Raw genomic sequence first — 52,922 nt, 5'->3', positions numbered from 1 at the left:
GTCAGCGCCGCGATCGCGGCGAAAGCGGCGAGCGGCGTTGCACAGGCAAAGCCGAGGGTGAAGGCCACGCTGGCGGCGGCCAGCAAAGCGATCCAGGCGGGTTTGCGCCAGCCCGCTATTGCGGAAGACGGGGAATTCATTGCGTTTTCCTTTTCAGATTTGAATTTGGATCGGTTTCGCGGCGGGCTTCAGTCATGGCGAAAACCTTTGCCTGATCGGTCGACCGGATCAGGCTCACTTTGCCCGAGCCAGCGCGCACGCAGGCTGTCCCAAAGGGCGAGGCGCTCCCATTCCGGCGCTTTCAGAAGCTTGTCGCTGTCCTGATCCAGAAACGGATTGGGAAGAAGCACCGTGATCTGCTGTTCGCCTTCGCCGTTGAAAAGACGCAGGCCCCAGGAAACCGGCGCGCCGCTTCGATCGAGACGGCGGTAAAGCTCGGCGCGCGAGGTTTTGCGATGGCGCGCCAGTACTGGCGAGGCGGGATTATGGGGACTGCCTTTGTGGACGCCAATGCAGATATGAAAGTGCGGCGCGCCGAAGGCGATCGTCAGATAGCCGTCGAACATCCCGATATGGGTCGGCGGCGAGGACGCCTTGAGCTCGTAGGCTGCGCCCTCGATGATTTGTCCGAAGGTGATTTCGCGCCAGTGGTTTTCGAACAGATCGCGCAACAGGGCCGCGAGCGTCTCTTCATCCGTCGGCAAGGCGAAGATGTCGACAGACGAGCCGTCGACTTCGACCGCTCGGCGCGGTCGATAGTCGGTTTTGAACGTTAGATACTGTTTGGCCATCACAGCAAACCGTCCTGACCTAAAGCGACTTTGACGCCGCCGAAAACGCCAAGCGTCGGCTGGTCGAAGCCCAAGGGGTTTTGGTAATGGTCGTTGAGCGCATTCTGGACCCGCGCGAAGCCGGAAATTCCGTGTCCGAAATCGTAAGTCGCGGCGAGATTAAGCAGCGTGTAGCCCGGCGCAACAAGATTCGTCGCCGTCCCCGCGCGATTGGTGTCGGCCCATGGGCCGGTATATACAAAAATCGCGGATAGAAGCAGCGCGGGCGTCGCCTGGAGCGTTGCGCTGAGGCTCAATTTGTCGCGCGGTCGCCGCAAAAGATCGAGCTGCCTGAGTTCATCCTTGGCGACGGTGTAGGTGTAATCGGCGCGGACGGAAAAGCCGTTCCATGGAGAGAGGCTCAAGAAGCTCTCGAGCCCGAAGGTTCTGGCCTGACCGATATTTACATAGGAGGTCGCGGTGTCGTTGATGTCGATGAGATTTTTGATGTTATTGGCGAAATAGGTGGCGCCGAACGAGATGCGGTCCAGCAGCAGGGTCTGTTCGAAGCCGGCGTCGAAGCCGATGCTGGTTTCGGGTCGCAGGTTCGGATTGGCGAAGAAGCCGTAGGCCGGATAATTGTCGTAGAGTTCGTCGAGGGTCGGCGCCTTGAACCCTGAGCCGACGCTGGCTTTGAGCTTGGTTCCCGTTTCCGGAATGAGAAAGGCTGGCGCGATGCGGAAGGTCGTCGCGCTGCCGAACTGATCGTCGGCGTCGTAGCGTATGCTCGCCGCATTGAAGAGCCGCCCGCCAATGTTGGATTGCAGCTCCGCGAAGCCGGCCGTATCGCCATCCACCGCCCAAACAGGATTGCTGTTGACGAGTCGGTTCACTTCGCGATCGGCGCCAAGGACCAGAGTTTCGCCCTCGATGAGACGGAGATTGCCTTGATAATCGACCTTGATGCGGGATCCCTGATAAAAGCTGGGGACGAAGGGGATCGAATTCGGGTCGGAGTAGCTCCTGTCGTAATTTGTGTAGGCGAGGCCGAGCGTCTGATCGAAACGCCCGTCGAAGAGCGTATTATGGACGAAGGCCCGGCTGAAGGACTGATCGCTGCCGGTGTTGCTCCGCAGGTTTTCCGGCCCGAGGAAATCATCGCTCGTCGAAAGGAGGGTGGTTTCGATATAGCGGCTTGTTAGCCCGACATCGAGCTGATCTGCGAGCTGCGCATCAAGCCGCATCGAGAAGGTGCGGTTGTCATAGGCGTTTGGATTGATAACGCGACCTATCGGAACGAGGGACGGCGGCGTAACCGGCGTATCGATCGTCGAGAAATGACCGAATCCCAGGAAATAGCTCAGCCAATCGGCCGAGCCGGAAACCTTGGCGGTCTGGTTGAAGGTCCCGAACGAGCCGCCTTCGACGTTCGCCGTCGCCACCATCGGCCCCTGGCCTTTTTGCGTGGCGATGTTGATGACGCCGCCGATCGCGTCGGAGCCGTAGAGCCCGCTTTGCGGCCCGCGCAGCACTTCGATGCTGCCGAGGTCGAAGTTGAGGATATGGGCGAAATCGAAGGCGCCGTCGGGCGAACTCGGATCGCTGACGTCGATGCCGTCGATGAGAACCTTGGTCTGGTTCGAATTGGCGCCGCGGATGAAGACCGACGTAAGTCCGCCGGGGCCGCCGGTTTGCACGACGTTGAGGCCGGGGACATCGAGAAGCGCATCGGGCAGCAGGCGTTCCTGTTTGGCGGCGATTTCGTCCGCCGAGATGACGGTGACGCTGGTGCCAAGTTCGGACTCAGGCGTCGGAATGAGCGTCGCGCCGACCACGACCGGGGGAAGCTGGACCGGCGGGGACGACGCATCCTGGGCATAGGCCCGGGAGGCGTCGATGGAGAAAGAGATGAGGGAAAAGCACGAAGTTATGGCGCCTAGGCGCAAAGCTGATGGAAAAGAGGAAAACATGGCGGTCTCGCAGCAACGTGACACGTCACTGCGAACCAAAGTCCAGGTACGCCGCCCACAAGATCAGGCGAGAATCCTAGTCCCCACTGAGACACCCCGCCCAATGTGTTCGCGCGTGACCACGGCTGATGGCAGGTCTCCTGGCTCGCGGGTCCTTGCCTTGCGCCGCCTTCCCGGTTGCCCAGTGGCGTGATTGGCGCGCGGCTCGCCGCTTACAGTTGCGGGGACAGCCACGGTATTGGCCGCATGGCCGCACCGTGTTCCCTTTTGATCCCCGAAGGGAACCATCGCAGGCAGTATGCCGTCGTCGATGTCGCGACGTCAAGGCACAGGTCGACAAATCTTTCCGTTCGAAAAGCCGCCGGAACCTGTTTCGTCGATATAACTGAGTTCGTCCATCCTTTGACGCGTGTTCAAAGGATCAAATGCGTTTGGCTGCTTTTGGCGCAAACCTGCCCATTGAAATCAGTCGATAGAGGCAGCCCATCAATGACTGCTCTTGTAGTTTCGCTTATGTAGACCTCAAAAAAGCGCCCGTAGCTTATTGCGTTGCCTCGGGTGCTGCTGATCGACTTTAGGTTCGGATCTGGGCCAAGACGGTCGGGCGGTGGACAGCTTCTAGCTCGCGGATGAATTTGGCATTCTGCTTCTGCAGCCTATCGACCACCTTTTCGGCATCGACCGCGCGCTTGAGAAGCGCGGCATTCTCGGTTGCCAGTTGCCACTTCTGCTGCCGCAATTCCTCGATCAACGCATTAACTTCGGCTATCTTTTCCATCGGACGGGGCCGCTTTGGCGTGTGGGTCTGCAGATCGACGAGGTTCATCTCGTCGAGGATCGAGCGATGGTTGGCGTAGATCGTGTTGCGGCTGACCCTGGCCTCGCGCGCCAACGCAGAAACGGTCAGCCGATAGGTGCGGCCGCGCAAGGAGGGATGGCTGGGTACACCACCGATGAGCCGCCCCAAAGCCGCCCGCAGAGACTGTTCGGTGCCCAAACGACGCTTCTCGTGCGGTGCCGTCGGTTCACTGCTGCCCGCTTTACTCATAACCGTCGCCTCTGACCTGGTCGAGCACAATGAGGATGCGGTCACATTCCTCGACGCGTGCCGCAGCAAGGGCGCGGCTCTCCATATCGAGCGCCGGCTGGGTGAGCAGATCGACGTTGCGCTGACGCCGCGCTGCCCATATTGGACGGTGCTTTTCACTCACGACGAAGTTGGCGCAGTCCGCGCAAATACTCTGCGTACGCAGCACAGGATTCGGGCCGCGTTCGCCGCCGAGGCAGGCCGAACTCTCGCGGCGATAAACGCAATAACCCCAATCGCATGTCCCGAGCCGCATATCAGTCTCGCGCAAAATGAACTCGACATATTCTCGTACGTCTCCCTGGCGCGTACGGCCTCGGAAGCGACTGCGTTCAGCGATGGTGCGGCCTGCCTTGCCGGCGAGTCGCGGGGCGGTCAGAAGTTCTTCGAGCGCGTCACGCATTTCCTCGAGCGCCTCGGCTTCGATCAGATCACTCAGCTCGAAGTCGGTGCCGACGTAGCTGGCGTCGGTCATGGTACGGGTGACATGTCCGAAGTGGGCGGCGAGGGCGTGCAGGCCGGTCCGATCGCGCCGACCGACAAAGCGCGCGAAGGTCTTCCGACCCTGGTGTGGGGTCAGATGCCATACCTGGCCGTTATGGGTCGGCAACTCGATAAAGACAGCGAATGAGCCGTTGAGGCGATCGATGAGATTGGAGGACCGGGGGACATGGAACCCGCCGTCTTGGCTCGGAAGCAGCCACAGATCGGCCCGCCCCGAGCTTCGACGCACGGGCTCCGATAACCCCTCCAGAACCGCGATAGCGCGCACGACGGGTGCCGGCGCGACCCAGCGATGCGGTTGCCCGCCAGGGCAGTCGGCGGTCTTGTAGACCCTGCCGCTGAGATATGCGAACGCCTCCGCCCCATCGGCCGACGGATGGTCCACGATGCAGCCGACCTTGAGCCCGAGGATCTCCGATACGCGCGCGCCAATGAGATAGGCGATGACGACGAAGCAGGCGTCGTAAAGGCGACTCACCAGGAATTGCGCCGCCGCTAGATCAGCAACGCGTTCCGTCCGCCAAGGCCTCTCTTCACCCACCGGAGTCGAGAAGATGAAGTCGGCTAGGTCGGCGCCGACGAACGCATCTGCCCCTCGCCGATCAAGCCGCTGCGCCGTCGCAGCGACGACGGCAGCCTGTGCCCGATCACGCAACGTGATGATATCGTCAGCGGGGCTGCCGATAAGTCGAATAGCGGCACATACTAGAGGTATCGCGACGGCGTCCGGTGTGCAAGGCAGCGAGCCCCCGCGATGCCCCCATCGGCCCGCCAGAAGGCCGAGGCGATCTTTTGCCAGAAGATCTTCTTTCGGCGCATCCGGCAGACGATCGCGTTGCAAATAGAGGCTGTTCAGGAGCCTCGCGTAGCCGACAAATGTTGACGCGGAAAGAGTCTGTCGTTTGCGCCCCGGCCTCGCCTTGACCGTCGCCAGAAAGGATTCGGCGGCGTCATGATCGAGGTCGGCGAAGCAGCGATAGCCCTCGCCGGTCATCCAGAAGATCAATATACGCAAATGCTTGAAGGAGCGCACAAGCGAGCTGTCCCGAGCGCGCCGATGGCCGGATGGTGGATCGACGCGCAACGACCAAAGGAACCGTTTCGCCGCGTCGCGCCACGGTGTCCATTGGTCTTCGGTAAAGTGGCTGCCATCCGGCAGCACGAAGCCCCAGTCCACCAAGACATCGCTCGGCGCGGTGCCGGGAATAGTGACGTCGAGCTGCCAGACATGATCCAACCAGACCGAAGCCGCCGAGATTCGAACCTCTGGGATGGCCTCTGCGAGCGGGAATGGTGCTCGAACGATCGCGGTCATCTCTATCACTCCAAATCGGGGAGCGACGGCAGCGAAGGAATGATACGCTCCGCTGCCGGATGCAGTTCCTCGGGGAAGTCAGGGAGGATACTCTCTGTTAGAATTTGGTGGCTCGGCGCGTACACGAGTTGCCAGCGGTGCGGATCTATCCGGTCGCGCGCTGACTCAAGTTTGCGCTTCGCCTGCAAGGCACGCGCGAGATGCTCGGCATCGATCGGAATCACGAGCCCAGGACAGGAGAGACAGGCGCCGAACCATGGACACAAGCGGCCGGGACTCGAACCGGGAGCAACGCCAACCAGCGGATTGCCACAAATGTGGCCGAAGGCGGTTGCATTTTTTCCAAGAACGTTCACCGCCATGGTTGCTTCCATACCAACAGGATCGTGCGCCGATTGTCCACCGGTAAACCATGCGACCATCAATTGTTGGAGGCGCGCCACTGTGGCTTCCTGAAAACGTTCCGTCTCCGGCCCTCGTACATAGAGATCCGTCGTGTCAGCCCGAGCGTGATTCAGCACCGCCTGCGCGGCACGGCTATCCCCGCCAGTCGCGTGGTAGTGCTCGGTTGCAACGCTGCCGCGGAAGAGGACAGGGACGAATTTCGGTAGCGGCGCGCGCAGACCATCTGGATGAGCGTCGTTCCACGCCTCGATGCGTCGGTTCGCGCGAGCGATGAAGCGGCGGATACCCGTGCTCAGCGTCTGGCTCCCGATCGCCTTGATGCCACTCGGGCGGTTGCCCCGGATCAGGAACAGCCGATCGCGTTCGCTCGGCGGCGCGTGCGCGGCAAGCGGTGCGGTCATCGCCAGTACGCTGTCGATTAGGTTCGGTGCAGCGCGGTGGCGGCGTCGATCGAACGACCTCCGCTGCGCACGCCGAATCATAGCGCCGGCCCGCGGCTTTGCCCAGTCAATTACGACCCGATGCCCGTCCAAAGGATGCGCCGCCATGCAATCACGCCTGATGAGGCGCAACGAATCAGGATTGGCTGCGGTCTGGATGGCAATGGCCAGGAAGAACGGCACCAACGTGTCGACGGTAAGATGAAGGTATTGCGCCAATATCCGTGTGCCGCCAAGCCGATTGGAGGAACCGCGGGTTTCACCAAGCTTCGCAGCCGCTTGCTGTAGCGGCATTATGCCCTCACCCTGACGAAGGAGATACTGGACCAACGCTTCAAGCTCCGCTCCCCGCCCGGATGCAGATGCATCGGGCATCCCCGCAAGGACCGCCTGACCCTCAGTAAAGCGAGCCCAGGCCGCATCGATCTCCTCGTAGCAGGCGCGGAGAATCGTTTTGAGATGTGGCGCGGATAGGCGCCGGGGCACGGGTGTTTTATGGCGCCCGGAGAACGGGTTGTCCGGGAAGTCCATCTGCGCAGGCAGACGGTCGGCACGGTTCCGCATCGCCCAGGCGAGCATCATCTTTATATGCACAAACCGCGAGTTTCGAGTCGACGTAGACCACGGCTCGCCGTTGGGCGAGCGTTGTCGATCGAGCCACACGAGGTACCGCCCGATGGCCTCTGTGCCTAGGTCTGCAGGAAAAGCAATCCCGCCATCCTCCGCGACAAAACGTCCGAAGGCGCGGAGCGCCTTCCAACAGCCCTTCCGAGTTTCAACTGCGGAGGCTGCATAATGCATAAAGAAGGCGTCCGCTAGCACAGTGGTAATCTCGGCGGAAAGGCCAAGAGCAGCGAGGTCGAAGACCTGTGCGACATTGCCCCACTCGTCATTGAAACTGACGACCACTGAACTTTCGGCGGGCAGCTCCGCCGACGGCCCTACAGTCAGCCGGCGATCGAGACGAACGCGTTTAGATCTCATCGAGGATCACGCCGCCATAGAGGTAATCAAGGCTCTCCGCAATCTCGCGCTCATGCAATTCCACGCAACGCAGATAGATCGCAGTGGTCTGGATCGAGCTGTGGCCGAGGAGAATCTGCAGCACTTTCAGCGGGTTGATTTCCGGCTTAACCGCTGCGTGTGCCTGCAGCCGCACAAGCATTGTCATGGCAAAGGTGTGGCGCAGCCAATGCAACGAGCCGTCCAGACCGGCGGAGTTGAAGGCCGCGGCGAATACTGCCGTGAGGCGGGCGCGCGTTACGCAGCCGCCATTGCGGTTTAGGAAGAGGGTCACCGGTTCCCGATCGCCAAGCGGATTACGCCGGATGCGACGAAGGAGCGCCGCCCTCTCCTCACCTACATACCAGTGGGTTCGATCGATCAGCCGGATCGGCGAATAAACGGTGCGTGGTCGATCGCCCTTGGTAATCGAGAGCGCCACGCCGATAAGCGGATGGGCTCCCACATCAAATGCGCGCAAAGACGGCACCTGGTCGACGGTCAGAGCGCATAGCTCCATTCGCCGCAGGCCGCAAGCCAGCGCCCATTCGGCCATCAGCCTGTAGGGTGTGGCTAAGTTGACCAACAGCAGTTTGATCTGGTCCACGCGCAGTGACCTGGGCAAGTTCTCATACTCGGCAACCGTCAGGACGTTGGCGGTCGTCACTGTGGACCGCTGATCAACATGAGCTAGAAAGGATTGCTTGCGGCCGGAAGTGATCCTCACATCAATCCGATGGAACGGTAACTGGGAAAGCCAGCCACGGCGATGCGCCCACTCGTAGAACCGGCAGACCGAGCGGACCCGGTCGCTAATCGTCGATCGAGCATAGGGCCTACCGGTGTGTGCGCTAGGCTGGTCCAGCATCCGATTGCGATACGCCGCGATCGTCTCTTCACAGACGTCGCGCCAATTGAGACCAGACTGTTCCAGGCTATCGAACCAATCATGGAGATGCTCAGCGTAAGTCCGTAGCGTCTCGCGGGAATGTGACCGCCCTGGCACCGTCGTGAGTTCGAGCAGGAACACGAAAGCCGCCTCGATGATCTCCATTTTGTCAGTAAGTAAAATTGGGAATCCCCCCGGGATGCCAACGTGTCCGTCGATTGTGCGAATGATCACTGCCACGCCGTCCTCCTCGATCGCATCCCGAGTGGTGGCCATCGGCCTACCACTTTGATTACGGCGAGGCTGTTCCCCTTGCTCGCCACTTGGCAAAGGAGTGCGGACTTAAGTCCGCACTCCTTTGCCAAGCTTCTGAATCCGCCGCGGCGTCAAGCATTGTCCGACGATCTCAATCGGTAGCATTGATGCTGTTGCCGCACTATGCAAGGACAAACAGTACATTCCTAGAGCCCGCAATCTAACCGTTCGTCCTTGAGGCGGACCGATCCGCGCATGGTAGGATTGGACGTCAGAGAGAGTTTGTTTCAGGAAAAGGCGCTCTTCAATATCGCGCGGCAGATCGCTTCCGGCGATGCGATATTTTTTTGGGCGTTCGCGGGGGCAAGGGGGATTGTCGGCGGCGCCATGACTACAGGGGTAGTCGGAGAAAGCGGGGGATGGCGATGAGAGACGGCGGGTCAGAGACGTGGGAAGGATTCGAAGAGGCGGGATGCAATCTTTATACGTTGCCGGAATTTGATCGTCTCGCGGAAGAATTTGTCCGGAGCACGCCTTCCGCGTTGAAGGACTTAACGCTGCTGTTCGAGATGATCGACGGGCAAGGTGGCGCGAGGGTTTCCTCGCCGATGTATGTTTCTGCGCGGCGGGATTTCGAACTGTTGATGGTGGCTCATGGCGCCGAAGAAGGGGCGTTCTCGGCGCCGCGTGTCTGGCAAGATCTGTTGGCGAGGCGCAGGAGTCAGCAAAAGCGGACTAGGTTCGATATGAAATGCAAGAAGGTCGTCCTGGCGGCGATTATGATGGCGACTGGATTAGATGAGTTGAATCTCACCATCGATGAATTGGGCGGATGCCTGATCGAGCAGAGGGACATGGCTTCCGATCCCTGCGCCAAAGGAAGAGCGACGCGCCGGGGTGAAGAATTCTTCGCGAAGGTGAATGAGTTTGTCGCAAGACAAGCGCGGTCCCTCGCTTAAGGGCCGTCGCGGTCCGTGCGCGCGATTGATCCCGGCGGGGCGGAGTTCTTCTCGACAAGGCGGAAAGTGAAAAGAAAAGGCGGAGGGTTTGCCTCCGCCTTCACTGATGTCAATAGTCGGCGTTGAGGGCGTCATCGAGCTGCTGCTCCCATTGGGCGACAATTTCGCAGGCGTTGAAGTAGAGGGTTTCGTTGGAGGCGCGGGCGGAACCTGGAAGCGCAGGTTTCAGGAGTTGGCTGCGGGCGGCGCGCCGCGTTTCGCGTGCGTCCGAGAGGGCTTCTTCGATTCTTGCGATACGCTGCGCCCACGAATTGACTGGATCGAGCTCGTTAGCTAGGGCGGACTGCAAGACAGAGGCGGGCGCCGCGAGGCTTTGCCGAAGCTCGTTGGAAGGTACTGTGATGTGCATTTCGATCTCCTTTGTCTGAATGACAAAGGCCCGCAACAATGCGGGGTCTGCGTGCGTCAGGGATCGCGAAGCGACCGCCGGCGGCGGCGCGTGGTGGTTCCGATTTTGTCGAACGAAAACAACTAAGAAATGTGCGCGCTCTTGCGCGCGCTTTACGTTCGGTAAAATAGGGGGACCGCGCGTCCTTGATGCGGGCTGATCCTCGCATGGTAATCTCGGCAGTCAGAAAGACGGATTTGTTTCAGGAAAGGGAGCCCTTTGACGCGGCGCGGCCGGTCGCATCCGGTCGCGTGGCGTATCGGAGCGCGGAAACCGCCTTTGGGGGAGGGCGTGGGAGGGATCGTCGCCCTGAGGGCGAAGACGACGAAGTGGGCTTCGTGAGAGTAGGAAGGAGCGTCGGGCTCGGGGATAAACCTCTCTTTGAGTCCTGCAGGGCGTAATGGGCGTTTTCGTTCCTTACGAAAAACTTGGGCGCCGCCGTCATGGGCGCGGCGGCTGTCGCGGGGTTAGAAGCGAAAGGCGGATGCGGGAATTGCGGCCGGCCCGAAGGCCGCCCGTAAAGTTTCGGCTCGCGGAGCGACTATGGGTGTCGTCCCTTCCAGCGGGAGCCCGTGATGTTGGTGTCACTCGCATTTGAATGTGAGGAGGCGCTCTATTTGATTGATGATGAGGTCGCCGTGGCACGGTTTGTTGAAAGGCGCTCCCGCGCACCAGCACATCAAGATGAGCTTTTCGCCGTTCTTAACGCGTGCTGCGAGTTGTTCTGTAGCGATAGCCATCGGGCCGCGCGCGGCGAGATCTTGCTGATATTTGAGGTCGTAGAGGCGGATTACCTCGGCTCGCCGAATATCGTCACGATGGTCCTTGAGCACATAGTGATTGCCTAGAACTGGATTTACGCGGTCGATATCGATGACGGTTTCGCCAGGTTGTGGTTTGGCTTTTGCCCCTGCTCTCTTGTTGCCGAGTCGGACGCGGTCTTGGATGGCTGAATCTGCTCGAGCGTTCATGGCGCTTGTTTCTCCTGCTGGTGAACGATGAGGGGAGGCTTTCGCCTCCCCCAGATTTGGTGATCTTCAGAAGGGGACATCATCATCCTGAAGAGCCTTGGCGGCGCGGCGCGGCTCCCGCCCTTCGCTCGCATCCTCCCCGCTGCTTGACTTGGCGAGACGTTCGATCTGCTCGCAGCCCAGCGTCATGCCGTAGACCATCTCTCCGTCCTTCTTGTAGCTGGTCTGGGCGAGCGTGCCGGCGGCGTAGACGAGATCGCCCTTCTCCAGGTTTCTCTGGACGTAGGCCTGAGTGGCCTCGTTGAAGATCGTGATTTCGTTCCATTTCGCCTGTTCGATCCAGTCGCCCTGCCTGTCCTTGTAGGAGTAGCTCGAAGCGATGGTGACGCGAACGGTCGAGCCGACTTCCTTGATGGCTCCAACCCGGCCGATGATTTTGAATTCCGCGATGTGGCTCATGATCTGATTCCCTGTCTCTAAACGCCTTGGGGCTTCCGGCTCATCCGGTGCGTCCCCCTCGGTGCGGCTGAAAGAGCCGGGCGAGAAACCGCGTTCGCACCCTCGACTGCCGCCCTCGGGCGGCAGCGTGGGCCGGAACGAAGTGGAGGGCGGCGCAGGGCGGCGATTTTGCCTCGCGAGGAATTCGGCGAAGCCGAAGGGGAAAATCGCTGGCCGGAGCCGTTGCGGGCGCGGTTTGCCCGGCTAGGTCATCGACTCATTATGGCGCAACCAGATGCGTATTGAGGCGAGCTTGACTCCGGCGAGGAAATTGTCGGCTCGTTTGTCGTAGCGCGTGGCGACGCCGCGGTAGTGCTTGATCTTGTTGAAGAAACGCTCGACGAGGTTCCTGTAGCGATAAAGGTAAGAGCTGAACGCCGGAACGTTCTTGCGGTTTGGCATGGGCTTGATGTTGGCCCATGCGCCACGAGCGCCGAGGCTCTGGCGCAGCGCGTCGCTGTCATAGGCGCGGTCGGCCAGAAGAATTTGCCCGCCGGCCAAAGCCTCCAGCATGTCGGCTGCGCTGCGCCCGTCATGCGCCTGACCTTCGGTCAGCTTCAGGTCGATTGGCAGACCTTCCGCGTCGACAAGCGCGTGAATTTTCGTTGTCAGGCCGCCCCGCGAGCGACCCATGCAATGGGATCCGTCGACTTTTTTTGGGTATTGGCGGCGTGCTGATGGACGCGGATCGAGGATGAGTCGATCATTTGGATGTCGCCGTCATAAGCCTTTGACACGCCTTTGAGAATGCGGTCCCAGACACCAGCCTTGCGCCACCGGTTGAAGCGGTTGACGCAGGTTGTGTGCGGACCGTAGCGCCGCGGAATGTCCGCCCAGGGCGCGCCAGTCCGCAAGCGCCAGAAGATACCGTTCAAGACGCGACGATCATCGACGCGCGGAACACCCCGCGGCTTGTTCAGCAACAACGGCTCAATCACCGACCATTCGAAATCCGTCAAATCAAACCGCGCCATCTCAGCCTCCATGATCCCAAGGTTGAATCACCCACGGCCGATTCGGGAATCCCGATAATGGGTCTATGACCTAGGCCGCACAGAACCGAGGGGATGCGCTGGCATGCGCCGGCGGCTTCTTTGCGTGATCGATAGAGACGGGATCGATCCTGAGTTCAGCCGGTGGATTCTCGCGATCATCGGTTAGGTGCAGCTTCATGGGCGGCTCTTGGCGCGTCTGCCAATCTGAGTGCGGATCCTCGAAAAGGAAGCAGGCTGGAAAGGGCGGGCGCGCCCTGGAACCGCGATCTTGAGAATGGCGCTCAAGAGGCGACCGATATCGGAAACATGCGGGGTGATCCGGGCCGCGCTGCTGGTTTATTCGCTGACCGGCCTGATCAAGGGGCGAGGGGGGATTGGCGGGGACGCCTGCCTCCGCGGGGCTTGTCGGCGCGCAAACGGGCCGCGGGGGTCTGCGACGGGCTGTCGGGAGGCGCGCGGGTGAGCCCGGTGCAACACGAAAGACAGTGGCCCGCGATAATGTGAGGCAGGGAAGGCAAGGCGCTTTCCTCTTTCACAAAAAAACTCACCGAAGCGCGCCCCGGTCGGAAAAACGGCGTTTCCATTCGCTTCGGCGTCGATTGGAATGAACTCCGGCGCCGCCTCTTGGCGCAGCGAACGGGGAGATCGGAAAAAAATGCGTTGGATAGTGATTGGTGCGCTGGCCCTTGAGATGGCCGCGATGACATGGCTCGTGGCGAAGGCGCAGGATCGGGGCTTGCCCGATCCTGCCTTGACGCCGGGCGTCGTGGTCGATGTCGACAAGGCGACGCTGTGTCAGGTGGGCTATGCGGCGAGCGTTCGACACTACGACCGGGAAATACGGAATCAGGTCTTTGCGTCTTACGGGCTGACGGCGGTTGATCGTCGCGATTACGAGTTGGACCACCTCGTACCTTTGTCCCTAGCGGGCGGCGATGAGCCCAGGAACATGTGGCCGCAGAGCCGTCGAAGCGAGCCCTTTAACGCGGAAGTAAAGGACACGCTCGAGGACGTTCTGCATCACGAGGTCTGCGCCGGCCGCATGCCCCTGGCGGAAGCGCAGGAGGCGATCCGGACGGACTGGATTGCGGCTTACGCGAAATATGTCGGCGGCGCGCCACGACGGTTCGTCGCGCGAAGCGCCGAGGAGAGGTAGTCGCGCGGAGGCGCTTCGCGGAAGCGCGCGCGATAGGTTTGGGTCAGGGCCGGACATGCGGCTGTCGCTATGGCCAGCGATTTGATGGAGATTTGGAGTGGAGAGCAGTGCGTTGGTCCGGCATCTCGCGAGGAGAACGACGTCTCACGACAGCGCGGTTGCGAGCGTCGTCTGGAAGGCGGAGAAGCTGGACCGGATCATATTGATTAGGCGAAGCGATGCGTGGATGGCGGTGGTCGATGTTCCGCAGGAGATCCGGGCGGATCTGCGGTCGTTTGATCGCGACGCGGTGGGGAGGAAAGGGATGGCGCTGACGATCGCCGTAATGTGGGCGCTCCCGGACATGGAATTTCTGAGTATGGAGGCGTTTGGCGGGCGCCCGTTGAGGGACGGTGCGTCCCCGGCCGAATTCGGCGCGATCCGGCATTTCGGACCGGGCATGATCGGCGTGGATATCGGCGAGTTTGATCTGGCGAACAGGCGGCGGTTCAACTGAGGCGGCGCGCTTGCGCCGCCGCCGACTCGCCTTAAGGAACACGCGGCGTGTCGCCTATTTGGATGAATTGAGCGACGAAAGTGGTGCGGAGTCTGGCGTCCCGCGCCGACGATCCCCAATATCCCTCGACGGTTGTGCGGCTGCCTTTTGTGAGCTGATTGTATACGGCGTTGATTTGCTCTTGGGTGTAGTGTTCGGGAGCGAACCAGGTGATCGCTATAGGCCTGCCATCATTACGCTCTCCCCGAAGTTGGAGAGTGGAGGTGCCGGCATTGGTGTAGCGCCATTCGGCCTGTCGGACGAGAGTCAGAGCGACGCTTTTGCGGTTCCACTCGCGACGGCGTTTCAGGTCGTCCGCGACCTGGCTGGTCACGCGCTGGTCTTCGTCGCGCTGGCGCTCGGCGGCGCTTTTGGGGCGTGGAAGTGTGCTGAAATCGATCATTGGAAAGATCCTTTGCGGATAGAAGAGGCCGGAGTTTTCGTGCGAGGGAGTGGGCGGGGACCGTATGGTCCCCGCCAGAGCGTCAGGCGGTGAAGGCGTTCACCTCGGCGGCGGCGGAGCGGCGTTCGACAGTCGCAGGGCCCTGAGTCGGAGCCTGGTAGGCTTTCCATTCCTCGCCGGTGATTTCCTGATAGGCGCTGACCGCGCCCTCGGCGGCGGCGAGCAGAGCGTAGGCCTGCATCGCCATGTCGGCGGCGAACTCGCGGGCGCGTTGGGCCTTGCTGTCGAAACCCACGGGGGCGTCGCGATCCTCGTCGCGGTGGTCGTTGGCGAGGCGGGAAGTCAGATCCTTGGCGGCCGAGACTTTCTCGGAATAGAAGCGGCCGGCGCCGACCGCGGATGAGACCAGCGAACCGGCGATGCGCTGGAAGTGCATCATGGTGGCCTTTTCGTTCAGGGCATCGTCGAAAGAGTGCCACATCTTGCGGAAAGCGCTTTCGTGAGACTCGCGGATGCCGTCGAAATCAGGGACCGAGAGGCCGAAGGTGTTTGCGATGTTCTCAACAACGCGCGGGGCGGGGCAAAGGAGGCGGGCAATCTCGATTGTGACGCTGGCCTTGGCGGGCTTTGCGGCTTTGGCGGGAGCAGCGGTTCCAGAGCGTTTGTTAGCCATGATCTCGATCCTTTTTCAGAGCGCCGGGGGCCGCTGGCTCGATGCCAGCGCGTTCCCCTCGGTGCGGCTAAAAAAGCTGGGCCAGAAACCGGGGCTGCACCCTCGACTGCCGCCTTTGGGCGGCAGCGTGGGCCGGAACGGAGTGGAGGACGGCGGAGGACGGCGATTTTGTTTCGCGAGGAATTCGGCGGAGCCGAAGGGGAAAATCGCTGGCTGGAGCCGTTGCTGGCCCGGTTGGCCCGGCTACGCCGCACCAAACCGAGGGGATGCGCTGGCATCGAGCACAACAGGCGGGACCGAGCGATTTTGAAAAAGCCAGATCAACAATGGCTAAGGGAGCGTCTCGAACGCGCTTAGCTGGTGCCGAACCACGCGCGGCAGATTCTGGTCACAGATCGATGTCCGACGTTCGCGCGCTCTGGCGGCTGGTTGAAGACTGTTGCGCGCCCTCGGCTTCGTCCGGCTATTTCGGCGGGCCGCAACTCTTGGAAAGCGCCCGAGACTTGGCCTCCGACGATGCCCTGAACGAAAAGGGCGCCACGCGCCCCGCATGAAGCCGGAGGTCTCTATCGTCGGCGCCGAAACTTCTTTCCCCGAGAGCGAGCGAGGCTTGGCGCGGGGCTGGCCGGATCGCCCCGACCGCCCTGACGGGGGAGAAAGAGCGCGGTTTCGGCGCCCCGGGCAACCTGCGCGGTTCAACCTGGGATGGCGTTGGCGCGAAGGCCTGCCTGTCGTCCGTTCGGGCCGGTTTAGCCGAAAGGAAAAGGGGTGGCGGGATAAGAAAGCAGGATCCGACGTGCTCGGCGGCGATCGAGCGCTTCGGCGGCGCCCGCGATATTGCCGGGCGCTGGCGATCTGCGGCGGTCTTTTCGGGGGAAACACCCCGAGACGGACAGAATGGCCTTTCTTTTCAATAAGTTGCGCTTGCATTTCGAATTTGCGCCTGTTACAGGTTCATCGTTTGTTCGGAGGGACTGATTATGCGGATCGCATTGATGGCTAGCACGACCAACGTGGTGAGATTTCCGGTTGAGCAGCGGGCGAAGCCATCGCTCGATTTGCTCCGCGACATTGCGCCCGATTTGCGGGAAATCAGCCTCGTGGCGGAGGCGTTCGGGCTTGATGAGCCCTCGGGCGGAATTCGAGACGAGGCCGACCGCAGAATGGCTGAGAGGATCGCGTCTGGTGGATGGCCAGCTTCGCGTGAAGAGTGGGCGGTGGCGCTTGACGATCTCCTTAAGCCTCTGGTCGAGCGCGCGGTCGTGGCGTGCCGGGCGGCGCACAAGGCGGCGGCGGCTTCAGACGATGCGGCGGAGGCGTTCGTCAACGCGCAGGGGAGGGGAGGCTATTGGCTTTCGCCGCTTGAGGATGCGTCGAACCGGCGCGCAACCGAGGCGGCGGAGTTTCTGATCGACGCGTATGTCGCGACTCAAGAGGCGTTTGGCGCGGCGCGGGCAATTCGGTTGGCGAAGTGCGGGGAAGAATGGCGTCCGTTCGATGTCGAGGCAGCGGCGACCGAACTGTTCTTTGGGGCGGCGGCTCCGAGCGCCGGTGCCCGCTGACGGCGCGGCAATCAAATACGAGGCGAAGATTTTTCGTTTTTCTTCGAAAAGAGAGTTCGCGTTCGCGTCGGGGTTCGCAAGATTTGAGGCCTTCTTTGAAGGAGGTGACGTTTTGCGAAACATTTTCGGGGCGCGCGCCCGGCAGCGCGAAGGATCTGAGACTGGCGGAAGCGCCGGATCTGCGGAGGTTTTACGAAAAAGGGATCGACGCCGGCGGGTCGCTTGGGCGACGTCGTCCATCGTACTTGGTTTGTCATGGTGGCCGGGGCTGAGCGTCTCCTTTGCCGGCAATCCTCAAGCAGTGATGCCGTCAGGCCTGCCAGTGCAGGTCAAACCGACATTTCAGGAGCCTTACGGCCCGTCGTTTTCTTTTCCGCAAGGAGGGACGACTGATACGGGGGCGGTTACAGGCGCGACGGATACGAGTAGTACGACGGGGGGATATAGCGGGACGGGGAGCGGTGTCGCCGGGGCGACCGTGGCGACGGATTATTCCAGCATGCTTGGGCAAAGTGTTGGCAGTGGACAGTGCGTCGCTCTGGTTCAGGCGACATCCGATGTCGGCCTTACTTCAACTTGGAGCCCCGGCTCCGTGGTGGAGGGAAATTCGAACCTGGCGCCCGGCACGGTGATCGCAACATTCGGCGCTGATGGCACATACACCAATACTGTTGGTCAGTCTCATGCCGCCATTTACCTCGGGCAGGACTCAACAGGTATCTTTGTCGAAGATCAATGGGCAGGATCTCCGGCGGGGACTCGGCACATTAACTGGACAACGTCGAACTCATGTGAGCAGGGGAGTGCATTTTATGTTGTTACGCATGCTTAAATCAGCGGTCGGACTCTTCCTTATCGGAATGTCCGGAACAGCGTTCGCCTTAGAACCCTGCCATAAGGGAGTACCAGGGATTTCTATTATCGGCGGTCCTTATTCAAAACTGCCGGATAATGTCGCGAAGCTTTATGGCGACAAGATCAAAAAGGATCCGCTTGTTGTCATTGAAGGATCGTCTGTGATGGTTCCTCCAACGATCTCTCCAGACAGCGAATCTTCGAACCCAAACGGAACGCTGAAAGAGCAAGGGTGGCACAATCTTAAGAAGGCGCAGCGGCCTCTAAAGATCGTGTGCCGTTACGCCGACAAGGCGGTGACGGTTCCTCTGCCGGATTCGGTCGACAGCTGCGTCTTTTCTCCGGGGCATGTGATCTGCGAGTAGGGAAGTCAATCTGTTCTTCTTATGCGGGGCGCCGGCGCTGATTATCAGCCCGGCGGCCTTCGTCATACGCAAAACAGGCCGCATCGCGGCGGAAGCCCCAATTCTCTTTCATTAGCCTCGGCCGACGGCCCTGTCGAGGCGGAGGGCACCTTCCGAGCGGGCCCGGAGAGGTGCATTGGACCTCCTCTCGGGTTCTTTCTGGCGAGGGAAGTCTTATCTGTCGAATGTCAATGGGGAAGAGCGCGAAGGGCCTTCATCGTGGGCTTGCCGCGGCCGCCTATGGCGCGCCACGCCTCGACAGTTGTCGGCCCATCAGGATTCCATGGGCCGCCGCCCTTGTCGCGATCGAGCGTATCCGTGATTTTCACCATGAAGCCCGCTCGTTTTTCAGGGCTGGCGGCCCAGGGATATTTGCTTTCGAGAAGGGCTTCGTAGTGCTGAAGGAAAGCGGCGCGGGTCATCAGGCGTGTTCCCTAGTTTTCGCTTTCTCGGTATTGATCCGCATGTTGAGAGAGCTGTTGCGCATGTTGGAAAGGCGATTGAAGCCGTTCGGTGCGCGGACGCCGGCGTCCAGGCGGACGCGGAGGCGGTAGCAATGCGGTTCATTCGCGAGATCTCGGGCGAAATCGGCCAGAGCGCGCTCGATGCCGGCGAGATTTTTCTCGTCGAAGCGCCTCTCGGGTGTCTTTTCGAAATCGATTGTGAAGCATTCGGCGATGACGGCGCCGTTAGCGTCGAACTTCAATTCGTCGATTTTGGTGGTCTTGATGGTGCCGGTGGCCATTGGGTTTCTCCATTGTGAAGGTGGGTGGTGGTGCTTCGCGGCGCTCTCGGTATAGAGCGCGGCGAAGCGTCAGATGCAGGGAACGCCGCGCCATTGGCCGGTTTCAGGGTGATAGTCGGGGCTTTCGCCTTTCGCGACGGCGAGCCAGACGACGGCGAACCATGTCGGCGGATAAAAGCTTTCGGCACGGTCGCTTTGCGGCTCGGTGCGATAGTGGAGGCGGCAAGCGTCCACGAAATGCCACCAGGCCAAGCATTCGCGCCCGGACGGCGCGCGGTCGTAGCAGCTCTTCATTTCGGCGGCGATCTGACGGAGGTTCATTGCGGGCATGAGTAGGAATCCTGACCTCGATGGGGAGTGGGAGTTGTTCGGGCAATCGGTGAAAAAGGTGGATGAGAGCCTTCGCGTTCGCTTTTTGCGCGATCAGGCTCGAAGGCCGGTGAGAAGGTTCTTGCCGGCCTGGAGGTTATGATGGTGAAGAAGGGTGCGCGGCGGTGTCTTGCGCGCGGATGCGTGCGGTATGGGCGGATCGCCGCGAGGCTGGCCGGGTCGATCGCGACGATGATTTTAGGCGCGATCGCCTTGGGCGGCGCGATCGCCGGAGTTGGAATAGTGATTTTGGGGGAAGCCGGATCGGGCGGCGCCCAAAGTCGCGTGCTGGCGGGGCTTCAGGCGAGCGTCGCGGCCGCGAAGTCCGATGAGCTTATGGAGGCTCGGTCGGCATGGGTTGGAGGCAAGGTCAGAAGCGTTCAGAGTCGCCATCGGCGCCTTGGGGCGGGCAATGGTTCGTGGGAGCTGGATGCCGAGGAGTGACGGTCAGGCAGCCTCACAGACAGGCGCAGCGGGAGGCGCGGAGGGATGCGGAGCGGCGGATGCCGCTGGCGGGCAGGCGCGGGCGCGGGGCGAAGGCAAGCTGGGGTATGTCGTTGGCTCTGCCCATAGCGCGTTATCGTCATGAAGGATCAGGACGCGGACGGCGACGGTGGCGCGGCGGCCGTCGCGAAGCGAACGAACGATGGCCATGTCGGAACGCCCGCTGATGAAACAGGACTCCCATTTTCCGGAAGTCGGGTTTCGGCGGGAGGCGCCCAGTGTCCCATTGAGGAAGGCTTCGACGATCCAGGGGTTGCGGCAAGTCGGGCTACCTCGGAATCGGTCGCGCCAGTAATAGTCGTCCTGGAGGTAGTAGATCGAGCCGATCGAAATGACGCCGACGCCATAAGGGTTGTGGCCGCCCTGGCGGCGGGTGTGCGCGTGGTATTGGCGGATCATCAATATCTCCTTTGAGGTACCATTTTTATCCGGGTTTCATCCATGACGGCTAGTCGTAGGATGCTGCTACTCATGAACGCTGCGACCCTCTCAGCGCGTCGCGCCGTCAATCCAAGCTTCGTCAACTTCGACGTGATCCATAGAGCGAGGGAAGCTGATTTTCCGGTGCGCGCGGTCGGGGCCACAGCGCGTCCCCATGCCTCAGTCCTCCTCTCGGAAGAAGTCGTACAAGCATTCGCTGGAGTCTTCTGGCCGCACTTCAGCCTTATAAGTGTTGAGGGCGCGATGCGTTGTTGCACAATGCCTGGCGTAAACATCAGAGAGAAGGTATTTAGCGCGTTCCTTAGCGGGGGTGAGGCCTTCAACTAGATCACTGCTGAGATCGTAGCCATTGGCGTCTAAGAGAACTACGTTGAAGTGGCTCATTTTGTCTCTCCGTTACGTCATGATAGGCAGACACGGCGGTCTCTCATAGGTCTGCGAACTTGGCGGTTTCGCCGTTCGACGCGGAACGCAAAGCGCGTTCTTGTGGAGCCGGGTGGGGAGGGATTTGTCTTGTGGCGCAAAAATAAAAAGACGCGGGAGTCAGGCGGGTGTTGATGGCGGATGATCGCAGGGATCTGAGGCGTTGGTCTGTGTCGCGGCATCGTCATTAAGAAAGAGCGCGACGATGTCGGGATACCAATGGTGGGCGCATTCGAGCGCGCATTCATAGGCAGTTTGCAAAGGATGCCGCGGATCGACTCCGGTCTGGGCGCGGAAGGGTGCGGGATATTTCAGCGCGACGAACGACCATTTGCAGTCCTCTTCGTACCAGCCGTTCTCCGAGCGCATGTCGTCCGGCATATCTGCGTTGAGGGTAGGTGAAAGATGGATGCCGCCATGGTTCGGGGTCGAGGCGGCGTAGATGCCCGGTGCGATGAAGCGCACGGTTTCGATCGGTCCCCAGGGCGAGAACGAGGGGATGGCGTATTCGGAATTGGGGGATTTTCCCCATGCGACCGCGAGAGAGGTCTGCGCTTCGCTTCGGGAGCGAAACCACTGGACTTCTGCTTCTTCGGGCAGGCCGTCCTCGTCGAAGGCCGTCGGGATGCGTGCGGCGTGGATGAGCGGACCGTCGATGAGGCTTGCGAATTCGCGGATTTCGCCGAGGGCGAGGTCGGCGGCTTCGGCCAGTTGCCCTCGGTCGCGCCAGGAATAGGTGCAGTCCCAATCTCTCGGGTCGTAGATCCATTGGGCATCGCCGCCATTTTCGTCGGGCGCGCGGGGAGCAACCGGCTGGGGGGCTTTCTTTGCGTGGAGATCGGGGTCGGTTGGAATCTCGACGATCTGATTGCCGGCGTCGTCGAGGAGGACGCAGAAGAGGCGGCTTTCGACGATGTTTTGCGGCGTGATTTGTGCGCGCTGGCCATCGGGGAGATGAACAGTGTCGCTATCTTCGTCGAGACCTGCCTGTCGGGCCTTGATCAGGATGGCGGCGGCGCCGGTGGGCGTGTCGGATTCGACAAGGAATTCGGCGCTGTCGCTGAGGACGAGTTCTTCAACGAGGAGGATGCGATATTTCGTCATGGCCTGGCCTGCGCAATGGAGTGCGACTGGCGAGGGTCCGTTGAGGGATCCTGGGCCAGATGCTCGAGGGCGTTGATCTGGTCGTAGATTTTGCGGAGACTGGCGTGGAAGGGCGGCGGCGTCTGCGCGGCGGCAAGAATGTAGCGGCGCCAGGCGGATTTGTTCCAGTCGCTGGGCTGATTGCGCTTGCGGCGGCTGCGGCACGCCGCGCGCTCGCAGGCGATCACGATTTCAGTGTGGATTCGCCCGGCGTCGGCGCGGCGCGCGGCGATGAGGCGGTTCAGTGCTTCGTTGTCCATGGGTCGAAGTCCTTCGGCTGCTGTGGGGGATTTGAAGTCGGACGGTCAAAGCTGGGCTGTCGGATGGAAAGGCCGAGGTGCAGCCCACGTCGAAAGGCGTCCTGGATGGGGCCTTTGGCCTCGGCAGGGAGGCCAGATGTTTCGAGAAGATTGGTGGCGATTCCAGAAGCCAATTGGTCGATGTCGATCATGCGTGTTTCCTGTTTGCTGGAGAATCGTAGCGCGCCCGAAAGCGAACGGGCGCGCCTTTGTTTTGGAGGAAGATGGGTCAGGCAGGGGAGATTTGATCGCGTGCGGCGCTAGCGGCTTCGGATGGGCATTGGCTTTTGTGGAGGCGTTCGCGCGCGGCATAGAGATGCGCGTTTTCGTTTGGTTCATCTCCATCTTCGGCGAAGGCCTCATGGTCATCGTTCGAAGCGACCAGCGAGGTATCATGGTCATTTCCGCCGCGGCCATGTTCGTTGTCGTTCAGATCGTCCGAAGCGCTATCGTCCGCGATGTGGTCGACGGCGTCGGCATCATCGTCGCCGTCGACGTCGGGTGACCCGCTTTCGTCGTAGTCGTCCTCCGAAACTTGGTTATCGGTCTCTTCGGTGTCACCGTAGTAGTATCGGCAGGTGCGCAGGGAGTTTTCGAATTTTTCGCGTTCGGCCTCGGTAAGTGGGAAGTGAGCAGCGGGATGGATGAAAGCGCTTTCGCCGATCTGAGCGATGAGGGCAGCGCGGGTGTCTTTGGCGCGGGGCTGGGGCAAAACGCTAACGCTGGCGGCGGCGCTTTCGACGGCGGCCTTCGAGAGGCAGCTGAGGAATTCCTCGGTCGCCATATTTGGCAGGTGCTGATCGGCGCCGATCACGTCGCCGGCAAGGCGCGCAACGAGGCCGCTGTCGTTCATCCCTGGGCGTGAGGACAGGAAGCTGGCGAGCATACCGCGCGCGCCGCGTCGAAGAATGTCGAGATCCTGGGTGAGGCGCCCGCCCTCGGTGATGCTCTGTAGGATCTTATTGCGGTCATCGGATGAGTAGTTGCCAGTTCTGATGCTGATATTCGTCGCGCTAAAGGCGAGAACGAGGAGGCCGATGAGAGTAACGTCGTCAAAAGGGTTCTCGAGGAGCGCCTTTTCGAGAGCGGCGGTGCGAAGGTCGCCGATGATTTCGGTGCCTTTTTGGGTAATGTCAGCGCGGGTTTTTTTCGTAACTGGCGAGGACTCTCCGCTTTCTTGGGAGTCGGCGGGGTGTTGGTTTTCGGGCTTCGGAGGAGCAAGGCGAAATGCGGTTTTCTCGACTGTGCCGTCGCGCTGATTGACGCTAAAACCGTACTTTTCGTCCTTTTTTTTCGGTGCGGTGTGGATTACTACTGCCTTGGGCGGAAGTTTGGGATGGCCGAATTCATCGAGTGATAGCAGCACGCCATTCTTCGGAAGGTGGGTTTCGAGCCACGCATGTTGCGCGGCGCAAAAGGCCTCGATCTGGGTGGTATATCGGGGGTCCTGGTCGCCTTGCGTAAACAGGTCTTCTTGCCAGACGATGCCGAAAGCCTCTTCCTCGTCGGGGCCGAATTTTGCAACGCTGGCGAGTATGCGCGTTTTGACCAATTGCTGCGCGATGAGCGCCCAGTTTGCAGAGTGACCCTTATTGGGCTTGAAGCGCTTCCAGACGGATCCCTGTTCATCGGTAGGCGCGGATGCGATTGTGCCCAACAATTCTAGTTTGGGCATATCGCCGGCGGAGAACTGATCAAGAATTGAATGATGGATGCGGGTGAAAAGGCGGAATTGTTTGATGCCGCGAACCGTTAGGCCGAGCGCGGAAGCAATGGCCTCCTGAGTCCAGTGTTGGGAGGTCATTTTCTCGACGTTGCGCCAGAGATCGACAGTGTTCATTGGCGCGCGGACGACATTTTCGGATAAGGCGCGCAGATCATCTCCGGCGCCGACTTCTTTCTCAGTAAATGCGTCAACATTGTCGTTTTTATCGAGGACGATGACGGGGATTTCTTCGAGATTAAGGCGTAGAACAGCACGGACTCTTCGTTCTCCGTACTTGATTTCGAGATCGCCATTCACTTCGCGCACGACGGGAGGCTGAAGGAGTCCCACGGCCTTGATATTTGCCACCAAAGCATCGTCTGCGAGCGCGCCAGGGGCTGTCTTACGAGGATTATTTGGGTCGAACTTAAGCGTGCGGGGATCGACTTTGCGCAATTCCATTTGCTTGCTCCTGGATGTGATTTTCCCGTCTTCTTCCTGAAGACCCCATTCCAGGAGCGCGGGCGGCCGATCGGGGCAAAGGTGGCGCGTTTGCGCCAGGATCCGGCCGGCCCAGCGTAGCGGCCGGAAGGCATCCGACCCTTTGCGGCGGTCGGCTGCTTGTGCTCATCCTTCTCCCTCGCCGGGCCGAATGCCTATGTTGCGGCCGTACTGTTGGGATAGCGTCTCTCCTTGTCGTCCCGGCGGAGCCAGCCAATCGCAGCATCGCCACGATAGTCGGGTTCGAAGATGAACCAGTCGAAGTCCTTTTTTCCTCCCTTGGGCTTATGTCCAGCTTCTATGATATGTCCCGGCGGCATGGAGGGGCGGGGCGTCATCATAAGGACGAGACGGAGGGGTTTCGTCTCCAGCCATCGCGAATGTTTATCGCCGGTCAGCCAAGTGTGGGGCAAAATCATCGCGACCCTCCGCTTACAGCGGTCTAGCGCAAGATCGACGAATGTTTCGGAGATCCTAAACGGCGGGTTGCTCACTATGTTGTCCGGCTTGGGACGTCCTCGGGGCCACGGGTCGCGGAAGTCGTAGATGTCGCGGCAATCGCTGCTTCGCCTTATGATATCCGTGCCATAGGCCTTGTATCCGGCCGCGCGTGCGCTGCGGACGATTCGTCCTGAACCGCATGCGGGGTCATAGATTGAGCCTTCAAAGGTAACTTCGTCAAAGAGGCGCGACGAACACCAGTGTTCTTCGACATAGTATTCGTGTGGATCGCGTTTCCAGATCCTGGCGTTGAGAGATCGCGTTGGGGCGATCGGGGAAGGCGTGCGGACATTTGTGAGCATGGCCGGACCTTTCGGTTGGGGTCGTGGCAGCGGTTCCTGTGAGAATGCGCGGCTCTCGCGCGAACGCGATGTCTTATGTCGGGAGGCGGCGGGGCGAGCCGGATTGTCGGCGCGGCCGTTGCGGGCGCGGATCAAAGAGATCGGCGATGGATTCTTGAATGATCGCCGTTTTATCGCGTGCAGACATCGAATAGATCGGTCTGTCTGAGAAGCTGGGCGGGAGGCATTGGCGGCGCTGGCGGCGCCGGGGAAAGCGCCGTCGTTGGCTCGTATTTGGCCTTTAACCTTTCGAGGGCGGTGAGTTCGTGGCGCCGGGATTCGGCGGCCAGCTCTGCCTGTTTGATCGCGAGAATTCCCGATTTGCGCAGGCGCGCCTGGATCAGGCGCTCGACGTCGCAATAGGTGTAGGCGGGATCGCTCCAGCACGGCCATTGCAAGGTCTGTTGAAGAAATTCTATCTTGCCCGCGGTGTCCTCAAAAACTTCCGCGTAGAAGCCGTTGAGATCATAGTGAGCTATATGTCCGAACGTGTTTGAGAGGCGATTGTATAGCGGCTTTTTGAATGCGATTTTTGGGAAGTCGGCTGCGATAAATTTTAGCAAAGCCGAGCCGAACTTCGCCTTGTCTTCAGCCGAACTCCATTTGGTGGGCGTTAAAGTATCGGCTATGAGCGCCGGATTCGTGAGCGCGCGAACGACAGCGGGAGGAATCATGGCGTGGATCCTTTGGGAAAGAGGGATTAAATTGTGTGGAAGGGTCGCGGAAGGCGGATGTCTCAATCGCGTTTTGAGCGATGAGCCGCGCGTCAGCGGGCGTATAATCCGAGAGCGAGAAGGTCTTCGGTCTCGCCGGAATCCGTCTCGGTCGTTGCAAGAGACGCTTCAAGAGCGTCCATCTCCCCGCGCTTATCGAGAAGCTCGCCTTCGAAAGCGAATTTCTCGCCGAGGCGTTCGCGGAACGAAGCAATCCAGGCGCAATTGTCCGCGACGGTGCGTTTATATTGAGCGAGTTCAACCTCGAAGCGTGTGAGCGTATATTCGAGGCGCGAGATAATGCCGAGGGCAGTCAGTTCATCATCAAATTCGATCTCGGTGGCTTCGCCGTTGCGCAGCATCGTCAGTTCAATGCGCGAGAAAAGAACGCGACGAGGGGAGAGCGAGAGGGCAAGCTCAAAGCCTCCCATAGAACCGAGCGTCCAGTTCCCGGCAAGGCCTTGCATTTCATGATGGCGGATGGCTTTGATGAGAGCAGCCCCGGCTTGTTTGCGTTCAGAAAAGGTCTTTCCTTCGACCTGCATGCTGAAAGCATCGCCGGAAGTTGGTTTGCGCTGGATCAGATCGAGGTCGATTTCCACGATGCGGCGCTTCGCATGGGCGAGAGACGCCTCGGCGGAGCTGAGTTTTCGGCGCAGAAGGTGTTGATCATCGAAATGCGAGGCGCGCAGACGTTCGAGCCGCGCGATCTCAGCTTCGAGCCCGGCCTTTTGCATGAGTCGGGGATCGCCTGATGCGATGGCTTTCGCCAGGGCAAACTGGTTGACTTGATTGCCTGCGTCCTCAATTCTGCGTATGCTGCGGTCGCCGGACATAGCCATGTCGATGAACCGCTGTTTGCGCTCAAGCATTTGCCAACCCGTAGCATCAACACTTCCGCGGGTGGCGTAAGCGTAGATCTCGATCTGATCATTTTCGTTACCCTGGCGTTCGATGCGCCCTTCGCGTTGGGTAATGTGCGAAGGCAGCCAGGGCACGTCGAGGTGGTGAAGGGCGATCAGGCGGCGCTGGGCGTTGACGCCGGTGCCCATGGTTTCAGACGATCCGATGAGGATGCGGATGGCTCCCCCATTGACGTCGTTGAAGAGCCGTTGCTTGGCGCTGGATTTCTTGAAATCCTGCATGAAGGCGATCTGGCTGGCAGGAATGCCGAGCTCCATCAGGCGGGTTTTGATCCAGCGGTAAGCGGAAAATTCGCGCGTCGCTTCGACGCTGAGTGTGCCGAGATCGGAGAAAATCATCTGCGCGGCGCCGGGTAGGGCATAAGGAATGCCGTCGGGTCGCGTGTAACGACGCTGCGATGTATCGCGCCAGATGCGGTGGACGTTGTCAATCAGCGCGTTGAGCTTGTTTTCGGGCTCGTCATCAAATTCAGCGAGAACGAAGCGCAGGTCGATCGCGGCGTGGCGGCCGTCGCCGATGACGCTGAGGAGAATGTCGTCGCCCGGCTTTGGCTTGCCTGTGCGCTGGCGGATCTTTTCGATCCGTTCCGCGAGATGACGCTGATAGGCTTTGAAGGCGCGGCTTGGCGCGGCGGTGATGATCTGGCGCTTGCCGGTTTTGATGGCGGGCAGGCGTAAGAACTGGCGAAGGTCGGATTGCAGGACGACGTCGGCGACCATGCGATAGATCGCCATAAGGTCGGGGACATTGACGAATTCGGAAAACCGCGTGACGGGCTTGTAGAGGCCGGAGGGCTGCAGTTCGAGTTCCGTGCGGGTGTCTCCGAAGGTCGCGGCCCAGGCGTCGAATTCCTGAATGCCGCGTTCCTCAAGGGCGTCGGGCTGCATGAACCTTTGCAGGGTGAAGAGCTCGCCGAGGGTATTGGTGATTGGCGTGCCCGAGGCGGGGATGAGGGCGCGGCCGGGGTTTTTCTCTGCGTCGATGAAGCGGGTTTTGACGAAGAGGTCCCAGGCGCGTTGCGATCCGTCAGGATCGACGCCCTTTAGCGTTGACATGTTTGTCGCGAAGGAAAGTTTGCGAAACTCCTGTACCTCATCGACAATGAGCTGATCGACTCCCATTTCGCTGATCGTCAGAAGATCGTCCTTGCGGCTTTGCAGCGCTTCGAGCGAAGCCTCGAGTCCTTCCTTCATGCGCTCGATGCGCTTTCTGGAAATGCGATCATCGTTATCGATTTTTTCGAGGAGATCGGCGGAGGAATTGATCTGCTTCTTGATGAGCCCTCTTTCGAACCTGGTTGGAGTCGGAATGAATTTGAAGGCGGAATGAGTGACGATAATGCAGTCCCATGTCGCCGTCGCCGCGCGGGCCAGAAAGCGCTGGCGCTTTTCCTTGACGAAATTGGTTTCGTCGGCGACCAGAATGCGGGCGTTCGGATAGAGTTGCAGGAATTCGCGGCTTGCCTGCGCGAGGCAATGTCCGGGCACCACCATCATGGCTTTGGTGACGAGGCCGAGGCGCTTCTGCTCCATGATCGCAGCGGCGATGCTGAACGTCTTTCCGGCTCCGACGGCATGGGCGATATAAGTGGCGCCGGCGCTGACGATGCGCCAGATGACGCGCTTCTGGTGGGCGTAGAGCTTGACGACGCTGCTCGCTCCGGGAAGCTGCAAATGAGAGCCGTCGAAGTGCCGCGGAACGAGATTATTGAAGCGATCATTGTAGACGCGGGCGAGGCGATCGGTGCGATCGGCGTCCGTCCAGATCCATGTCTCGAACGCCGTCTTGATCTTGGCCAGTTTTTCTTTGGCCGCCTCCGTGTCGGCGGCGTTGAGAACTCGCTTTTCGACGCCGTCTTCGATGAAAACATCGTAGATTTGTGGCAGCGTCGCATTCAGAGCGTCGCTGAGTAGAAGTCCGGCGTGGCGCCGTTCCGTGCCCCACGTCGACGTTGACGTCGGCGCGCGAGCGAAGGCGTTGATATCAATCGTCCAGGACGCGATTTCGACCGTGTGATGGACGCGGGTTTCGACGCCGAGGACTTCCGTGCAAAAGGCTGCGATGTCGGGGGCGGGGATCCAGGGGGCGCCGAGCCGGGCGCTGATGTCCGAGGGCTTGAGATCTTCGGGCAAGACCTTTTGCAGCGCCTCGACATTACGGCCATAGCACGGGTCGAGGGTCGCCGCGGCGATGGCGGCTGCGAGCTTGGTGCGGATCGGGCCGGAGAGATAGGCGTCTGCCGTCTGCCAGGTCTCGACGCCTTCAATCGATAGTTGGGGATCGAGAAAGATGCGTTCGCCGAGTTCGGCGATGGTTTCGTCGCGGGATCGACCGAGCAGTTCGGCAATGCGGTCGAGATCGACGAAGCCGACTTCATGCAGGGTCACGGCGAGGGCGTCGGCAGCGCTTTCGATGAGCGGCGTGACGGTGGGATGCAGCACGCGTTCGGTGAAGATCGGACCTTGCTTGGCCTTTCCGCTCTCGATGTCGTAGTTCTCGATCGAGGACACGAGCCATACGTCGGGATCGTCGAAGAATGGTTGCAGGTTGGGCCTGCGCATGGATTCGCGGGTGTCGCCAGTCTCCGCGTTCGTCGTCTCGACGATGGTCGTCAGATTGATCGGCCCGAAATCGCGCACAAACGAGGCATAGGCGACGCGCAGGCGGACCTGGGCTGGTCCCCAGGGCTGATCGGCCTCCTGGGCGCGCAGAATGGCGCGGATCGCGTCACGGACCGTAATAAGCCCGCGAATGAGCCTTGCATGTTTGGCGGGGATTCCCTCGGTTCCCTTGCCGTTGCGGATCGCGACGGGGATCGGCTCGCCATCAAGGATCTGGACGAGCTGATTGTCGATGACGAGATAGCTGCCTTCCTTGACGGTGGCTCCGTCCGCCGCGGCCCCGACGCGGACCTTGGGTCGTTCGGGGGTCAAAGCATCGGTTTTAGAAGGCCGCTTGCAGATGTCGCGCGGCAGGCGATCGACGACGATGCGAAGATCCTCGTTCAAGCTGGCGTCGGGGTTCGGTCGGCAGCTATAGGCGGGACCGAAGGGACTTGAGACGCGCGCGTGGCGGCCGAGAACCATCTCCGGGTGGTCCAGAAAGTATCGGTTGATCGAGAGCGCCTGGTCGCCATCATCAGCAGGGACGGCCTCTGCTAGAGACGTCCAGGCCGGGCCGACGGGAGGCTGGTCGACGTCGCGCTTTAGTAGAAACAGAATATCGACGACGACGTCGGTTCCGGCCGCGTTCATGCTGCCTTGCGGCAGGCGGATAGCGCCGAGAAGGTCAGCCATGGAGGCGATGTGAGCGCGGGCCCTTTCATCGGTTTTGTCCATGGTGTAGCGGCTGGTGACGAAGGCGGCGAGACCGCCCGGCTTTAACCGCTCGACCGAGCGTGCGATGAAATAATCATGCAGGGAGAGGCGCAGCTCGCCGGCGGGATCGTCGGCGCGAACCGTGCGATCGCTGAAAGGAGGATTGCCGAGAACGAGATCGTAAGTGTCGGGCAGTCTGGCTTTGGTGAAATCCTCATGTCGAATGACGGCGTTCGGATAGAGGAGCTTCGCGATCCGCGCCGTGGAGGCGTCCATCTCGATGCCGGTAAGGGTTGTCTTGCCGGCGAGGGATTCGGGCATGAGAGCGAAGAAGAGGCCGGTCCCGCAGCCAGGTTCAAGAATGCGTCCGCCAGCGACGCCCATGCGCAACAGAGCTTTCCAGATAGCGCGAACGACGAATTCCGGCGTGAAATGCGCGTATTGGGTGGCGCGCGAGAGACTGGCGAGCTCTTCGCGCGAAACCAGTTGCTCGAGCTGGTTGCCGAGATCGTCCCAGCCGCCGGCGAAGCTTTCGCCGGCGCGGCGGAAAAGTTTATTGGCGAGATCGCTGGCGCCGAAGGCGGTGAAGCGGGAGAGGATCTCCTGTTCTTCGGCGGTGGCGTGGCGGTCTTCATTTTCAATCGTTTGGGCGAGCCTGATTGCGGCGAGATTGTCGGCCGCGCGCGCCTTCCAGCCCGAAGCGAGCTTGCGATCGCCAGCAAGACGAAAGTCCCGAGCGGGGGTGCGGGTTGGCTCGTCGTTCGCTGCGGAATTCCCGCGATCGACCGTATGCTCGCCCGAATCCGAGGGCGCGAGCGGCGGAGCGCCAAAGCTGGAGTAAAGATCAAATCCACTGGCGCCAAGGCTCGTCGTGTCGAGGAAGGGGAGGGTGTATTGTGCGGGTTTGGATTTCATCTTGGAGCCTTTTGAACAAGCGGAAGCGCTGGCGCGCCAGGGGCGGTCAGGGTTCCTTGCGGGATTGGGACGGGGTGTTTTCTGAGTGGGTGTTTCGCTTGAGCGAGGGCCGGCGCGGCGCGGCTCAGAGCGGCGCGATTAGCTCGATCGCGTTGAAGAAATCAGGGTCTCGTAGAAAGCGCGCAGAATTGCCTGCCGCATCATGGACCAGGTGTCGTCCGAAGTGTCTTTGGCGAGCTGCTGGAGGCAGGCGTTCAGAAGTCGGGATTGATCCTGGTCGAGATATAAGGGTTGGCTTTTTTCTCTATTGGTAGAGCAGCGATAAATGTGCATGAGTTGGTGGTGGCCGTCGTGGGTGATGCCAGTTGTGGCCCAATCGTACTTGTCGTCCATAAGCGTGATCCTGAGTTAGGGTGTTCGCGGGGATAGAGCTGGCGCGGGGATCGAAGTCTTCGGATGCGAAGGAATCCCGCTATTGCGACTCAGTCCTTCACCGCTCCCATCAAGAAAAGCTCCGCTGCGCCGAACACCTGGTTGGACCCGCAGGCCTCGCACTTGTAATTGCGCGCGTCGGGTTCGCAGCATCCCGCCTCTTCTCCGCAAGCGCGGCAGAAGCCCGACATGCTTTCGTCGGCCTGTTGTATTTCGTCGAAAGTAAAGCGCTTCGCGACGATCTTGCCGGATTTGCCATATTCAATCGCCATGGGGCGTTCTCCTCTGCCATTCCCGTGAAGATAATATTTCTTCAATATTCTTTGGCCGGGTCAGCGAGCGGCGCGGCGGGCAAGGGCGCTCTTGCGCCCGGCTCGACCCTTGCGCGCCGCGCCGCCCGCTGGCATTGGCATTTTCTCATTTTTCTTATGGTGGATGAGGCGAAGGGAAGGGGGCGCTCTCCATAGCGAACGGGTCAGGCTATCTCAACGCGATAGCCCTCGTTGCGCCATGCCGCGACCTTGGCGTCGAGCGATTGTTTGTCCCGGGCGTAGAATGTAAACGGCTCGATCCCGTTGCGTCCGGGCAGTCCATAAACGATAGCGCATAAGCCCTTTGCTCGCCTGTCGCGCATCTGAGCGAACGCGAGCGGGTGACAGCCGGAAGGGATTTCCGGAATTCGTAGCAGGAGAATCAAGGGCGCTGCCCCTCCGCCGACCCTGTGTTCGCCCGTTTCGAGAAGATCGCGTTCGGCGGCCTGAAAAAGATCGTCGTGGAACAGTTCATCAAGGGCGGATTGGCTTTGGAGCGTTTCCGCGCCTGTGTTCCGATCGACAACGTAAACTTTTAATTGCATGAAGGGCCTTCAGGAAAAGGAAAGCGGTCGGAACGAACCGATCGCCGTTAGACGACAGAGAGGCCGGACAGCCGCGACAGTTCGTCAGCTACAGCGTCAACCTCGGCGCGGGACGCGCAGTCGGTGATGGCCTCGCAACCGCCCTCACGCAGACGTGCATAGACGGTCCAGAACTGGGCCTCGTCGTCGTCGATGCCGCCATTGGTCCAGCTGTCTCCCGTTGATGGGTCCGTCTCGGTTGTGCAGCCGCCTGTCTCGATAGCATCGAAGAGGGACCAGTCGGGGGCAGCATCGTCGGTGCGGCAATTGAAGAGGCGCGAGTCGCGCATTATCTTTCTCCGTGGATGATGGGTTTGTTCCGATTATTCACGCTGCGCTGAGGGCGCGATGCCTCGAAAGGCGGCGTTCTGGTAGATCGTGGATGGAGTCTGGCGTAGAGGCGAAGTCAGGCGGGACCGCCGACCCCAGAGCCGAAGCGGGTTTTGAGGGGTCTTCAGCAAGGCCCGTGGAGCGCTCCGCGCCTTTCCTGAACTCGCGCGCTTTCGCAGGCGCGTCAGGAATTGATCTTCTCGACATCGTCAACTTCAACGCCTGCGCCCTGGCCGCTGAACTCTTCCGTAGGGTTTTCGGATTCCTCCCATCTCTTGCGGGCGGCGTCCCCGGCAGATGCTTCGTCGTCGGCCTCAACCTCGACCTCGTATGTGACCTCTTCGACAAGTACGACGCGGAATTTCATGAGGATTGCTCGGCAAGTGTTGCATAACCGGCCTGCGTGAGGGAGACGCGCGACCACGGGCCGTCAGATGTATCCTTAATCTCGGCCAATCCGAGATTGATGAGCATGGTAAGAGCCTGGCCTTCACATTCGCCAAGCGCGGACGACTCCTCTTTCTCGAGCCATTTCAGTAGAAAGCTCTGTTCAGATGTGAGGCGGCTCATAGCAGATCAGCCTTTTGTTCCTCGAGGAAATTGCGCTTCGCACTTTCGATCGCATCGTCGAAGTTGACGCCGTGTCCGGCGGCAAGGTGCATCAGATCGGCAAGCAAATCGGGCAGATGTTCTTGCATCAGAAAGTCCGGTTCGCCTTTATGGGCGCTTTCGTCAGGTCTTCGGTTTTCATAGAGCTGCAGCGCGGTCTGAGCATGTTCACGGTGTTGTTCGTTTGTCGGCGACATCAGATGTATCCCTTTTTCCAAAGATAATAGAGCCAAGCCTCGACTGCGGCGGTGGTCTGATTGAGCCAGTAGTCGATCCAGAACATTTTTCGTGTCCTTTCAGAGCAGGATGCTCAGCGGGGGGTCCCGTAGGGAGCCCTTTGAGGATCAGATAAAAGTGAATTTCGCTGCGTCAATATTGCCGTCTTCTTCTGCACACCAAATCATCCATGCGGATAACAACAGTGTCCTTTCATCGCGATTATGGCGGAGTGTGATTTTCATCAGGTCGATTGTTTCTTGCTCGATGAAGCGAAGGCTATTGTTCATGTCCGTGTTCCCTATTTCAGGATTGATGCTAATTGACGCGCCGCTTGGCAGGAGCTCTTTGACGATCCAGCATCAGCACTCCCTTGCGGCGGGTTCAAACTCTTGCGCATAGGCGCCGACTGCCACCATGACGCCCTCAATATTTCCGGTGTAGTCGTTGATGACGTCCCATCCCGTGTTACCGTAAATGAACAGCACCCAACCAAAATATTTGTTGTCGCAGTGGCGATAGACAAGCAAGCGGTCCTGATCGGTGGTGAACATTGCCGAAAGGATCGCGACGGCGTCCCTACTGCGCGTGATAGTGGTGGTGTCGCCATCGTTCACGCCGAGCAGAAACCCGGCTTTAAGGAAGGTCTCGACGGCGAAGGCTGCGATTTTTCGATCGATGGTTTGAATGTCGTTGGTCATAGTATGTCCTATGGTAAGATTGATGGGGATGTGAGTAGTTCAATGTGGCAGCGGCCTTCGAGGATCAGCGACAGTCATTGGCGGACTCTTTGTTCGGCGGCAGATAATTACCGAAGCCCAGGACGGTCCAGGCGTGGGCGCGTGCGGCGTTTTCGGTTTCGAATGGGAAAGTTTTGGGCTCGGTGCAATCCGGCCCGGTGATGGGCTCGATGCGAACGGTGAATAGCCGCTTGCCGGTAACTGGATCATGGCCCACATCTGCGATGACGGCCTGCATGTTCCAGGGATGGTTTTTCAAAAGGTCTAGAGTTCTCACGTCAGTCACCTATTTTATGATTGATGCGGTTCGAGCAGGGTTCCATCTCGCGCAAGACATCAAACCATTCGCGCGCGCGAACTTTCACGGCGGTTTCTTGCGTCGTTTCAAACAGGTGACGGTAATAGGCGATGACGTGATGGATCTGCTGCATTTTGGTCTCTTGTTGATCGCGGGCGCTTCACCTTGCTCGTCGCCGCATAAGCGTTGAAATATTGAGAAGTCGATCACGCCGCGGCGCTTTCGACGATGGCTGCCTCCAGGATGGTTCGCGAGAGGCGGCAACGAAGATAAGGATTGGATATTGGTGTGAAGATCGGCGTGCGACCGCTGCCGCGATATGCGCGGTTTAGCCTCCGTCGAGTATCGGCGCGGGTGGAACGGATTTAGGAATGGGGAGATAGATGGGCGCGGCTGCTGCCGGGCGTGACGGCGACTGTCGGGCGGTGCTTCGTCAGCCTATTGCGGCGAAACGCACGGCTGCGATCTTGGGTAGGATATCGGTGCGAACATGAACATAGTCATCGTCAGGCGAACTGGTGAATTTCGCGCTGGTCAGATAAAGTTCGATGTCGCAAAGCATTTCGCGAACCTGCCTGAGTTGCTGATGGGCTTCTTCGCGTTCTCTCATGATGCGGTGAATATGGTTTTCCGCCATAGGCGCATTTCCTGTGAAATGATGCTCCTTGCTGGAAGAGCGTGAGGCTTCCGGCGCGGGCGCATCTCAATCGATCGGCGCAAGACACTCGAGGCCGAGCATTCGCACCTTGCTCTCTGTTTCGCCTTCGGCAGGCTCAAAGCGGACATAGACGTAATCGGAAAAGCATTGTCTGCAGCGGCCGTGGATGACGCCGATGCGATCCGTGAGGCTGTGTCCGAGAGTAAAGGGATCGTGGTTGACGCGAACTTTTTGACCCTTGAGAAGCCATGCCGCGGCGCGCCTTTTAACCTCGGCCTCTTGCGCCTCGACGCGGGCGGCCCAGGCTGTGACGGACTCGCCTCGCGCGCGGCTGCGCCAATTCCACGTTCCGAGGAAATCGGGAGCCTGGAGAGAAAAGTCCATTGTAGCGGGGAGCGGAGCGGCCTGCGTCAGGCCGATTTGCAGGATATGTTTTCCCATGTTTCACCAGGTTCCGCAGTGGGCCTCGACGGCGAGTTTTTCGCGCCGGTCGATAAGCTGGAGAGCGAGGTAGTGAAGGGATGAGCCGCGTCGGGCTTGCTGGACGACGTGAGCCCAGGCAGCGCGATCTTCAGTGAAAAGAGGAGCCCCCTGTATTGGATCGTCGGTTTTCTGCAGTTCGACGCGGCGGGATCCGTCGCCGTAAACTCCGCAATCGGAAATAGTCCATCCTTCCCGGCGCGCGGCGTCGTAATCGAAGGCGTCGAGCGAATCGAAAGGGCTTGCCGTATTTCCGATTGGTTGAAGGGCGTAGGGTTGATTCTGGATCGTCATTAGGGCCTCCTTTTGTCTTCTTCGTGAAGATGTCCAGGCCCATCCACAGGCAATCCGAAAGGGGCAAAGGTGGCGCGTTTGCGCCAGGATCCGCCGGCCTAACGCAGAGGCCGGCGGCCCCGCCCTTTGCGGCGTTCGGATTGCCTGTGGGATTAGCTTTTTCTTATTTTTTTCTTAGTTTGCGCAGAGTGGGCAAGGATGCCGGAGGCTGATGCCTCGTTGGGAAGGAGCGGCGACTACTATCGGTTGCCGTCAGTCTCGCCGCTTTGGTCATTGCGTCATGTCAGAAGTTGACCGCGACGCCGCTTCGGATCGTGTTCGTGTCGAAATGACCATCGACGCCGCGGCCGTAAAGATATTCGACCCGGATGGACAGTCCCTGTGCGATGAATGTCTCGACGCCGCCGCCACCGGTCCAGCCAGCTTCCAGCGCGCCTGAATTCTGGATCAGGTTCGCGTGATTCGCGATCATGACGCCGCTTGTCGCGTAGATCATGACGCCGTCCGAGACGGTGACGCCAAGGCGGGCGCGGAGGGATCCGCTTGCGCCAGTGAGACCGCCATAGGGGCTCGCAACGCCGGCGTCTCCTTCGAGGCCCGCGACGACATTGCCGACCGGGACGTTATAGCCTGCAAATCCCCAAAAACCGGGGCCGAAGGAAGAAGAAGCGCCTCGCATTGGTTGAATAGGGGGGAAGGAGCCGAAAGCAGGGGCGCGGAACGCGCCTGAAGCGTTCTGGGCGCCAGCTTCGAATCCGGCGTAAGGACCGTCAAAAACGCGTCTGGGAACGGAAATCTCCGGTCGCGGATATTGCGCGAGCGGAGCGCTGGCGTGGGCCAGCCGCGGCGCCTTATGTTTGATGGCGCGCCGGGCAAGATGTCGCCGCGGGTGTTTTTTAGACTTGTGTTTGTGAAGCTGCGCCATTTTCAGCTGATTGTGCGGCGCGAGCGGGGGCTCATCCAGCTGGCTGTAGGCGAGGACGATTTTTGCGTCCGCGCTCGGCTGGACCGGCGATGTTTCGAGCGGCGCAGCCATGCTCGATCCGAGAAACGTCGCGCCGGCGCAGAAAGTGAGAGCGAAAGTGAATACCGAGGTTTTCATTAAGAACTCCGTTTGTCTTCTTTTCGAAGAGCGTTTGCGAAGGGTTGTGAAAGCGAATGGGATCAGGTTGACGGGCGCGCGCGCGAACGCCGCGCGGAAATTTCGCGCGAGCGGCTCTTTTTTTTGCGGTGGTCAGCCGGCGAATGGCGTGCGCCGTGTGTCAGCAGCGTTCAGTTCGCATTTGATGCGAAGTGTGGAGTCGCTGCGGCGTCCTGGGTCGGGGCGCTCGGGAGATAGCGCCGGATTTGGCGCGGTATTTTAATTTGACCGTTGCCAAATTGTCATTGTTGTCTGGCGCCGTTTGGCGCCCGGTTCAAAGGCCAGCTTGGTTGAGCGCGGCGAGCTTTAGGCGGTTGAGGCCAGACGGACCGATGGTATTGCGAATCTGGCGCAGAAAAGGGGCTTCGGGTTCGCGCCAGTCTTGCCCATCCATCCACAGGCCGAGGAGCTTCGATTTCCAGCGGCGGCCATTCCTTTTTGCGAATGTGCGCAGGGCGTCCGTTTGGTCCGGTGTGAGAATGGGTTTGGGATTGCGCTGGTTCATGGATGCCCCCGCTATCGCCAGTTTACCAGATCGTTTCGGGCTTCGGCTTCGGTCGGAAACTCGCCCTGAACGAGCCATTTCTGGCTGACAGCCGAGAATATCTCGATCACCCAAAGCTGTGTTTCGTCATCCTGTCGGACGCGACTCATCTCGACAATATTGTTGGACATAAGGGTCTCCGGAGTTGGGATTTCTATTTGCGTTTATTGCGCAAGTGCGGCGTCGAGCGCCGCCGGGTCTGCGCGCAACGGGAATTCGCTTTTCTCCGCGCGTTCGATCAGTTCGAGTTCGGCGGTGAGTGTCTCTTCGCTCAAGAGCTTCCTGATTTCCGTCGCGGTCAGGCAAGGCACGTGTTCGTTGTTGCCGGTCCAGGAGCGCGGCTCGTCATATCCGGGTTCCCAAAAGACGGCCTCGGCCGAATAGGCGTAATGCCCGTCGTCCGCTCGGAAATAGGTGAGGCCGAGTTCGCGTAAAACTGGCTCGAGATCCCAAAAGCTGCCGCCTGCGACTTCGTTGTCGAAAAGGCGCAGCGGCCCCGATTCGGCGATCGCTTCTTTGATGTAATCGAGGGCCTCGGCGGCGTCTTGAAACCGGGAACCGTACTCAGGGCCGGCATTTTGCGACAAGATCGCTTCGACCAGGCGATCGATCGCTGCGGCATCATTAAGGGTTCCGCCGATGCAAATTTCGGCGGCGCTTCTGTCTGACATGATGTGAACTCCAATGAGTGGAAGAAGGCTGCGCTGCCTGACCGCTGCGATTGTCGTCGAGGCAGGGCGGTCGGGTTACGCTGCTTTGGCGATCGGGGAAGTCGTTTCATTCGCTTCGTCGTCTTCCTCGGGAATATCGTCCGAAGCGGCGGCGAGGGTCGGGTGAAAGGCGAGCAAATAATCAGCGATTTTTTGCGCATCAGCGGCGGCGCGAAATATCGCGCGTTTGTCGTCTTTCAATGCGTCAATCCAGGACTTGATATAGCTCGCATGATTTGGTATATCTGATGGTATTCCGATTTCATTTCCAATGAATACGCTTGCGAGCTCGGCTCTCAACTCTTCGAGCGAGTATAACGCAGAGCCGAATCGACCGGTAAGATCTCGCGCCAACCGATGCGATGCCCCGCTGGCATGTGCAAGCTCATGCAACGCGGTCGCGGCGCGCGCTTCGGGCGAAGCAAAGGCGGCATCCGGCGGTAGCTGCACGTGATCTGTACTTGGTGAATAAAACGCCACGTCGCCGCCGATGCGAATAGAGACGCCGCTATTCCTCAATATCACTTCGGCGTCCTCGACTCTTTGGGGGAGGGTCTTCGGCGCGCCCGCCGGCGTGAATTCCGGGATGCCGTCGATCTGCGACGCGTGAAAGACGCTGAAGGTCCGCATCACAGGGAAGCGCTTGACGGTGGGATCGTCGCCGCCTGGCGAGGCGTCGTCTTTCACCTCAAGCTGTTTGTAGAAGAAGATCTTGGTCGACGTCTCGCCGCGCCGGACCTGCCAGCCGCGTTCGGCGGCCTGCTTGTAGCTGCACCACCTCGGATCCTGGGTCGCAAAAGCGAGCGGCGAAATGCCGAGAACGAAGGTGTTGATTCCTCTGTAGCGGCGCCCCGTGGTGGGGTTCATCGGGGCGGAAGGACCGCTGGCTTTTTCGGGATCCCATGGCTGCCGCCAGGGCTTCACGCCGGTTTCCAGCGCGGCGACGATCTTGTCGGTGAGTTCTTGGTAGCTGTCATTGCGAGCGGCGTTGGAATTGCGTTTGAAACGGCTCATCGGGACTGTCCTTTTCCATTTGATTTCCTCGAACAAGTCCTTCCGCGCCGTATCCCGTTCGCCGGGGCAAGGGCGCGCAGCGGGGAGGCCGGAGACCAGCGCAGCGGCTCCGCGCCTCCCGACCCCTTGCGGCGGCGGGCGGGAATGCGGTAGCGCCTTCTATTCGCGTGTCGTCTCGTTTGTCTCAGCAGTTTGGGAGTTCAAATCGAAGCTAGGCGGGGTGGGGGCCGGGTTGGGCGCGCCGGCGCGAATAGAGACCGCCTTGACGAGCGCGGCTCGGGCGCGCGGATGCCAGAGGGCGAAATCCGCGCGGGAAAGACCCTTGGTCCATTCGGTGTGAAAATGGGCAATCCAGGTTTGTCCGAGCATGACGGATATCAGGTCTTCCGCGCCGGACATCCGCCGGTGCGAAACTCGATAAATTCAACAGGCGAGCCGAGGTCATTTTCGCCATGTTCGATGGTGATGGTACAGCATGCGAGATGCGGTTTGATGCCGGGTAGCCAGGCGAGAAAGCGCGCGGCCGCACGAAGAGAGAAGTCGAAGGTCCGCAGCCGTTCCAGCCATTCGCTTGTCAGATAGCCGCTATCGGACTCGATCGAACCGATTAGTTTGGTGAGTTCAGAGATCATAGGTCTGTTTTTCCTTGTGGCGAGCGGATCGTGCGGTTCGTTGCGCAGGGCCGGACGCCAGCTGGTCTAAAAGCTGCGGAAGGCAGGCGGCGCGCGGGGTGATGGCTGGGGTCGAGCGCGGTTCTGGTCGCGCAGCCAGCCAAAAACGCGATTGTCGTCTGGGATGTCGTCGATGAAGGCTGACGGAACGGCGGCGCCGCGACGAAAGCCGCAATGAGATATCGTCACGCGGCTCATGCCGCGGGTGAGCGCGACATAAGCGAGCCGTCTTTCCTCGTCGCGGTCGCTATATTCCGAAGGGATCGTGCCGGCTTCCCAGGCCGGCAGAAAAACATGGGGAAACTCCAGTCCTTTAGCCTTGTGGAGGGTCATGAGGCGAACGACTCTGGTGTCGTCCTCGTCGGGCCGATTGGTGGCGAGCGCGACATGGTCGAGCAGTTCGCGAGCTGTGTGGAAGCCGCCGGCGATTTCGAGAAGCTCCTGGAGGTTCTTCAGCTTGTCCTCGGTGGTCTCGGCCTTGCTGTCGCGCAGCATGGCGCGATAGCCGGTGGCGTCGAGCAGCAGGGAAATCTGGTCGGCGAGCGTATGCGAAGGCTCGTTTGCGACTGCGCGGATCTGACGGGCGAATTCGACGCCGGCGGCCTTCGTTTTCGGAGGCAGAGCGACGGTGTCGAGGGCTTTGAAGAGAGAGACGTTGAAGAAGCTGGCTTCGGCGTCGAGAAGCTCCAGCGCCTTGGCGCCGAAGCCGCGGCGCGGTTCGTTGATGACGCGCCGGAACGCTTCGTCGGACTGGCGCTCGTCGGGCGTCGTGGCGAGACGCAGGAGGGCGAGGGCGTCCTTGATTTCAGAGCGGGCGTAGAAGCCGACGTCGCCGATCAGACAATATGGGACGCGCGCGCGCATAAGGGCTTCCTCGAAGCCGCGCGAGAGGAAGTTGTTTCGGTAAAGGATGGCCATGTGCTCGTAGCGAACGCCCTTCGCATGGCGCTCAACGATTTCGGCGACGATCCCGGTCGCCTCGGCCTGCGCGTCGCGGTAGGTGAGGACTTCGATGCGTTCGCCATCGCCCTTTCGGGTGAAGAGAGTCTTCCCGAGTCGCTTCTTGTCCTGGGCGATGACGGCGTTGGCCGCATCAAGTATATGGCCCGTCGATCGAAAGTTTTCTTCGAGACGGACCTGAACCGCGCTGGGAAAATCCTTGGAAAACCGGCGAATGAACGAGATGTCAGAGCCTCGCCAGCTGTAGATTGCCTGATCATCGTCGCCGACGACGAAGATGCGCTGGTGATCTTCCGCGAAGGATTTGAGCCATGTGTATTGAGCGAAGTTGACGTCCTGATATTCGTCGGCGTGAATCCAGTCGAATTTCGAGGCCCAATGGTCGCGATATTCTTCGTTGCCGCGCATGGCGAGGGTCGGCCACATCAAGAGATCGCCGAAATCGGCGCCATTGGTCTCGCGGAGTCTCTGCTGGTAGTCGGCATAGACGCGAACAGCGGCGCGGAGGCCCGCGGCGTCGATCTGCTCGCGGTCGCGTTCGGCGTCGGCGATGCGTTTATTGACCCACGCCAGGGCGCCTTTCGGCGTCATCAGATTATCCTTGAACTGCGAGATCCGGTTGCACATGAGCTTAAGGGGATCGCGACCTGCCTTTGGTTCGTCGTCGTCGCTGGCGAGGTTAAGGGCCTTCATCGCGCGTTTGATGATGCGGCGGCTATCGTCGGCGTCGAGAATATCGAAGTTGTGCCGGAGATCGGCGACTTCCGGCGTCTCGCGCAGCTGCCGCGCCGCGAGGCCATGATAGGTTCCAAGCCAGCTTGGCGCCGGCTGCCCGCCGAGAGCGTCGCGAATGCGGGTCGCCATTTCATTGGCGGCCTTGTTCGTGAACGTCACGGCGAGAATGCGAGAAGCGGGGATGCGATCGTTTGTGATCCGGTGAACGACGGCGGCCGTCAGCGTCGACGTCTTTCCGGTTCCGGCGCCGGCGAGGACGAGGATAGCGCCCTGATGCGCGGCAGCCTCGACCTGCTTCTGGGTGAGCCCAGAAGCGATCGAGTCGAAAGACGCCGTCGATACAGGATCGACGTCGCGCATGGAGGCGGCGTATTCCGCGTAGTCGTCATCATCCAGGAAGGGAACGAAGTCAGGATCAGAGAATTTCGACATGACAGTTAGCCCCGTTGCAGATGATAAGTTCCCCTTCGCGGTTTCCGTCGGTGGTGAAGACCGTGAATTTGTCCTCGAGATCGAAGTCGCCATCCTCGTCGCGCGGGCCGTCTACGACGACCCCTTCGAGCGCTCCCGAACCGTCATGCGCCTCTACGAAGACGTATTTGTCTTTGAGGCTGTTGCCGGTCACAGGCTGCAGGCGGTGAAGGCGGCTGGATTTGGTTTTCGCGATCAGGCGCAAGAAGGCGGGCGCCAATTCGGCGAGCGCATCGTCAACCGCCGCTCTGGCGAGAAGCTGCGCGAGACGTTTGGAGAACATGGCCTGAGCGATCGTCGGCGGCCATGGCTCCCAATTTCTCATGCCGTCCGGGGGGAACAGCGGATCGTCGTCAATTGGTTCGAGCCCGATCTCGAGGCTCGAACGCATTTCCTCGCGGGTCCACCCGACGATGTGCAAAGCCTCGCTCGCGGCGGCGAGGCGATCGGCGTGTTTGTGTTGTGCATAGGATAGTTCGGTCCAGGCCGGGAGCCGGTAGCGCCGGTCGACGGCAGCCTGGAGGCTTGCGTCCAGACGCGCGAAGTCGGGGCCAAGGTGCGGACGCAACGGCGCCACTGGATCAAACCCACCAAAAAGAGCCTCGGTTGCGTCGTGAAGCAGCTCGCGCAAGGCCTCGCGGGCGGTGAGCGGTCCCTCGGCTTCGCGCAAGGCGAGCACGGTGAGGCTGTGCTGGGCGACGCTGAGCGGGAGAGGCCATTTGGAGTGACCGCCCCAGCGATAGGTGCGCGACAATCCGATCGCGAGGTCTTCGTCCGTCCACGCGTCGGGCTGGGGATCGAGAAGATCGAGACGATTGCCTGATTTCAGAAGAATGTAGGCGCGCCCCTTCGGCGCGGGAAGGGCGAGAAGGGCAGCCGGCGGAGGCGGCGGGGGAGATTCTACTTGCGGGTTGCTTTCGATGATTGATCCCTGGCCCTCGCGAGGGATGTTCATTTGGTCCCTGAGCCTGTTGAAAGGTTCAAAGCGGAGAAAGTCGGGAAGTTTCATGATCCATCCCTTTGCTGGGCTTGTTGTTTGATGATGTCGTTCCAGTCGCCGTTTTCGATTGGCGGTCGCAATCGCACGAAGCCGACACCGGCTTTTTCGGCGATCTCTCGATGACGGGCGGCGTAGCGGTCGCCTGCGGAATTGGCGTCTGTCGCGCTGCAGAAGGCGTCGGGCTGGCCTGCCATTCCGGCGAGGACCTGCTTGATCGCGGCGATCGTCGCCGAGCCCATGCCGCCGCCGGTCGCGGCGTAAAGCGTGTTCGGCTGGCACTGCTCGATGACGGCGATGCTGAGAGCGTCGATCGGCGCCTCTGCTACGACGAGACGTTTGAACGGAGGGTCTCCGCCTGGAAACCGGAAGAGCGTCTTCACGCCGCCCGCGAGCGAGCCTTTGAAATTCTGCGCGCGGATTTCGACGTGGGTTACGCGGCCGGCCTCGTCGCGGTGCGCGAACCAGGGGCTTCCATAGGCGCCCTCGCGCAGGACATCCGCCGCTGCCGCGGCCTTGAGGATCAGGTCCGGCAGTCCGCGCTCGATTGTCAGATATTGCCATCCCGGCGAGGCCGGCCGAAGGGGCGGCCGCGGCTCCCATCTCTCAGCTGGCGTCGCATCGGGAAAGTCGCGGCGCCGGCGGGCTGAAGCGGCCGGATAAGCCGGGGCGAGACCGATGAACGGACGCAGAAGCTTGCGCACCTGGCCGAAATTGAGCCCAGGATCGAGATGCTGGGCGAGGTCGAAAACGTCGCCTTTCGCGTCGCTCTGCGCGTCCCACCATCCCCTGCCCCCGTGGTTGACGATGATGACTTCGCCCGGGCCGCGGCGGTATTTGAGGCAGTTCTTGGTGCTTTCCGCCCGGTCGAGCAGCCATGGCGGCGGCAGGCGCTCGAGCAGCGTCGCGCAGCTCACCTCGGCGCGCAGCTTTTCGATTTCGGAGTCATAACTGGTCATGGTCTGGGCTCCCATCTCCTGTTTTCAGGAGCGGGAGAGGCGCGCTTCGCCTGCTTCCATTCTGCTTCCCTGATACCCTCCAGCCGACCGCAATGCGGGCGCGCTGCAAGGGCGCGCAAGCGGGGCCGTCGAGACCAGCGAAGCGGCTCGCCGGCCCGACCCCTTGTCGGCGCGTCCGTTATTGCGGTAGCCATTCGCTCCTCCTTTGCTCTCTCCTTTCTTTCGTGAGTCACGCGTGCGCGAACGCGAATGCCTTTTTCGGGAACTGGCGGATGTCGACGATTGACGGGTTAAAAGTCGTGCTGAGGGCGTGCGATCCGACGCTCGACCGGCGACGGTCATGGGCCGTGGAAGCGGGGATCGATCTTTTCGGGGAGTGGACGGCGCGCGTTTCCTACGGCCGCATCGGCTCGCGCGGACGAACGATCTCGCGCGTGTTTGAGTCAGAGAAATTGGGGCGGGAATTTGTTCGGAAGGGACTTTGCCGGCGTCGATCGGCTAAGCGCCGCTGCGGCGTGGCCTATACGGTGATCGAGGCCTCGCCGGCCGCGCTGGCGCTTATCGCCGCGGCTGGTTTGGGTTTCCTCGCAGACGGAAGGCTTGCGAAAATCGGCTATCCGGAATCCGCCGTGTTTCCCGTATCCGGGAAGGATAGGTCAAACGAAATTCGGTCAGTGTGTTTTTAAGCGCGGGAAAAGGCAGTTTACGTCTGGGTTCGCGACTAACATAAGCTAGACTATAACCACGAAAGCCTTTCCGGAAGCCAAACGAGACGGCGGGTGAAGGGGCTCTTGATCGTGCCACGGGCGACCGGCAGAATCCGACCCAACCTCGTCGTTCCAGGACCAGCTTTCGATTCTCCGAAGCGGTCGTTCACGAAGTTGGGGCGCCGACGGCAGGGTGCCCGTCTGAGCCGTTCCCGTTGTTCGACGCGGTTCCCGCAATCTACCATTCGAAAGAATGTATTCTCTGCACCGCATTAGACTCAACCGCCGTGCGCGGTGATTTTCAAAGCATCAGAATGGTCGCCGTGCACAGGGCGAAGCAGCGGGTCAGTCCGGGGCAGCGATCGACGGATCGTCCGTCGTTACGGAGGTCGTCAAGGTCGCTACGTCTACGTGACGACGGTTGGCCCAATCGACAAGGTTATCAGGTCGGTAGGCTGGATCACGACGCCAACGCTCGAACACCGACTTGTCGATCGTCTCGTTGATGCTGTGGACCGTCGTCTGGCTGCGCTTCTCTGGCTCCCTGCCGATCGGCCGCCAGTTGCGCTGCCAGAGGCTGTAGACCTTGTAGGCGCCCCCGAGGAACTCCGAGAATGAATCCTCGATGCCTCCCATCGAGGCCTCGGCGTCGAGTTCGACGTTCCTCTTGAACGCGAGGCCGTGCGAGGAGGCCTTTGTCAGAAGCCATCGCAGAGGCAACTGTGCCAGTGCGTCGCTGTAGGTTCCACCGCCGACGTCCCCGTGGGCACCGCAGAACCAACGCTGCTCGACTTCGGCGAGCGGGCGCGGCGAGACGTAGGGCGTTGTCTCTGTGTTTGGGCGATAGTACGACAACAGCGTTACGTCGAAGTCGGCGCGGTTCTCGTCGATCGCCATCGCGTGGTAGACGCGCTCCTCGTTCTTGCGAAGATTGGTGTCCAGGAACGAGTGATCGCCGCCCGTCAGCAGCGCGAGATGACCTGTCGTCGCCACCGAACCTACCGTATCCCATACGCCGGTGAACCTGACCGGAGCGGGAGCGCAGTCGCGCACCATCCAGCGCTCCTCCAGGTCGTAACCGCTCCTGTCGGCGCCAGGCTCCAACAACTGGTTGAGCGTCTTTACGTGGTTGCCCTTCTTGTAGCGGTCGTAGAGCTGTTTCACGCCGAGCGGCGAGCCTGGCCGGATCACGCCGCATCGCGACACGTAGCCAGAAAGGCTGCGTGCCGCGAAGGCGCCTCGGCTGAAGCCGAAGACGAAGATGTCATCGCCATCGCCGTAGTTCTCAACGAGCCATTCGTAGGCATCGACGACCTGATCGTCGATGCCGTAGCCAAAGACCTCGCCGCGCGCGATCTCGCCGAGCTGCGTTCCGACGCCGGCGGCGTAATAAATGAGCTGCTCGCGATCGTCATTGCCTTTGGCGGCGCAGAGCGAGCGCGCCCGCCAGACGTTAGTATTGCCCTCAGACTTATCTGTGGTGCCGTCGAGGAAGACGGCAAGCCGCTTCGCCTTCGACGGTGGCTCGACCGTAACGATCTCGGGCATCAGCTATTCCCCTATAGTGTTTGCTCGTGGTGAGAGCGATGGGTCTGTCGTCGAGGAGCGCATGACGAGGTTCGAGAGCATCGGGCTATGGCGCGCCTTTCGGGTGCACTCCCTTATCGCGCAGTGTGGGTCCAGCGTCGAATGCAGGTGGCCGCCATGGCGTCTCGTCAGCTGTACGCTGGCTTTCCGATGCCAGCATGTGGCGAAAGCCCCTTCCTTAGGGCTACTTTACGTCAACCAGAGACTTGGAGGCGAGGATAAACCTTTGGCCAGAAAACTCAATCTCCATGGGTTTATCCAGTATTCGATGGTTGGGCAGATTGGCCTCACAGTGAGACCTTGGCGACTCGAGTGGAGACAATATACGGCAAGCGGAACGCAGGGCAGCTTTTCGTGACGGCCGCCCGAAACCCGCCGTTCCCCTTCCGGCCCGACCCCGCCGTGAACCGAATGTCCTGTTCCCGCGCATCGCGGCTCGCAAGCGGACCGTCGCAAACCCACCCTCTTCAGCCGTTCGAAGCCGTGATGCACGCCTCGATCTGGAAATTCATTTGCCATGACACAATCCAGTTTTGAAGGTGAAATTCACGTTTCAAATATAGTTGCCGAAACACAGCTGAATCCGGATAGCCAAGAGATCAAGAACGCGCCGAGGCATGGGCGCACCGCGCCAAATCGGCACCGGGTGCTGGGCCGTTGATGCAGAGCATGATAGAATTCGGCGATGTGTGGGCGCTTTACTCAATTCTATACTTGGGCGGAAATTCGCGCGGCAATGGATTTGACCGGCGTGCCACGCAACTTGCGCCCGCGCTACAACATCGCGCCGACAACGACGGTCGACGTCGTGCGCGTGGGACCGGCCGGGCGCGAACTCGTCCCGATGCGCTGGGGACTTGTTCCCAGCTGGTGGAGGAAATCGCTCGCCGAACTGCCGTCGACATTTAATGCGCGGGCGGAGACGGTTGCCGAAAGGCCGATGTTTCGCTCTGCGTTCAAGCGTTCACGTTGCATCGTCGGTTCATCGGGCTATTTCGAGTGGGCCACGATCGAGGGCGAAAAGCAGCCCTATTTCATCAGCGCGGCGGACGGCGCCATTCTCGGGATTGCGGGCCTCTGGGATCAGTGGAAAAACGTCGAGACAGGCGAGATGGTTTTGAGCTGCACGCTCATCGTGACCGAGGCGAACGAAACGACCAGAGGAATTCACGATCGGATGCCGGTTCTTCTGGACCCGGGCGATTACACCGCCTGGCTGAAAGGCGATAGCGGCGCCGAACTGTTGCGTGCCGCGCCGAATGATCTGCTTCAGATATGGCCGGTCTCCAAAAAGGTGAATTATTCCGGACGGGGAGACGATGATCCGAGCCTGATAGAGCCAATTGATCAAGAAACCGCCGCGCCGAGATAGAGCCGCGTCATTGTCGTTCGGGATCAGGCGGAGGCGGCCGACTGTGGCCGTGAATAGGAGGCGTTCGCGTCAAGATCACGCCGCTGATCCGCAAATGCTCAAGAATTGTTCTGGCCAGCAACAGTTTTTCGTCAAATGAAAGTTTCTGGCCGCGTCCCCGGTAAAGATGTGTTTGGCGGATCGCCATGGCGATATCCCAGGCGAAACCAAAAGGTTAGGGTTCGGCAAGCGGAGGAAACGCGTCGTCGTCGGCTATGCCGCAAGCTAGAACAGACACAGAACGCAGACAAGGCAGCCGGCGAGAGCCTTTTGCATCGCAATCGGAGGAATGAGCTTCGCGTTGTCATGCGGCCCTGGTCCTGGTAATGGCTCCGGCGGCAAGCGTGCGGTTCTCATCGATTCTGTCGCTTGCGCCGCCTAGGATCGCGAGAGCTCGCTGCGCCTGGACATCGCCCTGCGACGCCGCCCGCCGAAACCATTTCGCGGCCTGTTCGACATCGCGACGAATGCCCTCCCCTCCCCAATACATTTCGCCGAGGAAGAACTGCGCGTTGCAGTCGCCTTGATTAGCGGCCTTTTCGAACCATTTTGCCGCCGCGGCGAGGTTTTGCGGCACGCCATAACCGTGAAGGCACAAGGTCCCCAGCGAACATTGAGCCGCGGCGTCGCCACGCCTGGCTGCGTGCTTAAGCGCTTTTCGCTTTTTCGCGAAGTCCGGCGCAAGAATATAACCCTCGTCGGCGATGAATTTCTGGAAATCAATTGGGCGCATTTGGGTCCCCGCCATGCTCCTGCGAACGGTTGGATCGATTGAACCAGCGCGCCGCGCGAATGCGAAATCAGGCCCGCATTTTTTTGCCGCGCTTTCGCAGGTTCGCGCGGATCAGCGCCATCAACACCGGCCCGAGCGAGAAGGCCCCTGCCCTCGCCTTTTGGGTCAGGCTGCGCAGATAGCCGCCGGCGCTAGCGATGGCGTCGCCCCGCTGCAGGATGGCGGCGAGGACGATCGCTGCGTCAGTCGGCCCGAGAACATCGTTGGCCTCCTCCCAGGCGCTGGGACTGACGCCGATCCACGGGCGAACCCTTTCCGCCGTGGCGATGAGGTCTCGCCATGATTTGATGCCCTCGGGAGCTTGCTCGACAATGTCCGGGCAAGCGTCGAGGACCATAGCGAGCGGAAAGGTCGCCTTTTGCGGCGTTGTCTGCTCTGCGGTCAATGATGGAGGGGGCGTTGTTTCCGGCTGAGGCTCGCTGGTCGCCCTATGGCTTATTGGCAAGCCATGTTCAGATTCAAGAAAAGGGGTTTTGTTTGAATTTTGTATATGACGGTCACTTTGACCGCCATTGCCGGTCATTTTTGATGTTTTGACATGGGATTCGAGGATGTCGCGGATTTCATTCGCGAGACTTTCGAGCGCGGCGGCCAGAGGTTCCAGCGTCTCCACAGTCGCCGTTCGCGCGATGCGCCCGCCAAGCGCCATGAACGCCTTTTGGAAACCATTCCAGTCGGCCCGGACGCCCTCATAGGAGCCGGTCGCAATCATCTTGTCGATGTCGCGCCTGCGGATGGTGATGCTCTCGCGGAGCTGGCGCAGGAGAAGCTGCTCGGCCGCCGCCTCGGCGGCGAGATGCCTGAATTCCTCGGCGCGGGCGACGATCGGCGTGAGGTCGAAGCCGAAGGCCTCGGCGATCTCGCCCCCCTCCCCTTTCCGGGCGTAGCGCTTTCCATTGGCGCTGTCGCGGCGAAGAATGATCCCTAGTGTGACAAGGATCGCCAGGTGCCGGCGCAGAGTTTTCTCCGCCATGCCGCCCGCCCGCTGGGCCAGCGCCCTGTTCGACGGAAAGACGATGATCGGCTTGTCGCCGGCGAGCGTATCCGGGCGATAAAAGGACAGCAGCGCCTTCAGCACGGCGAGCGTGCGGTCCGAGAGGCCGAGCGTCGCCATGGCCGCGCAGATGTCGTCGAAGATCAGCCATTTGCGCACGAGGGCATTCGGCGCGCACTCTTTGGCGACGATCTGGGCCTGCGTTTGGGCAAGCGTGTACAGCCGCCGCCCGAAGGGCGTCGTTGATAGGGATAATTGCATGGTCTTTGCCTTTCTTCGGGCAAAGCAAAAGCGTTCGCTGAAACGGCGTTCGGCCTTGACAAAAAATGGCGGGAAGCGCTATCTAGAAATTGCGGATTTCGAGATGGAGCTTCCGGAGCGGCGACGTTTCGGGGGCTTTTTCTTTGCCTAAATGTCTCCTGATGGGTTGACGGGTACGCGGTTCACGCCTCTGCGCAGCGCGTTGATGCTGCGAAGGACTGTTTGGCTGGACCTGGCAGGCTCAGAGATTTGTCGCTGAGCGCCGGCCCTGCCTGAAATCTGATTTCGAAACTCCTTTGCTATGTGTTCACCGCACGAACAGCGATCTGCTTTGACGCCGCCCGCCGCGAATCGGCAGTGGGCGCGCGCCAAGTGTCCGGCGGCGTTTTGCGAACGCGAAGCGGCCTGACGAAAAAAGTCGATGTCGGAATTTGCAGGGAGAGGGAGAGGCGGGATCCCGCCCCTGCCCTCGCTTCCCATGCGAACGGCAAGCGGCTTCCCCGGCTGAATCGGCCGATCCGCGCGTTTATTCGCCCGAGGTTATTGGGCGGGCAAAATGCCCCTGCCCGCCGCCCCGCAAGCGTCGTTGATGAAAAGTGCTGCATGTTCTTCGCCTTGTCTTAGGCAAAGAAAATCTGCTCGCCGAAACGACGCTAAAGACTCTTGACTGTGATTCGCGGAAGTGCGATTCTCTCAGTTGCAATACATATGAGAAGGGCTTCCGGAGCGATTGTTTCGGGGGCCTTTTTCTTTTGCCGTGGATTCAAAGTCCTTTTAAGTTAGTGTTTTTTGGCTCCGGAACGCCGGGGCCATAGCGATGGCAAGTAGCCATTCATTCTTCGCCCCGTTGGGCGAAATAACTCTTCATAATCATCGGGATCTCTGCCTCCAGAAATGAGATGAATGCGTCTGCATGCGCCGGGGAGATCGTCAATTTGACGTTTCCCTGATTGAAAGCAGCTGTGCCAATCACTTTTCCAGAAGGGGCAACTAGTTTGCGCTCTTGCCGTTTTTCAGCTGGCGTCGCCTTTATGGCAGCTAGAACTAGGTGAAAGCGCTCATCTGAGTGCAGAGAAGAAACCTTGTCAGATGACAGGGTTTGATGAATCTTAGTCAGTGCATCGGGATCTTTGCCAACGGCGGTCGCGAGATCGATCCATCGAGGACGTCCTATCTTTGGCGCACGGCCAATCGCATGCAATATCTCAGGGCTCATTGCCCGACAGACAGATCGAAATCGCGTTAGTTCTGCATCGTCGATTACTAAGGCCGCGCGAATATCCCTCGACTTGATGTTCGCTTGGTCCATGCGCCAGGCAAATAACGCCTTTTCAATCCAAGTTAAGTTTTGACGGGCGGCATTTTCGATTCCTTGTGCGATAGCCATTTCGGCATCGGTTACGTCGGCAACGAAAGCTTTGACGGTTTTTCCAAGCTCCTTAGCGGCGCGCCAGCGCCTGTGGCCATAAACGATTTCGTAGCGTCCCGAAGAATTCGGATGCTTACGAACATGGATAGGGACCTTCTGCCCCTCTGTATCGATTAGGTTCTTAAAAGAATCGAATTCCGCTTCGCCGTCATCTGGAAGCCTGTCCTGGAATGGGGACGGATCGATAAGAGAAGGGTCCAGCAGCAGTTCGCCGGTGGTAGCCAATTGAATAAGTAGCTGGTCGCGCTCTTCGCGAAGATCGGTAAGGGTCCGCTGCGTCGCGCCAATAACCCCGGCCCCAACACGGGCTGCTGGTTGCGCGGATATCGAGGGAACAGCGTCATGTCCGGTGCTAAGGGCATCAGGCAGGGAAATGCTCTCCGAGAGTGCGCCAAAGTTGGCGGCAATCGATTTGCTCGGTGTGCGCCTGCTCATGCCGGACGCCCCCAACTTTCGGAGATAAGTCCGATGATTCGATCATTTACAGCATCCATAGACTCACGCGCGCGGCGGAAGGTGTCGCGCCCGACTTGACCCGCCTCAAGTTCATAAAGACTGCGCTTGGCTAAACCTGCGGCTTCAATAGCTGTGCTATCAATGGCCGTAGGCACGAGTACGTCGGTTCCGAACATATGCCTAAGCATAGTTATAACCTCGGTCTGCGGTTGATCGTTGGGATTGTGTCGGGTTATCAGGTAGCGAAAGAAGTCTTGGCGTATGGTCGCCCCAGCATCGCGGATGACCGTGATCAGGTCGCCCATCATGAGCAGAAACTGGCTCATTGAAGCGACGTCGAGCATCGCCGGATGAATGGTCACGAGCATGCTCGTTGCGGAATAGATTGCGCCAAGTGTAAGGAACCCAAGCGAAGGTGGGGTATCCAGAATGACGACGTCGTAATCGCTATCGACCTCGGAGATAGCGAGGCGCAATCTTTCGAAAAAAGCCCCTCCCGAATGTTGATGTTTGGAGGCAAGAATTCTGGGTGTTTCGTGTTCATATTCCATGACCTCGATATTTCCCGGGATCAGGTCGATTCCAGGAAAATAGGTCTTGCGAACAACGTCGCGAATTGGTTTGCGCTTGTTGTCATAGCGCAGTGTCGCGTAAATGGTTTCATTTTCGCCAACATCAATTTCGGGCTGGGCACCAAACATAGCCGACAGCGATGCTTGTGGATCGAGGTCTATTACAAGGACCCGATAGCCATGTAATGCTAGATAATGAGATAAGTGGAGACTTGTCGTCGTTTTGGCGCTGCCGCCCTTAAAATTGGCGACAGCTAGAATTTGGAGATGCTCTCCTTTACGTCGATGAGGCAAAAATCGCAAAGCTTCGGACGGTCTCTGAGCGGCGAACAACGCTCTTAGTTCATTGATTTGTTTAAGTGTGTAAGATCGATGATTATTGTCAAGGCGCGCCGGCGTCGGGCCCTTGCCTTCGATCGACATTGTTCGCAATGTCGATTCAGGAACCGAGGTAAGTTTGGACACCTCATTTGTCATGAAATGCCGCAAATGTTTTTGCGCTCGGGGAGGATACATCCGGTCGCGCATTACTTGGAGATGGCGCGACAAAATATGAGCGTGGCGGACAATTTTGCCCGCAGCATCTTCTATCCCGATCGTGGTTGAAGTCGCTATTGTCAT

Annotated in this window: 62 protein-coding genes and 1 riboswitch (1 of these 63 running past the window's edge); of the genes, 9 read left to right on the top strand and 53 right to left on the bottom strand. The window is 60.1% G+C overall.

The window, feature by feature from the left end:
• From SIN04_RS00310 to SIN04_RS00280, 7 genes are all read right to left on the bottom strand, one after another.
• On the bottom strand, positions 1-140 hold the start of the coding sequence (locus SIN04_RS00310; protein WP_197732049.1) for a hypothetical protein. Its footprint begins 433 nt before the window's first position; the window shows 140 of its 573 coding nt (coding positions 1-140); the start codon lies at positions 138-140; its stop codon lies off the left edge, out of view.
• A 48-nt stretch (positions 141-188) separates the two neighbouring features.
• Positions 189-791 (bottom strand): DUF7676 family protein, encoded by a 603-nt coding sequence (locus SIN04_RS00305; protein ID WP_134493365.1) that lies wholly within the window; start codon positions 789-791, stop codon positions 189-191.
• On the bottom strand, positions 791-2,740 hold the full coding sequence (locus SIN04_RS00300; RefSeq protein ID WP_134493363.1) for a TonB-dependent receptor plug domain-containing protein: 1,950 nt from the start codon (positions 2,738-2,740) through the stop codon (positions 791-793). The genes SIN04_RS00305 and SIN04_RS00300 overlap by 1 nt, the downstream gene beginning before the upstream one ends.
• A gap of 113 nt (positions 2,741-2,853) precedes the next feature.
• A riboswitch (cobalamin riboswitch) is annotated at positions 2,854-3,044 on the bottom strand.
• Between the two features lie 270 nt (positions 3,045-3,314).
• Entirely contained in the window at positions 3,315-3,788 is a 474-nt protein-coding gene (locus SIN04_RS00295; RefSeq protein WP_244606064.1) for a hypothetical protein, read from the bottom strand.
• Positions 3,781-5,646, bottom strand: coding sequence for an integrase (locus tag SIN04_RS00290; RefSeq protein WP_134493361.1), 1,866 nt, complete (start codon positions 5,644-5,646; stop codon positions 3,781-3,783). The genes SIN04_RS00295 and SIN04_RS00290 overlap by 8 nt, the downstream gene beginning before the upstream one ends.
• A gap of 5 nt (positions 5,647-5,651) precedes the next feature.
• A complete protein-coding gene (locus SIN04_RS00285) occupies positions 5,652-7,400 on the bottom strand; it encodes a hypothetical protein (RefSeq protein WP_244606063.1) in 1,749 nt (582 codons plus the stop codon).
• Between the two features lie 64 nt (positions 7,401-7,464).
• Positions 7,465-8,658, bottom strand: coding sequence for a tyrosine-type recombinase/integrase (locus tag SIN04_RS00280; RefSeq protein ID WP_244606062.1), 1,194 nt, complete (start codon positions 8,656-8,658; stop codon positions 7,465-7,467).
• Between the two features lie 398 nt (positions 8,659-9,056).
• Between SIN04_RS00280 and SIN04_RS00275 the strand changes: the two genes are divergently transcribed.
• Entirely contained in the window at positions 9,057-9,596 is a 540-nt protein-coding gene (locus tag SIN04_RS00275) for a hypothetical protein (protein WP_134493357.1), read from the top strand.
• A 109-nt stretch (positions 9,597-9,705) separates the two neighbouring features.
• Here the strand turns inward: SIN04_RS00275 and SIN04_RS00270 are convergent, their stop codons facing one another.
• The 4 genes from SIN04_RS00270 to SIN04_RS00255 all read right to left on the bottom strand — a co-directional run bounded on the left by SIN04_RS00270 (position 9,706) and on the right by SIN04_RS00255 (position 12,487).
• Entirely contained in the window at positions 9,706-10,005 is a 300-nt protein-coding gene (locus tag SIN04_RS00270) for a hypothetical protein (protein WP_134493355.1), read from the bottom strand.
• A gap of 623 nt (positions 10,006-10,628) precedes the next feature.
• Complete coding sequence (locus tag SIN04_RS20175) at positions 10,629-11,015, bottom strand: DUF4326 domain-containing protein (RefSeq protein ID WP_134493353.1); 387 nt, start codon at positions 11,013-11,015, stop codon at positions 10,629-10,631.
• Between the two features lie 66 nt (positions 11,016-11,081).
• Entirely contained in the window at positions 11,082-11,474 is a 393-nt protein-coding gene (locus tag SIN04_RS00260; RefSeq protein ID WP_134493351.1) for a single-stranded DNA-binding protein, read from the bottom strand.
• A gap of 243 nt (positions 11,475-11,717) precedes the next feature.
• Positions 11,718-12,487, bottom strand: a protein-coding gene (locus SIN04_RS00255) for an IS5 family transposase (protein ID WP_423135971.1) whose coding sequence is annotated in 2 segments (ribosomal slippage) — positions 11,718-12,170 and positions 12,173-12,487 — 768 coding nt in all. Because the reading frame shifts where the segments join, the coding sequence is not laid out codon by codon here.
• A 676-nt stretch (positions 12,488-13,163) separates the two neighbouring features.
• Between SIN04_RS00255 and SIN04_RS00250 the strand changes: the two genes are divergently transcribed.
• Positions 13,164-13,664, top strand: coding sequence for an HNH endonuclease (locus tag SIN04_RS00250; RefSeq protein WP_134493347.1), 501 nt, complete (start codon positions 13,164-13,166; stop codon positions 13,662-13,664).
• A 97-nt stretch (positions 13,665-13,761) separates the two neighbouring features.
• Positions 13,762-14,160 carry a hypothetical protein gene (locus tag SIN04_RS00245; protein ID WP_134493345.1) on the top strand — a complete coding sequence of 133 codons (399 nt, stop codon included), beginning with the start codon at positions 13,762-13,764 and terminating at the stop codon, positions 14,158-14,160.
• A gap of 31 nt (positions 14,161-14,191) precedes the next feature.
• On the opposite strand, the gene SIN04_RS00240 is transcribed toward SIN04_RS00245, so the two are convergent.
• Positions 14,192-14,602, bottom strand: coding sequence for a hypothetical protein (locus SIN04_RS00240; protein ID WP_134493343.1), 411 nt, complete (start codon positions 14,600-14,602; stop codon positions 14,192-14,194).
• An 82-nt stretch (positions 14,603-14,684) separates the two neighbouring features.
• The gene (locus SIN04_RS00235; RefSeq protein WP_134493341.1) at positions 14,685-15,275 is read right to left on the bottom strand and encodes a hypothetical protein; all 591 of its coding nucleotides are present in this window, start codon (positions 15,273-15,275) and stop codon (positions 14,685-14,687) included.
• 995 nt (positions 15,276-16,270) lie between these two features.
• Between SIN04_RS00235 and SIN04_RS00230 the strand changes: the two genes are divergently transcribed.
• The 3 genes from SIN04_RS00230 to SIN04_RS00220 are packed head-to-tail and all read left to right on the top strand — an operon-like array spanning position 16,271 to position 18,057.
• Positions 16,271-16,837 carry a hypothetical protein gene (locus SIN04_RS00230; RefSeq protein ID WP_134493339.1) on the top strand — a complete coding sequence of 189 codons (567 nt, stop codon included), beginning with the start codon at positions 16,271-16,273 and terminating at the stop codon, positions 16,835-16,837.
• Positions 16,773-17,669 (top strand): BPSL0067 family protein, encoded by an 897-nt coding sequence (locus SIN04_RS00225; RefSeq protein WP_341263896.1) that lies wholly within the window; start codon positions 16,773-16,775, stop codon positions 17,667-17,669. The genes SIN04_RS00230 and SIN04_RS00225 overlap by 65 nt, the downstream gene beginning before the upstream one ends.
• A complete protein-coding gene (locus SIN04_RS00220) occupies positions 17,650-18,057 on the top strand; it encodes a hypothetical protein (protein WP_134493337.1) in 408 nt (135 codons plus the stop codon). Before SIN04_RS00225 ends, SIN04_RS00220 begins: the two co-directional genes overlap by 20 nt.
• A 227-nt stretch (positions 18,058-18,284) precedes the next feature.
• Here SIN04_RS00220 and SIN04_RS00215 read toward each other — a convergent pair whose 3' ends face one another.
• From SIN04_RS00215 to SIN04_RS00205, 3 genes are all read right to left on the bottom strand, one after another.
• Positions 18,285-18,518 (bottom strand): hypothetical protein, encoded by a 234-nt coding sequence (locus SIN04_RS00215; RefSeq protein WP_134493335.1) that lies wholly within the window; start codon positions 18,516-18,518, stop codon positions 18,285-18,287.
• Complete coding sequence (locus SIN04_RS00210) at positions 18,518-18,841, bottom strand: hypothetical protein (RefSeq protein WP_134493333.1); 324 nt, start codon at positions 18,839-18,841, stop codon at positions 18,518-18,520. Before SIN04_RS00210 ends, SIN04_RS00215 begins: the two co-directional genes overlap by 1 nt.
• Before the next feature lie 69 nt (positions 18,842-18,910).
• On the bottom strand, positions 18,911-19,171 hold the full coding sequence (locus SIN04_RS00205) for a hypothetical protein (RefSeq protein ID WP_134493331.1): 261 nt from the start codon (positions 19,169-19,171) through the stop codon (positions 18,911-18,913).
• A 141-nt stretch (positions 19,172-19,312) separates the two neighbouring features.
• On the opposite strand from SIN04_RS00205, the gene SIN04_RS00200 reads away from it, so the two are divergent.
• Positions 19,313-19,654, top strand: coding sequence for a hypothetical protein (locus SIN04_RS00200; RefSeq protein WP_134493329.1), 342 nt, complete (start codon positions 19,313-19,315; stop codon positions 19,652-19,654).
• Between the two features lie 3 nt (positions 19,655-19,657).
• Here the strand turns inward: SIN04_RS00200 and SIN04_RS00195 are convergent, their stop codons facing one another.
• The 32 genes from SIN04_RS00195 to SIN04_RS00040 all read right to left on the bottom strand — a co-directional run bounded on the left by SIN04_RS00195 (position 19,658) and on the right by SIN04_RS00040 (position 44,091).
• On the bottom strand, positions 19,658-20,113 hold the full coding sequence (locus tag SIN04_RS00195) for a hypothetical protein (RefSeq protein WP_134493328.1): 456 nt from the start codon (positions 20,111-20,113) through the stop codon (positions 19,658-19,660).
• Between the two features lie 201 nt (positions 20,114-20,314).
• A complete protein-coding gene (locus SIN04_RS00190; RefSeq protein WP_134493326.1) occupies positions 20,315-20,539 on the bottom strand; it encodes a hypothetical protein in 225 nt (74 codons plus the stop codon).
• A gap of 159 nt (positions 20,540-20,698) precedes the next feature.
• Positions 20,699-21,682, bottom strand: coding sequence for a DUF7007 domain-containing protein (locus SIN04_RS00185; RefSeq protein ID WP_197732048.1), 984 nt, complete (start codon positions 21,680-21,682; stop codon positions 20,699-20,701).
• Positions 21,679-21,981 carry a hypothetical protein gene (locus SIN04_RS00180; RefSeq protein WP_134493324.1) on the bottom strand — a complete coding sequence of 101 codons (303 nt, stop codon included), beginning with the start codon at positions 21,979-21,981 and terminating at the stop codon, positions 21,679-21,681. The genes SIN04_RS00185 and SIN04_RS00180 overlap by 4 nt, the downstream gene beginning before the upstream one ends.
• A complete protein-coding gene (locus SIN04_RS00175; protein WP_134493322.1) occupies positions 21,963-22,172 on the bottom strand; it encodes a hypothetical protein in 210 nt (69 codons plus the stop codon). Before SIN04_RS00175 ends, SIN04_RS00180 begins: the two co-directional genes overlap by 19 nt.
• A gap of 77 nt (positions 22,173-22,249) precedes the next feature.
• Positions 22,250-24,187 (bottom strand): ParB N-terminal domain-containing protein, encoded by a 1,938-nt coding sequence (locus SIN04_RS00170; RefSeq protein ID WP_134493320.1) that lies wholly within the window; start codon positions 24,185-24,187, stop codon positions 22,250-22,252.
• A 194-nt stretch (positions 24,188-24,381) separates the two neighbouring features.
• Entirely contained in the window at positions 24,382-25,029 is a 648-nt protein-coding gene (locus tag SIN04_RS00165) for a class I SAM-dependent methyltransferase (RefSeq protein WP_322843396.1), read from the bottom strand.
• 170 nt (positions 25,030-25,199) lie between these two features.
• Entirely contained in the window at positions 25,200-25,742 is a 543-nt protein-coding gene (locus SIN04_RS00160) for a hypothetical protein (RefSeq protein WP_134493318.1), read from the bottom strand.
• Positions 25,743-25,834: 92 nt separating this feature from the next.
• A complete protein-coding gene (locus tag SIN04_RS00155; RefSeq protein WP_322843395.1) occupies positions 25,835-30,937 on the bottom strand; it encodes an N-6 DNA methylase in 5,103 nt (1,700 codons plus the stop codon).
• Between the two features lie 138 nt (positions 30,938-31,075).
• Positions 31,076-31,330: a hypothetical protein gene (locus SIN04_RS00150; RefSeq protein WP_134493314.1), complete on the bottom strand. Its 255-nt coding sequence runs from the start codon at positions 31,328-31,330 to the stop codon at positions 31,076-31,078.
• Between the two features lie 89 nt (positions 31,331-31,419).
• Positions 31,420-31,641 carry a hypothetical protein gene (locus SIN04_RS00145; protein ID WP_134493312.1) on the bottom strand — a complete coding sequence of 74 codons (222 nt, stop codon included), beginning with the start codon at positions 31,639-31,641 and terminating at the stop codon, positions 31,420-31,422.
• 203 nt (positions 31,642-31,844) lie between these two features.
• Positions 31,845-32,225 (bottom strand): hypothetical protein, encoded by a 381-nt coding sequence (locus tag SIN04_RS00140; RefSeq protein WP_134493310.1) that lies wholly within the window; start codon positions 32,223-32,225, stop codon positions 31,845-31,847.
• A 47-nt stretch (positions 32,226-32,272) separates the two neighbouring features.
• Entirely contained in the window at positions 32,273-32,554 is a 282-nt protein-coding gene (locus SIN04_RS00135) for a hypothetical protein (protein ID WP_134493308.1), read from the bottom strand.
• Positions 32,555-32,778: 224 nt separating this feature from the next.
• Positions 32,779-32,961 (bottom strand): hypothetical protein, encoded by a 183-nt coding sequence (locus SIN04_RS00130; protein ID WP_322843394.1) that lies wholly within the window; start codon positions 32,959-32,961, stop codon positions 32,779-32,781.
• Positions 32,958-33,164 (bottom strand): hypothetical protein, encoded by a 207-nt coding sequence (locus tag SIN04_RS00125; protein WP_322843393.1) that lies wholly within the window; start codon positions 33,162-33,164, stop codon positions 32,958-32,960. Before SIN04_RS00125 ends, SIN04_RS00130 begins: the two co-directional genes overlap by 4 nt.
• Positions 33,161-33,400, bottom strand: coding sequence for a hypothetical protein (locus SIN04_RS00120; protein ID WP_134493302.1), 240 nt, complete (start codon positions 33,398-33,400; stop codon positions 33,161-33,163). Before SIN04_RS00120 ends, SIN04_RS00125 begins: the two co-directional genes overlap by 4 nt.
• A gap of 147 nt (positions 33,401-33,547) precedes the next feature.
• A complete protein-coding gene (locus SIN04_RS00115) occupies positions 33,548-33,709 on the bottom strand; it encodes a hypothetical protein (protein WP_166796080.1) in 162 nt (53 codons plus the stop codon).
• 72 nt (positions 33,710-33,781) lie between these two features.
• The gene (locus SIN04_RS00110; RefSeq protein WP_134493300.1) at positions 33,782-34,120 is read right to left on the bottom strand and encodes a hypothetical protein; all 339 of its coding nucleotides are present in this window, start codon (positions 34,118-34,120) and stop codon (positions 33,782-33,784) included.
• Between the two features lie 64 nt (positions 34,121-34,184).
• The gene (locus SIN04_RS00105) at positions 34,185-34,436 is read right to left on the bottom strand and encodes a hypothetical protein (RefSeq protein WP_134493298.1); all 252 of its coding nucleotides are present in this window, start codon (positions 34,434-34,436) and stop codon (positions 34,185-34,187) included.
• Between the two features lies 1 nt (position 34,437).
• Complete coding sequence (locus SIN04_RS00100; RefSeq protein WP_166796079.1) at positions 34,438-34,590, bottom strand: hypothetical protein; 153 nt, start codon at positions 34,588-34,590, stop codon at positions 34,438-34,440.
• Positions 34,591-34,890: 300 nt separating this feature from the next.
• Entirely contained in the window at positions 34,891-35,094 is a 204-nt protein-coding gene (locus tag SIN04_RS00095; RefSeq protein ID WP_134493296.1) for a hypothetical protein, read from the bottom strand.
• Positions 35,095-35,160: 66 nt separating this feature from the next.
• A complete protein-coding gene (locus SIN04_RS00090; protein WP_134493294.1) occupies positions 35,161-35,556 on the bottom strand; it encodes a hypothetical protein in 396 nt (131 codons plus the stop codon).
• A gap of 3 nt (positions 35,557-35,559) precedes the next feature.
• Positions 35,560-35,889: a hypothetical protein gene (locus SIN04_RS00085; RefSeq protein WP_134493292.1), complete on the bottom strand. Its 330-nt coding sequence runs from the start codon at positions 35,887-35,889 to the stop codon at positions 35,560-35,562.
• 283 nt (positions 35,890-36,172) lie between these two features.
• The gene (locus SIN04_RS00080) at positions 36,173-36,991 is read right to left on the bottom strand and encodes an outer membrane protein (protein ID WP_134493290.1); all 819 of its coding nucleotides are present in this window, start codon (positions 36,989-36,991) and stop codon (positions 36,173-36,175) included.
• Between the two features lie 313 nt (positions 36,992-37,304).
• Positions 37,305-37,535, bottom strand: a complete 231-nt coding sequence (locus SIN04_RS00075) for a hypothetical protein (RefSeq protein WP_134493288.1) — start codon at positions 37,533-37,535, stop codon at positions 37,305-37,307.
• 11 nt (positions 37,536-37,546) lie between these two features.
• Complete coding sequence (locus SIN04_RS00070; RefSeq protein WP_166796078.1) at positions 37,547-37,705, bottom strand: hypothetical protein; 159 nt, start codon at positions 37,703-37,705, stop codon at positions 37,547-37,549.
• Positions 37,706-37,738: 33 nt separating this feature from the next.
• Positions 37,739-38,245, bottom strand: a complete 507-nt coding sequence (locus SIN04_RS00065) for a hypothetical protein (protein ID WP_134493286.1) — start codon at positions 38,243-38,245, stop codon at positions 37,739-37,741.
• 75 nt (positions 38,246-38,320) lie between these two features.
• Complete coding sequence (locus SIN04_RS00060) at positions 38,321-39,298, bottom strand: ArdC family protein (protein ID WP_134493284.1); 978 nt, start codon at positions 39,296-39,298, stop codon at positions 38,321-38,323.
• A gap of 377 nt (positions 39,299-39,675) precedes the next feature.
• Positions 39,676-39,930, bottom strand: a complete 255-nt coding sequence (locus SIN04_RS00055; protein ID WP_134493282.1) for a hypothetical protein — start codon at positions 39,928-39,930, stop codon at positions 39,676-39,678.
• 66 nt (positions 39,931-39,996) lie between these two features.
• Positions 39,997-42,096 (bottom strand): ATP-dependent helicase, encoded by a 2,100-nt coding sequence (locus tag SIN04_RS00050; RefSeq protein WP_244606059.1) that lies wholly within the window; start codon positions 42,094-42,096, stop codon positions 39,997-39,999.
• Positions 42,080-43,144 (bottom strand): hypothetical protein, encoded by a 1,065-nt coding sequence (locus SIN04_RS00045; protein WP_197732047.1) that lies wholly within the window; start codon positions 43,142-43,144, stop codon positions 42,080-42,082. Before SIN04_RS00045 ends, SIN04_RS00050 begins: the two co-directional genes overlap by 17 nt.
• Positions 43,141-44,091 carry a DUF3991 and toprim domain-containing protein gene (locus SIN04_RS00040; protein ID WP_244606058.1) on the bottom strand — a complete coding sequence of 317 codons (951 nt, stop codon included), beginning with the start codon at positions 44,089-44,091 and terminating at the stop codon, positions 43,141-43,143. Before SIN04_RS00040 ends, SIN04_RS00045 begins: the two co-directional genes overlap by 4 nt.
• Before the next feature lie 272 nt (positions 44,092-44,363).
• On the opposite strand from SIN04_RS00040, the gene SIN04_RS00035 reads away from it, so the two are divergent.
• Positions 44,364-44,777 carry a WGR domain-containing protein gene (locus SIN04_RS00035; RefSeq protein ID WP_134493278.1) on the top strand — a complete coding sequence of 138 codons (414 nt, stop codon included), beginning with the start codon at positions 44,364-44,366 and terminating at the stop codon, positions 44,775-44,777.
• Between the two features lie 366 nt (positions 44,778-45,143).
• Here SIN04_RS00035 and SIN04_RS00030 read toward each other — a convergent pair whose 3' ends face one another.
• Entirely contained in the window at positions 45,144-46,346 is a 1,203-nt protein-coding gene (locus tag SIN04_RS00030; protein WP_134493276.1) for a T6SS phospholipase effector Tle1-like catalytic domain-containing protein, read from the bottom strand.
• A 724-nt stretch (positions 46,347-47,070) separates the two neighbouring features.
• Between SIN04_RS00030 and SIN04_RS00025 the strand changes: the two genes are divergently transcribed.
• Entirely contained in the window at positions 47,071-47,757 is a 687-nt protein-coding gene (locus SIN04_RS00025) for an SOS response-associated peptidase (RefSeq protein WP_134493274.1), read from the top strand.
• Between the two features lie 343 nt (positions 47,758-48,100).
• Here SIN04_RS00025 and SIN04_RS00020 read toward each other — a convergent pair whose 3' ends face one another.
• From SIN04_RS00020 to repA, 4 genes are all read right to left on the bottom strand, one after another.
• Positions 48,101-48,529, bottom strand: coding sequence for a tetratricopeptide repeat protein (locus SIN04_RS00020; RefSeq protein WP_166796077.1), 429 nt, complete (start codon positions 48,527-48,529; stop codon positions 48,101-48,103).
• A gap of 67 nt (positions 48,530-48,596) precedes the next feature.
• Complete coding sequence (gene repC / locus SIN04_RS00015; protein ID WP_134493270.1) at positions 48,597-49,844, bottom strand: plasmid replication protein RepC; 1,248 nt, start codon at positions 49,842-49,844, stop codon at positions 48,597-48,599.
• 832 nt (positions 49,845-50,676) lie between these two features.
• The gene (gene repB / locus SIN04_RS00010) at positions 50,677-51,708 is read right to left on the bottom strand and encodes a plasmid partitioning protein RepB (protein ID WP_134493268.1); all 1,032 of its coding nucleotides are present in this window, start codon (positions 51,706-51,708) and stop codon (positions 50,677-50,679) included.
• Positions 51,705-52,922, bottom strand: a complete 1,218-nt coding sequence (gene repA, locus SIN04_RS00005; RefSeq protein ID WP_134493266.1) for a plasmid partitioning protein RepA — start codon at positions 52,920-52,922, stop codon at positions 51,705-51,707. The genes repB and repA overlap by 4 nt, the downstream gene beginning before the upstream one ends.

It is taken from the genome of Methylocella tundrae (assembly GCF_038024855.1).
Taxonomy (GTDB): Bacteria; Pseudomonadota; Alphaproteobacteria; order Rhizobiales; family Beijerinckiaceae; genus Methylocapsa; species Methylocapsa tundrae.
This window is presented reverse-complemented; position numbering and strand designations above follow the sequence as displayed.

What these genes read in the sequence shown, in the direction of transcription:
- SIN04_RS00305 (WP_134493365.1), bottom strand. Translation starts at nt 791, where the DNA reads ATGGCCAAACAGTATCTAACGTTCAAAACCGACTATCGACCGCGCCGA.
- SIN04_RS00300 (WP_134493363.1), bottom strand. Translation starts at nt 2,740, where the DNA reads ATGTTTTCCTCTTTTCCATCAGCTTTGCGCCTAGGCGCCATAACTTCG.
- SIN04_RS00295 (WP_244606064.1), bottom strand. Translation starts at nt 3,788, where the DNA reads ATGAGTAAAGCGGGCAGCAGTGAACCGACGGCACCGCACGAGAAGCGT.
- SIN04_RS00290 (WP_134493361.1), bottom strand. Translation starts at nt 5,646, where the DNA reads ATGACCGCGATCGTTCGAGCACCATTCCCGCTCGCAGAGGCCATCCCA.
- SIN04_RS00280 (WP_244606062.1), bottom strand. Translation starts at nt 8,658, where the DNA reads ATGGCCACCACTCGGGATGCGATCGAGGAGGACGGCGTGGCAGTGATC.
- SIN04_RS00275 (WP_134493357.1), top strand. Translation starts at nt 9,057, where the DNA reads ATGGCGATGAGAGACGGCGGGTCAGAGACGTGGGAAGGATTCGAAGAG.
- SIN04_RS00270 (WP_134493355.1), bottom strand. Translation starts at nt 10,005, where the DNA reads ATGCACATCACAGTACCTTCCAACGAGCTTCGGCAAAGCCTCGCGGCG.
- SIN04_RS20175 (WP_134493353.1), bottom strand. Translation starts at nt 11,015, where the DNA reads ATGAACGCTCGAGCAGATTCAGCCATCCAAGACCGCGTCCGACTCGGC.
- SIN04_RS00260 (WP_134493351.1), bottom strand. Translation starts at nt 11,474, where the DNA reads ATGAGCCACATCGCGGAATTCAAAATCATCGGCCGGGTTGGAGCCATC.
- SIN04_RS00250 (WP_134493347.1), top strand. Translation starts at nt 13,164, where the DNA reads ATGCGTTGGATAGTGATTGGTGCGCTGGCCCTTGAGATGGCCGCGATG.
- SIN04_RS00240 (WP_134493343.1), bottom strand. Translation starts at nt 14,602, where the DNA reads ATGATCGATTTCAGCACACTTCCACGCCCCAAAAGCGCCGCCGAGCGC.
- SIN04_RS00235 (WP_134493341.1), bottom strand. Translation starts at nt 15,275, where the DNA reads ATGGCTAACAAACGCTCTGGAACCGCTGCTCCCGCCAAAGCCGCAAAG.
- SIN04_RS00230 (WP_134493339.1), top strand. Translation starts at nt 16,271, where the DNA reads ATGGCTAGCACGACCAACGTGGTGAGATTTCCGGTTGAGCAGCGGGCG.
- SIN04_RS00225 (WP_341263896.1), top strand. Translation starts at nt 16,773, where the DNA reads ATGTCGAGGCAGCGGCGACCGAACTGTTCTTTGGGGCGGCGGCTCCGA.
- SIN04_RS00220 (WP_134493337.1), top strand. Translation starts at nt 17,650, where the DNA reads ATGTTGTTACGCATGCTTAAATCAGCGGTCGGACTCTTCCTTATCGGA.
- SIN04_RS00215 (WP_134493335.1), bottom strand. Translation starts at nt 18,518, where the DNA reads ATGACCCGCGCCGCTTTCCTTCAGCACTACGAAGCCCTTCTCGAAAGC.
- SIN04_RS00210 (WP_134493333.1), bottom strand. Translation starts at nt 18,841, where the DNA reads ATGGCCACCGGCACCATCAAGACCACCAAAATCGACGAATTGAAGTTC.
- SIN04_RS00205 (WP_134493331.1), bottom strand. Translation starts at nt 19,171, where the DNA reads ATGCCCGCAATGAACCTCCGTCAGATCGCCGCCGAAATGAAGAGCTGC.
- SIN04_RS00200 (WP_134493329.1), top strand. Translation starts at nt 19,313, where the DNA reads ATGGTGAAGAAGGGTGCGCGGCGGTGTCTTGCGCGCGGATGCGTGCGG.
- SIN04_RS00195 (WP_134493328.1), bottom strand. Translation starts at nt 20,113, where the DNA reads ATGATCCGCCAATACCACGCGCACACCCGCCGCCAGGGCGGCCACAAC.
- SIN04_RS00190 (WP_134493326.1), bottom strand. Translation starts at nt 20,539, where the DNA reads ATGAGCCACTTCAACGTAGTTCTCTTAGACGCCAATGGCTACGATCTC.
- SIN04_RS00185 (WP_197732048.1), bottom strand. Translation starts at nt 21,682, where the DNA reads ATGACGAAATATCGCATCCTCCTCGTTGAAGAACTCGTCCTCAGCGAC.
- SIN04_RS00180 (WP_134493324.1), bottom strand. Translation starts at nt 21,981, where the DNA reads ATGGACAACGAAGCACTGAACCGCCTCATCGCCGCGCGCCGCGCCGAC.
- SIN04_RS00175 (WP_134493322.1), bottom strand. Translation starts at nt 22,172, where the DNA reads ATGATCGACATCGACCAATTGGCTTCTGGAATCGCCACCAATCTTCTC.
- SIN04_RS00170 (WP_134493320.1), bottom strand. Translation starts at nt 24,187, where the DNA reads ATGGAATTGCGCAAAGTCGATCCCCGCACGCTTAAGTTCGACCCAAAT.
- SIN04_RS00165 (WP_322843396.1), bottom strand. Translation starts at nt 25,029, where the DNA reads ATGCTCACAAATGTCCGCACGCCTTCCCCGATCGCCCCAACGCGATCT.
- SIN04_RS00160 (WP_134493318.1), bottom strand. Translation starts at nt 25,742, where the DNA reads ATGATTCCTCCCGCTGTCGTTCGCGCGCTCACGAATCCGGCGCTCATA.
- SIN04_RS00155 (WP_322843395.1), bottom strand. Translation starts at nt 30,937, where the DNA reads ATGAAATCCAAACCCGCACAATACACCCTCCCCTTCCTCGACACGACG.
- SIN04_RS00150 (WP_134493314.1), bottom strand. Translation starts at nt 31,330, where the DNA reads ATGGACGACAAGTACGATTGGGCCACAACTGGCATCACCCACGACGGC.
- SIN04_RS00145 (WP_134493312.1), bottom strand. Translation starts at nt 31,641, where the DNA reads ATGGCGATTGAATATGGCAAATCCGGCAAGATCGTCGCGAAGCGCTTT.
- SIN04_RS00140 (WP_134493310.1), bottom strand. Translation starts at nt 32,225, where the DNA reads ATGCAATTAAAAGTTTACGTTGTCGATCGGAACACAGGCGCGGAAACG.
- SIN04_RS00135 (WP_134493308.1), bottom strand. Translation starts at nt 32,554, where the DNA reads ATGCGCGACTCGCGCCTCTTCAATTGCCGCACCGACGATGCTGCCCCC.
- SIN04_RS00130 (WP_322843394.1), bottom strand. Translation starts at nt 32,961, where the DNA reads ATGAAATTCCGCGTCGTACTTGTCGAAGAGGTCACATACGAGGTCGAG.
- SIN04_RS00125 (WP_322843393.1), bottom strand. Translation starts at nt 33,164, where the DNA reads ATGAGCCGCCTCACATCTGAACAGAGCTTTCTACTGAAATGGCTCGAG.
- SIN04_RS00120 (WP_134493302.1), bottom strand. Translation starts at nt 33,400, where the DNA reads ATGTCGCCGACAAACGAACAACACCGTGAACATGCTCAGACCGCGCTG.
- SIN04_RS00115 (WP_166796080.1), bottom strand. Translation starts at nt 33,709, where the DNA reads ATGAACAATAGCCTTCGCTTCATCGAGCAAGAAACAATCGACCTGATG.
- SIN04_RS00110 (WP_134493300.1), bottom strand. Translation starts at nt 34,120, where the DNA reads ATGACCAACGACATTCAAACCATCGATCGAAAAATCGCAGCCTTCGCC.
- SIN04_RS00100 (WP_166796079.1), bottom strand. Translation starts at nt 34,590, where the DNA reads ATGCAGCAGATCCATCACGTCATCGCCTATTACCGTCACCTGTTTGAA.
- SIN04_RS00095 (WP_134493296.1), bottom strand. Translation starts at nt 35,094, where the DNA reads ATGGCGGAAAACCATATTCACCGCATCATGAGAGAACGCGAAGAAGCC.
- SIN04_RS00090 (WP_134493294.1), bottom strand. Translation starts at nt 35,556, where the DNA reads ATGGGAAAACATATCCTGCAAATCGGCCTGACGCAGGCCGCTCCGCTC.
- SIN04_RS00085 (WP_134493292.1), bottom strand. Translation starts at nt 35,889, where the DNA reads ATGACGATCCAGAATCAACCCTACGCCCTTCAACCAATCGGAAATACG.
- SIN04_RS00080 (WP_134493290.1), bottom strand. Translation starts at nt 36,991, where the DNA reads ATGAAAACCTCGGTATTCACTTTCGCTCTCACTTTCTGCGCCGGCGCG.
- SIN04_RS00075 (WP_134493288.1), bottom strand. Translation starts at nt 37,535, where the DNA reads ATGAACCAGCGCAATCCCAAACCCATTCTCACACCGGACCAAACGGAC.
- SIN04_RS00070 (WP_166796078.1), bottom strand. Translation starts at nt 37,705, where the DNA reads ATGTCCAACAATATTGTCGAGATGAGTCGCGTCCGACAGGATGACGAA.
- SIN04_RS00065 (WP_134493286.1), bottom strand. Translation starts at nt 38,245, where the DNA reads ATGTCAGACAGAAGCGCCGCCGAAATTTGCATCGGCGGAACCCTTAAT.
- SIN04_RS00060 (WP_134493284.1), bottom strand. Translation starts at nt 39,298, where the DNA reads ATGAGCCGTTTCAAACGCAATTCCAACGCCGCTCGCAATGACAGCTAC.
- SIN04_RS00055 (WP_134493282.1), bottom strand. Translation starts at nt 39,930, where the DNA reads ATGATCTCTGAACTCACCAAACTAATCGGTTCGATCGAGTCCGATAGC.
- SIN04_RS00050 (WP_244606059.1), bottom strand. Translation starts at nt 42,096, where the DNA reads ATGTCGAAATTCTCTGATCCTGACTTCGTTCCCTTCCTGGATGATGAC.
- SIN04_RS00045 (WP_197732047.1), bottom strand. Translation starts at nt 43,144, where the DNA reads ATGAAACTTCCCGACTTTCTCCGCTTTGAACCTTTCAACAGGCTCAGG.
- SIN04_RS00040 (WP_244606058.1), bottom strand. Translation starts at nt 44,091, where the DNA reads ATGACCAGTTATGACTCCGAAATCGAAAAGCTGCGCGCCGAGGTGAGC.
- SIN04_RS00035 (WP_134493278.1), top strand. Translation starts at nt 44,364, where the DNA reads ATGTCGACGATTGACGGGTTAAAAGTCGTGCTGAGGGCGTGCGATCCG.
- SIN04_RS00030 (WP_134493276.1), bottom strand. Translation starts at nt 46,346, where the DNA reads ATGCCCGAGATCGTTACGGTCGAGCCACCGTCGAAGGCGAAGCGGCTT.
- SIN04_RS00025 (WP_134493274.1), top strand. Translation starts at nt 47,071, where the DNA reads ATGTGTGGGCGCTTTACTCAATTCTATACTTGGGCGGAAATTCGCGCG.
- SIN04_RS00020 (WP_166796077.1), bottom strand. Translation starts at nt 48,529, where the DNA reads ATGCGCCCAATTGATTTCCAGAAATTCATCGCCGACGAGGGTTATATT.
- repC (WP_134493270.1), bottom strand. Translation starts at nt 49,844, where the DNA reads ATGCAATTATCCCTATCAACGACGCCCTTCGGGCGGCGGCTGTACACG.
- repB (WP_134493268.1), bottom strand. Translation starts at nt 51,708, where the DNA reads ATGAGCAGGCGCACACCGAGCAAATCGATTGCCGCCAACTTTGGCGCA.
- repA (WP_134493266.1), bottom strand. Translation starts at nt 52,922, where the DNA reads ATGACAATAGCGACTTCAACCACGATCGGGATAGAAGATGCTGCGGGC.